Origin of the sequence: Spirillospora sp. NPDC048911 (genome assembly GCF_043198015.1) — a bacterium.
Lineage (GTDB): Bacteria > Actinomycetota > Actinomycetes > Streptosporangiales > Streptosporangiaceae > Spirillospora.
Genome location: NZ_JBICUD010000008.1, coordinates 275,467 through 331,337, shown reverse-complemented (window position 1 = coordinate 331,337; position 55,871 = coordinate 275,467). Strand labels below are relative to the sequence as shown.

Annotated in this window: 55 protein-coding genes and 1 pseudogene (2 of these 56 only partly in view); 29 read left to right on the top strand and 27 right to left on the bottom strand. The window is 68.7% G+C overall.

Going from position 1 to position 55,871, the window contains the following annotated elements; translation table 11 throughout:
• The 4 genes from ACGFNU_RS33960 to ACGFNU_RS33945 all read right to left on the bottom strand — a co-directional run.
• Positions 1-504: the 5' end (the start) of a class I mannose-6-phosphate isomerase gene (locus ACGFNU_RS33960; protein WP_392600360.1), read on the bottom strand. 567 nt of this gene lie to the left of the window's left edge; 504 of the gene's 1,071 nt are visible here — the first part of the coding sequence; it begins with the start codon at positions 502-504; its stop codon lies off the left edge, out of view.
• Positions 505-512: 8 nt separating this feature from the next.
• Positions 513-1,352, bottom strand: coding sequence for an SDR family oxidoreductase (locus ACGFNU_RS33955; RefSeq protein WP_392600358.1), 840 nt, complete (start codon positions 1,350-1,352; stop codon positions 513-515).
• Positions 1,353-1,485: 133 nt separating this feature from the next.
• Positions 1,486-2,625: a serine hydrolase domain-containing protein gene (locus tag ACGFNU_RS33950; RefSeq protein ID WP_392600356.1), complete on the bottom strand. Its 1,140-nt coding sequence runs from the start codon at positions 2,623-2,625 to the stop codon at positions 1,486-1,488.
• A 113-nt stretch (positions 2,626-2,738) separates the two neighbouring features.
• Positions 2,739-5,447 (bottom strand): ATP-binding protein, encoded by a 2,709-nt coding sequence (locus ACGFNU_RS33945; protein WP_392600354.1) that lies wholly within the window; start codon positions 5,445-5,447, stop codon positions 2,739-2,741.
• Positions 5,448-5,551: 104 nt separating this feature from the next.
• On the opposite strand from ACGFNU_RS33945, the gene ACGFNU_RS33940 reads away from it, so the two are divergent.
• Positions 5,552-6,091: a cysteine dioxygenase gene (locus tag ACGFNU_RS33940; protein WP_392600352.1), complete on the top strand. Its 540-nt coding sequence runs from the start codon at positions 5,552-5,554 to the stop codon at positions 6,089-6,091.
• Between the two features lie 10 nt (positions 6,092-6,101).
• Complete coding sequence (locus ACGFNU_RS33935; RefSeq protein WP_392600350.1) at positions 6,102-6,542, top strand: VOC family protein; 441 nt, start codon at positions 6,102-6,104, stop codon at positions 6,540-6,542.
• Between the two features lie 98 nt (positions 6,543-6,640).
• On the opposite strand, the gene ACGFNU_RS33930 is transcribed toward ACGFNU_RS33935, so the two are convergent.
• From ACGFNU_RS33930 to ACGFNU_RS33920, 3 genes and pseudogenes are all read right to left on the bottom strand, one after another.
• On the bottom strand, positions 6,641-7,051 hold the full coding sequence (locus tag ACGFNU_RS33930; protein WP_392600349.1) for a nuclear transport factor 2 family protein: 411 nt from the start codon (positions 7,049-7,051) through the stop codon (positions 6,641-6,643).
• A 213-nt stretch (positions 7,052-7,264) separates the two neighbouring features.
• A complete protein-coding gene (locus tag ACGFNU_RS33925) occupies positions 7,265-7,465 on the bottom strand; it encodes a hypothetical protein (protein WP_392600690.1) in 201 nt (66 codons plus the stop codon).
• Between the two features lie 71 nt (positions 7,466-7,536).
• A pseudogene (locus ACGFNU_RS33920) lies at positions 7,537-7,641 on the bottom strand (hypothetical protein); the annotation flags it as partial.
• Positions 7,642-7,864: 223 nt separating this feature from the next.
• Here ACGFNU_RS33920 and ACGFNU_RS33915 point away from each other — a divergent pair.
• Positions 7,865-8,383 (top strand): SigE family RNA polymerase sigma factor, encoded by a 519-nt coding sequence (locus ACGFNU_RS33915; protein ID WP_392600347.1) that lies wholly within the window; start codon positions 7,865-7,867, stop codon positions 8,381-8,383.
• Complete coding sequence (locus ACGFNU_RS33910; RefSeq protein WP_392600345.1) at positions 8,380-9,552, top strand: hypothetical protein; 1,173 nt, start codon at positions 8,380-8,382, stop codon at positions 9,550-9,552. The genes ACGFNU_RS33915 and ACGFNU_RS33910 overlap by 4 nt, the downstream gene beginning before the upstream one ends.
• Positions 9,553-10,157: 605 nt before the next feature.
• Here ACGFNU_RS33910 and ACGFNU_RS33905 read toward each other — a convergent pair.
• The 3 genes from ACGFNU_RS33905 to ACGFNU_RS33895 all read right to left on the bottom strand — a co-directional run bounded on the left by ACGFNU_RS33905 (position 10,158) and on the right by ACGFNU_RS33895 (position 12,105).
• The gene (locus ACGFNU_RS33905) at positions 10,158-10,700 is read right to left on the bottom strand and encodes a DapH/DapD/GlmU-related protein (RefSeq protein WP_392600343.1); all 543 of its coding nucleotides are present in this window, start codon (positions 10,698-10,700) and stop codon (positions 10,158-10,160) included.
• A 341-nt stretch (positions 10,701-11,041) separates the two neighbouring features.
• Positions 11,042-11,434 carry a nuclear transport factor 2 family protein gene (locus ACGFNU_RS33900; protein WP_392600341.1) on the bottom strand — a complete coding sequence of 131 codons (393 nt, stop codon included), beginning with the start codon at positions 11,432-11,434 and terminating at the stop codon, positions 11,042-11,044.
• Entirely contained in the window at positions 11,431-12,105 is a 675-nt protein-coding gene (locus tag ACGFNU_RS33895) for a TetR/AcrR family transcriptional regulator (RefSeq protein ID WP_392600339.1), read from the bottom strand. Before ACGFNU_RS33895 ends, ACGFNU_RS33900 begins: the two co-directional genes overlap by 4 nt.
• A gap of 112 nt (positions 12,106-12,217) precedes the next feature.
• On the opposite strand from ACGFNU_RS33895, the gene ACGFNU_RS33890 reads away from it, so the two are divergent.
• On the top strand, positions 12,218-12,655 hold the full coding sequence (locus ACGFNU_RS33890) for a DUF6069 family protein (protein ID WP_392600337.1): 438 nt from the start codon (positions 12,218-12,220) through the stop codon (positions 12,653-12,655).
• Positions 12,656-12,778: 123 nt separating this feature from the next.
• On the opposite strand, the gene ACGFNU_RS33885 is transcribed toward ACGFNU_RS33890, so the two are convergent.
• Positions 12,779-13,372, bottom strand: coding sequence for a dihydrofolate reductase family protein (locus tag ACGFNU_RS33885; protein ID WP_392600335.1), 594 nt, complete (start codon positions 13,370-13,372; stop codon positions 12,779-12,781).
• A 320-nt stretch (positions 13,373-13,692) separates the two neighbouring features.
• Positions 13,693-14,592 carry a helix-turn-helix transcriptional regulator gene (locus ACGFNU_RS33880; RefSeq protein WP_392600333.1) on the bottom strand — a complete coding sequence of 300 codons (900 nt, stop codon included), beginning with the start codon at positions 14,590-14,592 and terminating at the stop codon, positions 13,693-13,695.
• Between the two features lie 317 nt (positions 14,593-14,909).
• Between ACGFNU_RS33880 and ACGFNU_RS33875 the strand changes: the two genes are divergently transcribed.
• Positions 14,910-15,536, top strand: a complete 627-nt coding sequence (locus tag ACGFNU_RS33875; protein WP_392600331.1) for a DsbA family protein — start codon at positions 14,910-14,912, stop codon at positions 15,534-15,536.
• Positions 15,537-15,836: 300 nt separating this feature from the next.
• Here the strand turns inward: ACGFNU_RS33875 and ACGFNU_RS33870 are convergent, their stop codons facing one another.
• Together ACGFNU_RS33870 and ACGFNU_RS33865 are read right to left on the bottom strand one after the other, a co-directional pair.
• Positions 15,837-16,232, bottom strand: a complete 396-nt coding sequence (locus ACGFNU_RS33870) for a MarR family winged helix-turn-helix transcriptional regulator (RefSeq protein WP_392600688.1) — start codon at positions 16,230-16,232, stop codon at positions 15,837-15,839.
• Between the two features lie 233 nt (positions 16,233-16,465).
• On the bottom strand, positions 16,466-16,774 hold the full coding sequence (locus tag ACGFNU_RS33865) for a hypothetical protein (protein WP_392600330.1): 309 nt from the start codon (positions 16,772-16,774) through the stop codon (positions 16,466-16,468).
• A 111-nt stretch (positions 16,775-16,885) separates the two neighbouring features.
• Between ACGFNU_RS33865 and ACGFNU_RS33860 the strand changes: the two genes are divergently transcribed.
• A complete protein-coding gene (locus tag ACGFNU_RS33860) occupies positions 16,886-17,281 on the top strand; it encodes a hypothetical protein (protein ID WP_392600328.1) in 396 nt (131 codons plus the stop codon).
• 180 nt (positions 17,282-17,461) lie between these two features.
• Positions 17,462-19,420, top strand: coding sequence for a DUF5005 domain-containing protein (locus tag ACGFNU_RS33855; protein WP_392600326.1), 1,959 nt, complete (start codon positions 17,462-17,464; stop codon positions 19,418-19,420).
• A gap of 440 nt (positions 19,421-19,860) precedes the next feature.
• Here the strand turns inward: ACGFNU_RS33855 and ACGFNU_RS33850 are convergent, their stop codons facing one another.
• Positions 19,861-21,306, bottom strand: coding sequence for an MFS transporter (locus ACGFNU_RS33850; protein WP_392600324.1), 1,446 nt, complete (start codon positions 21,304-21,306; stop codon positions 19,861-19,863).
• Positions 21,303-21,983: an SGNH/GDSL hydrolase family protein gene (locus tag ACGFNU_RS33845; RefSeq protein ID WP_392600322.1), complete on the bottom strand. Its 681-nt coding sequence runs from the start codon at positions 21,981-21,983 to the stop codon at positions 21,303-21,305. Before ACGFNU_RS33845 ends, ACGFNU_RS33850 begins: the two co-directional genes overlap by 4 nt.
• A 27-nt stretch (positions 21,984-22,010) precedes the next feature.
• Between ACGFNU_RS33845 and ACGFNU_RS33840 the strand changes: the two genes are divergently transcribed.
• Together ACGFNU_RS33840 and ACGFNU_RS33835 are read left to right on the top strand one after the other, a co-directional pair.
• Positions 22,011-22,151, top strand: coding sequence for a hypothetical protein (locus tag ACGFNU_RS33840; protein ID WP_392600320.1), 141 nt, complete (start codon positions 22,011-22,013; stop codon positions 22,149-22,151).
• Between the two features lie 68 nt (positions 22,152-22,219).
• Positions 22,220-22,729, top strand: a complete 510-nt coding sequence (locus tag ACGFNU_RS33835) for a hypothetical protein (protein WP_392600318.1) — start codon at positions 22,220-22,222, stop codon at positions 22,727-22,729.
• A gap of 84 nt (positions 22,730-22,813) precedes the next feature.
• Here ACGFNU_RS33835 and ACGFNU_RS33830 read toward each other — a convergent pair whose 3' ends face one another.
• A complete protein-coding gene (locus ACGFNU_RS33830) occupies positions 22,814-23,386 on the bottom strand; it encodes a TetR/AcrR family transcriptional regulator (protein WP_392600316.1) in 573 nt (190 codons plus the stop codon).
• A 98-nt stretch (positions 23,387-23,484) separates the two neighbouring features.
• On the opposite strand from ACGFNU_RS33830, the gene ACGFNU_RS33825 reads away from it, so the two are divergent.
• The 4 genes from ACGFNU_RS33825 to ACGFNU_RS33810 are packed head-to-tail and all read left to right on the top strand — an operon-like array spanning position 23,485 to position 27,185.
• Positions 23,485-24,627, top strand: coding sequence for a hypothetical protein (locus ACGFNU_RS33825; protein ID WP_392600314.1), 1,143 nt, complete (start codon positions 23,485-23,487; stop codon positions 24,625-24,627).
• On the top strand, positions 24,624-24,911 hold the full coding sequence (locus tag ACGFNU_RS33820) for a hypothetical protein (RefSeq protein WP_392600312.1): 288 nt from the start codon (positions 24,624-24,626) through the stop codon (positions 24,909-24,911). Before ACGFNU_RS33825 ends, ACGFNU_RS33820 begins: the two co-directional genes overlap by 4 nt.
• 46 nt (positions 24,912-24,957) lie before the next feature.
• A complete protein-coding gene (locus ACGFNU_RS33815; RefSeq protein ID WP_392600310.1) occupies positions 24,958-25,995 on the top strand; it encodes a hypothetical protein in 1,038 nt (345 codons plus the stop codon).
• Positions 25,992-27,185 (top strand): sulfotransferase family protein, encoded by a 1,194-nt coding sequence (locus ACGFNU_RS33810; RefSeq protein ID WP_392600308.1) that lies wholly within the window; start codon positions 25,992-25,994, stop codon positions 27,183-27,185. Before ACGFNU_RS33815 ends, ACGFNU_RS33810 begins: the two co-directional genes overlap by 4 nt.
• Here the strand turns inward: ACGFNU_RS33810 and ACGFNU_RS33805 are convergent.
• Complete coding sequence (locus tag ACGFNU_RS33805) at positions 27,157-27,987, bottom strand: helix-turn-helix domain-containing protein (protein ID WP_392600306.1); 831 nt, start codon at positions 27,985-27,987, stop codon at positions 27,157-27,159. The genes ACGFNU_RS33810 and ACGFNU_RS33805 overlap by 29 nt on opposite strands.
• Positions 27,988-28,093: 106 nt before the next feature.
• Between ACGFNU_RS33805 and ACGFNU_RS33800 the strand changes: the two genes are divergently transcribed.
• Complete coding sequence (locus ACGFNU_RS33800) at positions 28,094-28,639, top strand: carboxymuconolactone decarboxylase family protein (protein ID WP_392600304.1); 546 nt, start codon at positions 28,094-28,096, stop codon at positions 28,637-28,639.
• A gap of 267 nt (positions 28,640-28,906) precedes the next feature.
• Here ACGFNU_RS33800 and ACGFNU_RS33795 read toward each other — a convergent pair whose 3' ends face one another.
• Complete coding sequence (locus tag ACGFNU_RS33795; protein ID WP_392600302.1) at positions 28,907-30,196, bottom strand: helix-turn-helix domain-containing protein; 1,290 nt, start codon at positions 30,194-30,196, stop codon at positions 28,907-28,909.
• 562 nt (positions 30,197-30,758) lie between these two features.
• Here ACGFNU_RS33795 and ACGFNU_RS33790 point away from each other — a divergent pair.
• Positions 30,759-30,884 carry a hypothetical protein gene (locus ACGFNU_RS33790; RefSeq protein ID WP_392600300.1) on the top strand — a complete coding sequence of 42 codons (126 nt, stop codon included), beginning with the start codon at positions 30,759-30,761 and terminating at the stop codon, positions 30,882-30,884.
• A gap of 51 nt (positions 30,885-30,935) precedes the next feature.
• Positions 30,936-31,388, top strand: coding sequence for a hypothetical protein (locus ACGFNU_RS33785; RefSeq protein ID WP_392600298.1), 453 nt, complete (start codon positions 30,936-30,938; stop codon positions 31,386-31,388).
• A gap of 74 nt (positions 31,389-31,462) precedes the next feature.
• Here ACGFNU_RS33785 and ACGFNU_RS33780 read toward each other — a convergent pair whose 3' ends face one another.
• Positions 31,463-32,251 (bottom strand): MFS transporter, encoded by a 789-nt coding sequence (locus ACGFNU_RS33780; protein WP_392600296.1) that lies wholly within the window; start codon positions 32,249-32,251, stop codon positions 31,463-31,465.
• Between ACGFNU_RS33780 and ACGFNU_RS33775 the strand changes: the two genes are divergently transcribed.
• Positions 32,210-32,521, top strand: a complete 312-nt coding sequence (locus ACGFNU_RS33775; RefSeq protein ID WP_392600295.1) for a TetR-like C-terminal domain-containing protein — start codon at positions 32,210-32,212, stop codon at positions 32,519-32,521. The genes ACGFNU_RS33780 and ACGFNU_RS33775 overlap by 42 nt on opposite strands.
• Positions 32,522-32,864: 343 nt before the next feature.
• Positions 32,865-33,722, top strand: a complete 858-nt coding sequence (locus tag ACGFNU_RS33770) for a hypothetical protein (protein WP_392600293.1) — start codon at positions 32,865-32,867, stop codon at positions 33,720-33,722.
• A gap of 21 nt (positions 33,723-33,743) precedes the next feature.
• On the opposite strand, the gene ACGFNU_RS33765 is transcribed toward ACGFNU_RS33770, so the two are convergent.
• On the bottom strand, positions 33,744-33,929 hold the full coding sequence (locus ACGFNU_RS33765; RefSeq protein ID WP_392600291.1) for a hypothetical protein: 186 nt from the start codon (positions 33,927-33,929) through the stop codon (positions 33,744-33,746).
• Positions 33,930-34,069: 140 nt separating this feature from the next.
• Positions 34,070-35,572: a P-loop ATPase, Sll1717 family gene (locus ACGFNU_RS33760; protein WP_392600289.1), complete on the bottom strand. Its 1,503-nt coding sequence runs from the start codon at positions 35,570-35,572 to the stop codon at positions 34,070-34,072.
• Positions 35,573-35,959: 387 nt separating this feature from the next.
• Here ACGFNU_RS33760 and ACGFNU_RS33755 point away from each other — a divergent pair, with 387 nt between their 5' ends.
• The gene (locus ACGFNU_RS33755) at positions 35,960-36,727 is read left to right on the top strand and encodes a hypothetical protein (protein WP_392600287.1); all 768 of its coding nucleotides are present in this window, start codon (positions 35,960-35,962) and stop codon (positions 36,725-36,727) included.
• A gap of 1,544 nt (positions 36,728-38,271) precedes the next feature.
• Here the strand turns inward: ACGFNU_RS33755 and ACGFNU_RS33750 are convergent.
• The gene (locus ACGFNU_RS33750) at positions 38,272-39,315 is read right to left on the bottom strand and encodes an ABC transporter permease (RefSeq protein ID WP_392600285.1); all 1,044 of its coding nucleotides are present in this window, start codon (positions 39,313-39,315) and stop codon (positions 38,272-38,274) included.
• Between the two features lie 653 nt (positions 39,316-39,968).
• On the opposite strand from ACGFNU_RS33750, the gene ACGFNU_RS33745 reads away from it, so the two are divergent.
• Complete coding sequence (locus tag ACGFNU_RS33745; protein WP_392600283.1) at positions 39,969-40,235, top strand: hypothetical protein; 267 nt, start codon at positions 39,969-39,971, stop codon at positions 40,233-40,235.
• A gap of 577 nt (positions 40,236-40,812) precedes the next feature.
• Here ACGFNU_RS33745 and ACGFNU_RS33740 read toward each other — a convergent pair.
• Complete coding sequence (locus ACGFNU_RS33740; protein WP_392600281.1) at positions 40,813-41,682, bottom strand: hypothetical protein; 870 nt, start codon at positions 41,680-41,682, stop codon at positions 40,813-40,815.
• Between the two features lie 251 nt (positions 41,683-41,933).
• Between ACGFNU_RS33740 and ACGFNU_RS33735 the strand changes: the two genes are divergently transcribed.
• The 6 genes from ACGFNU_RS33735 to ACGFNU_RS33710 all read left to right on the top strand — a co-directional run bounded on the left by ACGFNU_RS33735 (position 41,934) and on the right by ACGFNU_RS33710 (position 48,391).
• Positions 41,934-42,056, top strand: a complete 123-nt coding sequence (locus ACGFNU_RS33735) for a hypothetical protein (RefSeq protein ID WP_392600279.1) — start codon at positions 41,934-41,936, stop codon at positions 42,054-42,056.
• A 204-nt stretch (positions 42,057-42,260) separates the two neighbouring features.
• Positions 42,261-42,458: a hypothetical protein gene (locus ACGFNU_RS33730; RefSeq protein ID WP_392600277.1), complete on the top strand. Its 198-nt coding sequence runs from the start codon at positions 42,261-42,263 to the stop codon at positions 42,456-42,458.
• Positions 42,459-42,486: 28 nt separating this feature from the next.
• Positions 42,487-43,041, top strand: coding sequence for a dihydrofolate reductase family protein (locus ACGFNU_RS33725; protein WP_392600275.1), 555 nt, complete (start codon positions 42,487-42,489; stop codon positions 43,039-43,041).
• Positions 43,042-44,085: 1,044 nt separating this feature from the next.
• Positions 44,086-44,772 carry a hypothetical protein gene (locus ACGFNU_RS33720; RefSeq protein ID WP_392600273.1) on the top strand — a complete coding sequence of 229 codons (687 nt, stop codon included), beginning with the start codon at positions 44,086-44,088 and terminating at the stop codon, positions 44,770-44,772.
• A gap of 1,916 nt (positions 44,773-46,688) precedes the next feature.
• A complete protein-coding gene (locus ACGFNU_RS33715) occupies positions 46,689-47,579 on the top strand; it encodes a ParA family protein (protein ID WP_392600270.1) in 891 nt (296 codons plus the stop codon).
• Positions 47,576-48,391 carry a hypothetical protein gene (locus ACGFNU_RS33710; RefSeq protein WP_392600268.1) on the top strand — a complete coding sequence of 272 codons (816 nt, stop codon included), beginning with the start codon at positions 47,576-47,578 and terminating at the stop codon, positions 48,389-48,391. Before ACGFNU_RS33715 ends, ACGFNU_RS33710 begins: the two co-directional genes overlap by 4 nt.
• A 505-nt stretch (positions 48,392-48,896) precedes the next feature.
• On the opposite strand, the gene ACGFNU_RS33705 is transcribed toward ACGFNU_RS33710, so the two are convergent.
• Positions 48,897-51,080, bottom strand: a complete 2,184-nt coding sequence (locus tag ACGFNU_RS33705; protein WP_392600266.1) for a hypothetical protein — start codon at positions 51,078-51,080, stop codon at positions 48,897-48,899.
• A 2,385-nt stretch (positions 51,081-53,465) separates the two neighbouring features.
• On the opposite strand from ACGFNU_RS33705, the gene ACGFNU_RS33700 reads away from it, so the two are divergent.
• On the top strand, positions 53,466-53,855 hold the full coding sequence (locus tag ACGFNU_RS33700) for a hypothetical protein (protein WP_392600264.1): 390 nt from the start codon (positions 53,466-53,468) through the stop codon (positions 53,853-53,855).
• Here ACGFNU_RS33700 and ACGFNU_RS33695 read toward each other — a convergent pair.
• Positions 53,788-55,194, bottom strand: coding sequence for an MFS transporter (locus tag ACGFNU_RS33695; RefSeq protein WP_392600262.1), 1,407 nt, complete (start codon positions 55,192-55,194; stop codon positions 53,788-53,790). The genes ACGFNU_RS33700 and ACGFNU_RS33695 overlap by 68 nt on opposite strands.
• 54 nt (positions 55,195-55,248) lie before the next feature.
• Here ACGFNU_RS33695 and ACGFNU_RS33690 point away from each other — a divergent pair, with 54 nt between their 5' ends.
• Complete coding sequence (locus tag ACGFNU_RS33690; RefSeq protein ID WP_392600260.1) at positions 55,249-55,701, top strand: winged helix-turn-helix transcriptional regulator; 453 nt, start codon at positions 55,249-55,251, stop codon at positions 55,699-55,701.
• An 11-nt stretch (positions 55,702-55,712) separates the two neighbouring features.
• Here ACGFNU_RS33690 and ACGFNU_RS33685 read toward each other — a convergent pair whose 3' ends face one another.
• Positions 55,713-55,871: the end of a RidA family protein gene (locus ACGFNU_RS33685; protein ID WP_392600258.1), read on the bottom strand. It continues 243 nt past the right edge of the window; only the last 159 of its 402 coding nucleotides appear in the window; its start codon lies off the right edge, out of view — the gene reads right to left on this strand; it ends in the stop codon at positions 55,713-55,715.

Sequence of the window (55,871 nt, the reverse complement as noted above, 5' to 3'; positions counted from 1 at the left end):
GGTCTGGCCTGCCCGGACCGGCACGCGCCGCATGACCGCGTCGAAGTCGCCCTGCAGCAGCGCCTCGCGGAGGCTGTCGCGGTCAACGCCGGGCCGCACGCCGACCAGGGCCGTGGCGCCGGGCGCCGCGTCGATGATGTGCCACGCCTCCGTCTTGCCGTTGGGCTCGTTCTCCAGCCTTCGGGCGGTGGCGTCGTCGGCGTGCAGGTGGACGGGCAGCATGTGGGTGCCGTCGATGAACTTCGCCAGGACGGGAAACCGGTCGCCACGCCACCCGCGGCCCATCAGCTCCTCGGGATGTTCCTTGACGAGGCGCCGGAGCGACCATCCGGCCAGCGGCCCCTCCAGCACCTCCGCGCCCTTGCCCTCGACATCGCTGACCTCCCAGGTCTCGGCGATCCGTCCCTCGGGCGCGTCCAGGCGTCCCAGCAGGTCGACGATCGCGCGGCCGCCGAACACATGCGTCATCGTCGGGGCCGACAGCCGCAGCGGGTACCAGTCCACCGTGCTCCTTAGAGGATCGGCTTGCCGCCGGTCACGGCGATCCGGGCGCCCGACACGTAACTGCTCTCGTCGCCGGCCAGCAGGACGTACACCGGCGCGACCTCGGCGGGCTGCCCGGGTCGCTTCAGCGGGACCTCCTGCCCGAACGACTCGACCTGCTCCGGCGGCATCGTCGAGGGGATCAGCGGCGTCCAGATCGGACCGGGAGCGACGCTGTTGACGCGGATCCCGCGGTCGCCGACGAGCTGGGCGAGGCTGCCGGCGAAGTTGGCGATGGCGGCCTTGGTGCAGTTGTAGGCCAGCAGCTTGGGCGGCGGCATGTCGGAGTTGACCGAGGTGGTGCCGATGATCGACCCGCCCTCCCCCATGTGCGGCAGCGCCGCCTTGCAGAGATGGAACATCGCCGAGAGGTTGGTCTGGAGCGTGTGATCCCACTCGTCGTCCGGGATCTCCTCCAGCGAGTCGCGGGTCATCTGGTACGCGGCGTTGCTGACGAGCACGTCGATGTGCCCGAACACCTCGACCGCCTTGGCGATCACCTCCCGGCAGTGCGCCGGGTCGGACAAATCGCCCCTTACCAGCACCGCCTTCCGTCCCGCCTCCTCGACCAGGCGCGCGGTGTCCCGGGCGTCGTCGTCCTCGCTGAGGTAGGAGATCAGCACGTCCGCGCCCTCCCGCGCGAAGGCGATCGCGACCGCCCGGCCGATTCCGCTGTCCGCCCCGGTGATCACGGTGGCCTTGCCGGTCAGCCGTCCCGAACCGCGGTAGCTGTCCTCCCCGCAGTCGGGACGCGGCGTCATCTCCCCCTGGACTCCCGGCGGCGTCTGCCGCTGCGCGGGCTGGTTCATGAAAGGGCCTCCTGCCTGGCGTAAAGGAGATCGCCGTCGGTGGGTACCCGTGCGAAGCGATCTCAATACCGGTACGGGTCCTGACTTGGCGGCGAAATTACGAGCAAGACCACGTCCGGCACCGTGGCGGTGTCTATTCGCAGAACACCTTGCCCGCGAGGGGGTACAGCTTGTCGGCCGATGGTGGTGCGGCGCCGAGGTTGACCGACAGGTTCAGCTGCCGTCCGTCGTCGGAGCGGAGCGCGTAGGTGGTGTAGCCGATGAGCTGGCCGCTGTGCCCGATCATGCGTTTGCCGCAGGGCAGCGTGTACTCCTGGAGTCCAAGACCGTAGGCGAACCCGGCGTCGGTGGGGCGCGTGGCGCGCATCGCGGCGAGCGTCGTGGGGGTCAGCAGCCGTCCGCCGAGCAGCCCGTCGAAGAACCGGCCGAGGTCGCGGGTGGTGGAGATCATTTCTCCCGCCGCCCAGTCGAGGGAGGGGTTCATGCGGGTGGCGTCCACCGTCTGCCCGTCCGGCAGCGTTGCGTAGCCGTGGGCGTGCGGGCGGGGAAGGCCGGGCCGGTTGCCGGGGACGATCGTCTGGGTCAGGTGGAGCGGGCGCAGGACGCGTCGTTCCACTTCCTTGCCGTAGGGCCGCCCGGTCAGCCGCTCGATCAGCCGTCCCACGACCACGTAGTTGGTGTTGGAGTACTTCCAGGTGACGTCGGGGGGATTGTGGGCGGGGACGCGGAACGCCTGCGTGAGGAGCTGGTCCGGCTTGTAGCCGCGGAATCGTTCGGCGCCGCGCCAACGATTGGTGGACCATCCCGGGTCGCTCATGTAGTCGCGCAGCAGGCTGGTGTGCTGGAGGACCTGCCGCACCGTGATGCGCTCGCCGTCGGGGACGACGCCGGGCAGGTGCCTGGCCACGGGGTCGTCGAGCCGCAGCCGTCCCTCATCGACGAGCTGCAGAAGAACGGTCGCCGCGAACGTCTTGGTGACGCTCCCGATCCGGAAGTACCCGGCCGGGTCGGCGGGGCGTCCCGTCCGGACGTCGGACACGCCCGCCGCGCCCGACCACTCGCCGTCCGCGGTTCGCACGCGGAGCAGGACGGCCGTGGCCGCCTTGGTTTTCACCAGGTCGTTCAACGTCTCCTGGAAACCGTCCTGGGACGAACGGACGCGGCTCGACTGGGGCTGCGCCGTACGAGTGTCAGGAGTGGCGATGACCGCCGCAAGCGTCACCACCGTCGCGCCGGACACCGCGAACGCCGCCCATCGGGAAAATTTGATCATGAGTGGACGCTACGGAGCCGGGGCCCGTCACAGCCATGGGGACGCCCGCCCACCCCACCTGCGGGAAACCGCACCCGCCGCGCTGCGGATCACCCGCGAAGGCGGCGGCACGGTCACGATCGTTGGAGCTGTGCTCGCAGGGTTTCTGTGTGGGCTTGTTCGGCCTGGGCGTCCAGGCGTTTCCACGCTTCGATCGAGTGGGCCAGCTCGGAATCGTCCTCGTGAAGGCGGCCGCGGGCTCGGGCGAGGCAGGCCGCCGTCCAGGCGTTCTCCTCGGCGAGCGGAGTGGCGGCCGCCAGCAGGTTCGCAGCGTCCGGCAGGCCTGCCGCCACGGCCAGTTCCGCGCCCGCCGCCCGGGCGTACGCCAGGTACGGATCCAGCGGCGCGTTGACGGCGAAGGCCTGGCGGACGAGGGTGTCGGCGTCGTCGTACCGGCCGTCGTGGAGGGCGAGGCGGGCATCGGCGAACGCCGCGACCGCGGCCGTGCCGAGCGTGCCCTCGGCCACCTCCGCGGCGCGGGATCGCCACAGCGCGGCGTCTTCCTCGACCATCGCGCACGCCAGCACCGTCGTGGAGACGGCCGGGAGCATCCAGAGAGGGGCTGGTCGTCCGGCGCGTTCCCATTGGTCCCACATCCGTTCGGCGTAGCCGATCGCGTCGCGGAACCGGCCGGTCAGCGCGAGCGGCTGGACCAGGCGGCTGGCCGTGATGTGGGTGTCGCTCAGCAGGTCGTCCTCGATGCCCGCCCGTGCCGCGGCCATCCCGCCGGGCAGGTCACCGGCCATGATCGCGTAGGCGCAGGCGCGGCCGTAGGTGTTGCAGACCTCCGGCCCGCAGTACGGATCGTCGCGATCCATGGCGGGCAGCAGGCGCAGGCGTTCGCGGGTGATGCGGTTGGTCTCGCGCAGCCGTCCGGCGTGCAGTGCCGCGGTCGCCTCCGCGCACAGCCCGGAGCTGATCAGTACCGGGTCGGCGGTCGCCCGGGTGGCGGCGACGGCGGCCGAGGCGAGTTCGCTGTCCGGCGCGCCCTTGGCCGGGCCGGCCAGCCACGCGCGGGCCAGGGCGAGGCAGGCCTCCACCTCCGGGTCGTCGGGCGGTGCGGCGGCGACCGCCTCGTGGAGGAGGACGCGCAGCCGCTCGTGCGGTATGCCGGTTTCGAACGCCTCGGGGAACCGGCACGCCGTCTCGACCGCACGGGCCAGGTCGATCGACCGGCCACGATCGTCCCCGGCCCGCCGAGCCTGTTCGGCCGCCTCCAGCAGCAGCTCGTACACGTGCTGGTTGGACGTGGTGCTGACGTGCGCGCACCAGGCCCCGGCGCGCAGATCGCGGGCCGACAAGGCGGAGTTCGGCGCGACCGCGGCGGCGGTCTTGTGGTGCGCGAAGGACTCCAGGAGGTGCCGGCGGGCGAACGTCAGGTGCGCCAGCGCGCTCGCCAGCCGATGCGTCACCTCACACGGACTGGCGGACGCGGCCAGCGCGGCCCGCAGGTCCGCGGCCATGGCGTCGAAGTCCTCCCGCCACGCGGGATCGCCGAGCCTGCCCTCCGCCGTGGACGCCGCGTCGGCGGCCCAGCGAAGGTGATGCGCCCTGGTCTTGTCCTCCTCGCCCGCGGCCGACATCTCAGCCAGCGCGAAGGCCCGCACGGTCTCCAGCAGGCGCCATCGGCTGACCCGGCCGCGCACGTGCACCACGAGGCTCTTGTCCACCAGCCGGCCGAGCAGGTCCGCGACGCCCGCCCGGTCCGCGCCGACGACGATCGCTCGATCCACGCCGGTAGCGTCCGTCCGGTCGGCGGCGACGGCGGCCGCGGCGTCCAGGTCGAAGGCCCCGACGAACACCCCGAGCCGGCGGAACAGCGCCTGCTCCTCCTCGTCGAGGAGGTCGTAGCTCCAGGACAGCACCGCGCGCAGGGACCGGTGCCGCTCGTCGCCGCCGCGTCCGCCCGACAGCAGCCGCAGCGCGTCCTCCAGTGCGGCGAGCAGGCCCGTGGCGCCCAGCGACGCGCCGCGCGCCGCCGCCAGCTCGATCGCCAAGGGCATGCCGTCCAGCCGCGCGCACAGGTCCGCGACCACCGCGGGCTCCGCGACGAACTCCGGGTCGGCGGTCAGCACCCGGTCGTGGAACAGCCGCTCGGCGTCCGACCCCAGCGGCAGCGGCGCGATCGGAACGCTGCGTTCACCCGGGACGCCGAGCCGCTCCCGGCTGGTCACCAGGACGCGGGTGCCCGGGCACGCGGCCAGGATCCGCTCCGCGAACGCGGCCGCCTCGTCGATCACGTGCTCGCAGTTGTCCAGGACGAGCAGCGACCGGCCCGTGCCCAGGCGATCCGCGACCGCCTCGTCCAGCGGCTGGTGCGAGCCCTCCGTCACGCCGAGCGTGGTCGCGACCGCGCGGGCCACGAACCCGTCGCGCACCGGCACCAGATCCACGAACCCGCCGCCGGACGGGAACGACGCGGCCGCGTTCTCGGCGGCCACCGCGGCCAGCCGGGTCTTGCCCACGCCACCCGGACCCAGCAGCGTCACCAGACGGGCCTCGTCGAGCGCGGCCAGGACGGCGGCGCGCTCGGCGTCACGGCCCACGAAGGTCGTGCCCGCCACCGGCAGGCCGACGAGACTGCCCGGCTCCCGCTCCGTGGAGCGGGCCAGCTCCGCCAGCGCCCACCGGTCGGCCATGCCGTACTTGCGCAGCAGCGACGACACGTGGCTCTCCACCGTGCGCACGGATATGTGCAGCTGATGCGAGATCTGCGCGTTGGACAGCCGCGCGCCTAGCGCGGCCAGCACCTCGGCCTCCCGCTCAGAGATTCGCTCCGCCACCGTGTCCCCTTTCCGTGGTGGCATCCGTGGTGCTCTGCGGTCAGCACGGATGACCGCGGGTCCCCCAGGGGCGGACGCTGTAAGCACACCCGGAAGGAGAAACCATGAACACCCTAGCCGCGCCCACCACCGTGAAGCTGGACGAACTGATCACCGCTGTACGCGGAGCCGTCGCCCGCGACGCCGGCCAGCGAGACACCGCGTCCTACGTGGCCGACGCCTTGCACAAACACCTGCCGCCACCCGAACTGCTCACCGCGGATCAACTCGCCGGCGAACGTGGCACCTCGAGCAGCCACCGCCTGCACGTGGAGCCGGACGGCTCGTTCTCGATGGTGGCGATCGTCTGGCGGCCCGGCGCGCTGACCCGCGTCCACGACCACGTGACCTGGTGCGTGTTCGGCGTCCTGGCGGGCGTGGAGCACGAGGACCTGTACGAGCTCTCCGAGGACGGCACCATCCTCACCGAGGTCGGCAGCAACGCGAACCGGACCGGCGAGGTCAGCGGCTTCGCCCCGCCCGGCGACATCCACCGCGTCCGCAACATCAGCGACGAGACCGCCATCTCCCTGCACATCTACGGAACCGACCTGCGCCGCGTCGGCTCCAGCGTCCGCCGTTTCTACGATCTCCCCACCAACTGAAGGAGCCAGCATGACGATTCAGCGAATGGACAATGTCGGCATCACCGTCGGCGACCTCGAGGCCGTCATCGCGTTCTTCACCGAGCTGGGCTTGGAGCTGGAGGGCAGGGCACTGGTCGAGGGGCCTTGGGCGGCACGTCTGGTCGGGCTCGACGACCAGCGCGTCGACGTCGCGATGATGCGGACCCCGGACGGCCACGGGCGGGTCGAGCTGTGGCAGTACCACCTGCCGAAGGCGATCAGCGGCGTGCCGAAGGACGCCCCGATCAACACGCTGGGCATTCGCCGCATCATGTTCGCGGTCGACGACATCGACGACACCACCGCCCACATGCTCGCCCACGGCGCCGAACTCGTCGGCGAGGTGACCCAGTACGAGGACAGCTACCGGCTCTGCTACCTCCGCGGCCCCGAAGGCATCCTCGTAGCACTGGCCGAAAAGCTCACCTGACCCCCGACTGATCGACTTCGAGACCACACTGCCGAGCGCGGTCGAAGAGCTGATCCAGCAGCGGGCAGAGCGCCAGTAAGAAGAGGCCGCCCGCGGCTTTACCGGGGCTCCGCCTCGAATGCCTGGGCGACGGCGAGGCTGTCCTCGTAGACGTGGTGCCGTGTGACAAGACCGTCTTCGACGGTGAGATGCAAGGCGAATCGTGAGCGATACACACGTCCGGTCGGCCGGGCGGTCTGGCGGATCTCGCCGAGCACAACGGCATCGTCGCCGTCGATGAGGATGCGCTCGACCTCGGTCGCCACATCTTCCGGGACATGGTGCTCAGCGAGCTCGCGGAAGTGGGCGGCCGCGTCAGCCCGGGTGGATCGGTGCCGGATCCACGGGGTGGCAGTGCGTCCGTGCTCAGTCTCCGGCCAGTCCAGCTTCCAGTCCGCCGGCTCGGCATACAGTTCGGCGATGCTCTCAGGGTCGCCCTCGCCGATCCTGCGCAGCAGTTCCTCAACCACAGTGCGTGTGTTCACAGGCGCGGTTGTGGACATGGGCGACCTCTTCCCGTCAGGTCCGCGTCCTGTCAACGCGGAGAGATCGCCAACCTTGCCAGTGCCGACAGGCCAAGCCGATTACCGCAGGGGTAATGCCGGTCCGTCACCAGGATCTACTTCCGAAGTACAGCCTGGGAACAGTTCCTCTGGAGGAGCTAAGCGAGGGGCGGGGCGCTGTTATTGCGTTGCTGGGGTGCCGAACCAGGTGGAGAGTGCTTCGCGCAGTGCGGGTGTGGCGGTTTTGGTGGGCTCGTCGAGGGTGGCGGCCCACGCGATGTGGCCGTCTGGGCGGACGAGCAGGGCGTCGGCCGGTGGCTGTTCGGTTTTGGCGGTGTGGAGGTCGACGCGATCCCGCCAGTCTCCGGCGGCTTCGCGCAGGTCGGGGCGGTCGGCCAGGTCGAGCAGGAGTCACCGGCCAGCAGGATCCGCCGGTGGCGGTAGCGCTCGGCTTGCCGGGCCTTGAAGGTGAACCGCGACAGCCGCAGCGCCTCTCCTACAGGCAGATCGACGTCGAGGACGCGGCGGATGCTGTCCTGCAGTTCGGTCACCGTCATCGGTACGTCGTCGTCGTACTCGGTGCTCTCGTCCTCGATGGTGTAGAGGGAGGCGGCCTGGGAGCCGGGCGAGGAGCCGAGGCCGAACAGGCCGCGCTCGGTGGATCTTCAGGGCTGCCTGGCCGGTGCGCTGGCCGCCGCTGGCGATCAGCGAGTCTCGTTGCGGAGGCATAGTCGTGGTCGTCTGGAGGCGTCTGAGGGGGACAGCAATTCGGAGGTGACGATGGATGCCGCAGATGAGCGACATTTCCGTGAGTTCGTGGAGACGAGGTCGGCCGCGCTCATGCGGCTGGCGTATCTGCTGGCAGGCGGCGATCAGCACGCGGCCGAGGACCTCCTGCAGGCCGCGCTGGCCAAGACGGCCGCGCGCTGGGCGAGCATCGACAACCCGGAGCCCTACGTCCGGCGCGTGATGTACCACCAGCAGGCGAGCTGGTGGCGGCCCATGTGGCGACGGCGCGAGACGCAGGTCACCGTCCTGCCCGAGGAGCCCGGGGACGACGGCACGTCGGCGGTGGACCTGAGGCTGACCGTCCGGAGAGCCCTGACCCGCATCACCGCCAGGCAGCGGGCGGTGCTCGTGCTGCGGTTCTTCGAAGACCTGCCCGAAGCGGAGGTCGCGCGGATCCTCGGCTGCAGCGTCGGGACGGTGCGCAGCACCACACATCGCTCGCTCGCGCGGCTCCGTGAACTGGCCCCGGAACTGAACGACCTGAAAGCCGTCAAGGAGGTCCAGCGGTGAAGCCGGAAACGATCGTCAAGGACACGCTCGACGAATGGGCCGCCGAGGCGCGGATCCCACGCGACCTCGCCGGCCGCGCACTGCGCAGACGCACCCGGCGACGTTCCTTCAAGGTCGCGCTGGCCGGAGGGTCGACCGCGCTCCTGGTCGGGGCGGCGTCCGTGGCCATCGTCTCCGGCGGCGGCTCGGCACGGCCACGGCCGATGGAGCCCGCCCTCCAGCCCGTAGCTCTGTCGTCGGACACGACACTGCGCACGGACCAGGACAGCGCGTTCCCCCGCCGCCTCGTCGCCGCCGGGCACATGGCCGTGGCCGCCTACTACACCCACCGCGTGCGCTCGATCAACGGTCAGCCGACGGCCCAGCGCACCTGGCATCTGTACAACCCGTCGACGGGCACGTACGAACAGGCGCCCTGGGCGTTCATCAGCGTCGCACCCGGCATGAACCAGGCGGCCGTGCTGCAGGGCCCGCTGCCCGCCTCCCGGGTCGGGGTGCTCGACATGAAGACGCGCCGGGTCACCCGCTGGATCCCGGTCGACCACCCCGTCGGGGGCGTGGACTGGTCACCGGACGGCCGCCGGCTGCTCCTGACGTCCTACAACAAGAACCCTGACATCCTGGGAAACCCTGGCGAGTCGTCCAGGACCGGCTACTACGTCGTCAACAGCATGGCCGAACGCGGCGCGTTCCACCCCATGCCCGCTCTTGGCGACAACGTCAACCATCGGCAGGACCTGGGATGGAGCCGCGACGGCAAGCTCATCTGGGCGCCCACCGCGACCATGCCGGCGAAGCTCTTCTACAGCCCGGACGGCAGGCGGCAGCCCGCGCCGCCGCACGAGGCCGACTACGAGGACCACGAGGCCGGACTGTCCCCGAACGGCACCCTGCTCCCCCAGTTCGGGCCGAAGCCCGGCCCCGCCGTCACCGTCACGAACGTGGTCACCGGTAAGAAGGTGGCGGTCCTGCCGATCGAGCAGGCCGAGGCGTGGGCGGACGACAAGCAGCTGTTCGCGACCGGTTGCGACCCGAAGAAGTGCACCGGCAAGGGCGAGTTCCGCAATCGGCTGCTCCTGGTGACCCTGCGAGGGAAGATCACTCCGCTCACCGGATACCGCCGCTCCGACCGGGAAGGCGCATGGATCCCGGTGTTCACCCGCCGCTGACATCCGGCGTGCGGGCTGCGCGGCCCGTGAAGCATGCTTCACGGGCCGCGACGGTTCACTCAGGCCGCGCCTCTCAGCGGCGCAGTGTCGTCTCCCGTTGCACGCAGGGCTGCGTGCCGCATTCTGTCGGTGGCCCCATGTACGCTCCCCGATGCGTGGGGAGAATCCGCATGAGCATTGACCAGCTCGCCGGCGGACGGGCATGACGCCGGAGGGGCTCGAACTGGCCCACCGCCGCGCTGCAAGCGGCGGCATCCGTTCCCGGCGGCGGCATCTGGGTCGCCGGGGCCGTCGGTGACGACCAGACCATGCGCCCCCTCATAGCCCGTCGGGACTGAGACGTGTCCAACAGGTCGTGAGTTGTCGATTCAGTGGTTGCTGGTCGGTGACGCGGTGGTTTGAGCTGATCGGTGGGGAGTGGAAGTGGCTTGCGCCGCTCCTGCTGCCTTCGGATGGTCAGTGGGCTGATCGCCGGTGGGATCGGCCGAATTTACCTCGTGCGTGCATGCTGGGACCGGAGAAGGGAGTCGGCCCGCTGGCCGTCGCCCGACGAGGTGCGTCCTTGGGCGTCGCACAGCGGGGCAGTCGGCTCTGAGTAGTGGTCGTCACCACTGCCGGCGCACAGCTGCCTTGCTGCCGGTGACCAGGCTTGCCGACGGGACGTCATCGGCCACGACAGCGCCTGCGGCGACCACGGCGTCACGGCCGATGCTGACGCCGGGCAAGATGGTGGCCCCGGCGCCGATCCATACGTTCTCCGCCACGTCGATCGGTCCGCCGGTCAGCCACGTCCGTCGCTCCTCAGGATCGACCGGGTGCCCGACGGTGATGAACGTGGCCCTTGGGCCGATCATGACGCGCTCGCCGAGCCGGATGCCGGCGTAGTCCAGGAACGTGCAGTTCTGGTTGATGAACACGCGTTCGGCGAGGTCCAGGCGGAGGCCATGGTCCGTGTAGAAGGGCGGGTAGATCGTGACTTTCGGCGGCAGCGGCTTGCCGAGGATCTGCTCGAAAAGGTCCGCCTTGCCTGCTTCGTCCTCGAAGGGGAGAACGTTCAGGCGGGAGGTGAGCTCGGTGGTCCGTAGGACCCTCTCGGCCATGGCCTGGAACTCGGCGCCGCGAATGCGCATGAAACGGTCGTTGGACACGCGACGGTCCTTTCTGGTGGCGACTGGTGAAGACCGCTACCGGCCGGTCGAGTCGACCGGGGGTCGGGGTCTCTGAATCGCACCAGTCCCACCGTCGCGGGATCAAACAACCGGCTTCCGACAAGCCACAACGATCGGTTGGGCACCCACAATCCCGGCAGGCGCCATGCGACTGTGCGGCGTACCGGATCACCGCTTGCCGCCGCAAGCGACCGCCTCGCGGGATGGACGGCCGAACGCGGTGTCGAGCGGGGCAACAGTCGCGACGTCCGGACAGCCGGTAGTCGCGAGAGGTTGCAGCGACCCTGACGCACCGGATGCCGTTGGTCGGGCCGGGAGTGTCAGGGGGTGGGGCGCCAGGAGCCGCCCGTTTCGCGTTCGAACGCGATCCGCGTCGTCACGGTGTCGTAGAAGATGTGCAGGTTCTTGATCAGCCCCTCGTCGTCGAGCTCCAGCATGTCCACGCATTCGAAGCCGGCCGGGGTGCCTGAGGGCAGCGTCCAGTCGAAGCGGAACCAGACGCCGACGAGACGCTCGCCCTCGGTGACGTCGCGGAGGTGGAGTTCGGAGCGGCCGGTGTCGGCGAGCAGTCTCGGGTAGAACTCGGCGGCGGGCGACGGCCCGTACAGCGGGGAGTGGACGATCGCCTCGGGATGGAAGAGCGCCAGGATGCCCTCCAGATCGCCTCGCCCGAGTACGTCGAGGTAGGTCTCCGCCAGCGCGCGGGCGGTCATGAGCGCTCCTCGATGAGGACGGCCAAGCCGTCGAGGAGGCGGTTCAGGCCGAAGCTGCGGGCGTTGTCGTCCAGGGCCGGAGTGGGGCCGCTCAGTGCCGCGCTGAGCTCGGGGAACAGGTCCGCCCGGCCGCGGATCAGTTCGGCCATCTCACTGCCGCCCGACCAGGCCTGGGTACCGGCCGTGATCAGCGACTGGGTGTTTCGGACGTGCCCGAACAGCAGGAAAGCGGCGGCCATTCGCTCGTCGCCGGTGAGGCCGGTTCCGGCCAGCGCGGCCACCGCGGCCTCGGTCCAGCCGGCCTCGCGGGGGCCCATGACGCGGGCGCCCACGGTGATGGCGGGCAGCCAGGGGTGCCGCCGCCAGACCTCGGCGAGCAGCCGGACGAACTCCTCCAATTTGGCCCGCCAGCCGCCGGGCACCTCGCTGAGGTCGGGCGGCTCCCCCACCGCTGAGTCGATCATGATGCTGAGCAGCTCGGACTTGTTCGAGACGTGGCGGTAGAGCGACATCTTGGTGAAGCCGAGATCGGCGGCGACGCGCTGCATGGAGATCGCCTCGATGCCGTCCTCGTCGGCGATCGCGATGGCCGCGTCGACGATCGCGGACACCGAGAGCGGCATGCGCGGTTTCTTCTCCGGCTCGTCGCGGAGATCCCAGAGCGCCTTCATTTTCACCAACCTCTTGTCAGCCCGGCCTTGATGTGTCTAGCTTACATCAAGTGTCCGACGGACACATCGCGTCCACTGGATATCTCCCCCCATGAAAGGTCAGGTCAGACCAATGGCGAGCAACATGGCCTCCAGCAACCTCGGCACCGCTCAGGCCCCGACGACCCGCACCACCCTGATGTGGCGCACCGGCCTGTTCGCCTGTGTCGCCGCCGCCGCGGCCACCACCGCAGTCGCCGCCGTCGCCAAGGGCGCGGGGGTGTCCCTGGAGATCGACGGCGAACCGATCCCGCTGCTCGGCTTCACCCAGCTGACGCTGCTGTTCAGCGCGATCGGCGTGCTGCTGGCCGTGGCGCTGCGCCGCTGGGCCGCATCGCCCAAGCGCCTGTTCCTCGGGATCACCCTCGGCCTCACCGCGCTGTCGTTCGTACCCGACCTGCTCGTCTCGGCGGAGCTCTCGACGAGGCTCACGCTGATGGCCACCCACCTCGTGGCCGCGCTGATCGTCATCCCGCTGGTCGCCGGCCGCCTGCCCGTCCGCACCCGATAACGACGCCGCGGCCTCCTCGCCGACCAGCGGGTCGGCGAGGAGGCCGGCGTGTTCGAGCGCTCATCGGCGAGCCAGGGCCCTGACGCGTTGAAGCTTGCGGACGTCATCGCTCTACGCGTGGACTCAGCCATGCAGGATGGGCCGGTACGTGAGCTCCTGGGTGTGGCCGTCGAGCGTGCGCTGCTCGATCAGTTCGAGGTCGAAGTCGGCCGCACCCTGGAAGATCGGTTCCACCCCGGTCTGGCCGGTGAGCACAGGGAAGATCGTGAGCTGGACACGATCGACGAGACCGGCGGCCATCAGCGCCCGGTTCAGCGACAGGCTGCCGTGCGAGCGCAATGGCACCTTCGACTCCTCCTTGAGCCGGGCGACGATGTCGACGGCGTCGCCGCTCACGACGGCCCCACCGCCCGGCCAGTCAAGGGGGCCTTCCAACGTCGACGACACCACCGTTGCCGGCATGTTCCTGATGCGCGCGTTCGGATCGACCGACGGGTCACCAACAGCGTCAGGTCCGGCGCTAGAACCCAGCAACTCCACGAACTGCCGGTAGGTGTTGGCCCCGAAGACCATCCGCTGCTCCTCGCCGTACAGGGCGAGACGGCGGTCGAGGAACTCGGGCCCCTGCTTGCCCCAGTAACCACCCCAGTCGCCGCCGTCATACGAGCCGTAACCGTCGAGGGTGGAGAAGATGTCGAAGGTGTAGGTGGCAGTCATGACGTTCTCCTCATGAGTGGCGACCGGCCCGCTGCCGATCTCTCACCCTGGCTACGAATGGCCTCGACCCGAATCGACACCGCCGCACAAGAAATCTGAGATTCATCCGCCCCCTCGCAGCTTCACCGCAGACCCGCCTCAGCAACGAAGAACACAAGCCTGGGAATCTGGCGCGCCAGCCCCCGGGCCGCCGCCAGAAAATGCCCTCAGCCAGCTACGGGACCGCGTCCATCACCAATCCGGAACCCCGCGCCACCCACGCCAGCCGCGTGGGACGTGCAGGCCGCGCCGCTCTTGCTGGTGGTGCTGGGGTTCGCTGATCAGGCTGGTCGTGCTGGTGGGCTGGTTGTGTTCGACGCAGTGGTCTTGGTGGGTGGGGCGGTTGAGGGGGTGGGGTGCTGGGTGGTTAGGCGCTCTAGGGACGTGGCGGTGGTCTCGTCGGCGGCGAGGTAGACCACCAGCCGCAGCTCTTCCGGGTCGGGCAGTTCCAGGCTCTCGTACGCCAGCCGCAGTTCTCCCACCTGCGGATGTGCCCACCGTTCGACGCCGGTGCGCGTGGGCAGGGCGGCCGAGCCCTCGAACCGGTCGCGGAAGGGGGCGCCGGCGGTGATCATCAGCTCCTGGGCGAGCAGCGCCGCGTGCGGGTCGCCGAGGGCGGCCGCGGTGCGGAGTGCGGCGGTCCGCTCGCCGGCGATCGCGTCCCAGTCCGGATGGGCATCGTGCGCCCGCGGGTCGGTGAAGGCGTACCGGACGAGGTTCGGTGGGTCCGCCTCCAGCAGCCCGACGGGGCTGGCGAGATGGGCGAACCCGGCCGTCCAGGCGAGCAGGTCGCCGGGCCGGTCGACCACCAGCGCCGGCGCGGGTTCGAGCCCGTTCAGCAGCGCTTGCACGGTCGGGCGCACCGTCGGAGTCGTGGCGGCTCCGTCGCACGTGGCGCCGCCGGTGGCGGCGGTCTTCACCAGCCGGTACAGGTGGATCCGCTCGTCACGGGTCAGCCCCAACGTCTCGGCGAGCGCGGCGAGCACTTGGGTGGACGGGCTGCGATCGCGTCCCTGCTCCAGCCGGGTGAGGTAGTCCACGCTGACGCCGGCGAGCGTGGCCAGCTCGGCCCGGCGCAGGCCGGGGGTGCGGCGCCGGTTCCCGTTCGGGAGCCCGACCGCGGCGGGCGAGACCGCCTCCCGGTGTGCGCGCAGGAACGCACCCAGCTCTGTCTCCCTCATCGACTGCATCGTATGCAGGCGAGCCTGGCCCTGCCAGGGCTAGGAAAACCGCAGCCTGGCCGGGCACGCCCAGCGCCGGAATGCTCGACGGCGACGGCTGGAGCGCATGTCGCAGCGGCTCACGAGGCGTTCATGATCGGCCGTCACGAGCCCAAGGAGGACGTCCATGATCCAGATCGCGATCGTTCTGGGCAGCACCCGGCCCGGGCGCCGCGTCGAGGACGTGGCCCGGTGGGTCGCCGAGGCCGCCGGCCCGCGGCCAGCCTGATCCACGAGTGAACGTTCTCCACATCGCACCCACCACGAAAGGATCCGGGATGAAAGTAGAGGTATATGACGACATCGCGTGCCCGTGGTGCCGCCTCGGCATGCACCAGTTCCACCGCGCGGTGGCCGGTGCGGAGTTGGACGTCGAGCTCGTCCATCGTCCGTTCCAGCTGATGCCCGACGCACCCGAGGAGCCCCGGCCTCTGATGGACGCGGTGGTCGAGCTGTTCGGTCCGGACCGAGCCGAAGCGATGCTCACGGAGATGACCCGGCGCGGCGCCGAGGAGGGGATCGAGTACCGGTTCGATCATGCGGTGGCCGTCAACACCCTGACCGCGCACCGGTTGCGGTGGTTCGTCCTGCGCGAGCACGGTGCCGAGGCGCAGGCCGCGCTGGCGACCGTCCTCTTCGACGCCTACTTCCGCGACGGCGTCAACATCGCCGACCACGCGCAGCTCACCGGGCTGGCCGAAGAGGTGGGGTTGGACGGCGGCCAGGTGCGGGACTTTCTCGCCACCGATCAGGGGGCCGCCGAGGTGCGCGAACAAGTGGCTGCGGCGCGGCAGGCGGGCGTCACCACCGTGCCGACGTTCGTCTTCGAGAACGGCGAGCCGATCGTCGGCGTGACCAGCAGCGAGGCGATCGGCCACGCGCTACGGCAGGCCAGCGGCCGGTAAACACGCGCTGCAAGGGCCGGGACGATGCGCTCGTCACCAGCGTCCCAGGATGGACGGGCCGCACCTCGGTCGTGGGGTCGGCGCGCGGCACGGCCGGGCCCACATCTCCTCGCCCATTGGCTGCCCGATCGCGGACCGATGCCGAACCGCCCCACGAACTCGCTGCGTCGTGGCGTACGAGAGCCGTTCGAGGAGGGCCAGGTTTGGACGCGGTAGGGCGCGTTGGTCCGATGTGCCGGCGGTTCGGCGTTGTGACCGGCGGGCGCCACCCACCGGTTCGTGTCGGGTGCCGCCCACCGGTCACGATGGCGCGTTGAGTGCTTCGGCGGCGTCCTGGTACGCCTTCGCAGCGCGGGCGAAGTAGTCGAAAAGGACCTCGCGTTCCTCGGCCGAGTAGCCGCCGACGATCTCACCGATCTTCTGCCTGGCCGGTGCCAGAACCTCGTCCAGCCGGGCGGGTTTGCCGACCGGTTCGACGATGACCTTGCGGCGGTCGTCGGCGGACGGGACGCGGCGGACGTAGCCCGCCTTCTCCAGACGGTCGATGAGCCGGGTGGTCGGCCCGGTCGTCAGGCCGGTGCGCGTTCCTAGTTCGCCGGGGGTCATGGCCCCCGACAACTCCAGGATGTTCAACGCGTACAGGTCAGTGGCCCCCAGGTCGCAGGCTTTGGCGCTGGCGTGGCCGTGCATCATCACCGCGCTCAAGTACTGGCGGTACACCCTGCTCGGATCCGATGGCGCCCCTGGTGTTGACACGAGATCCTCCACTCCCTAATCTCTTCTTTAACGAAGAGAAATCTTCAAAGAAGAAACTTCCTCCAAGAAGGTTACACCGAAAGGACTCTGCGTCATGAACGCCACTGACCACACCGAGATCCGCGCTCTGCTCGACGAGGCCCGCGACGCCTGGGGGCGTGGCGACGGCGCGGCTAGGGGGCCTCGGGACGACGGCTGGTGCGGTGGCTCCAATCGACGGGCATGGGGGGAGGTGGTGGCGGGTCGAAGCCGTGTTGAGCTATCTCCCGCAACCTTGACGCTGCGGCGACGGCGGCCGGGGACGGTTGGGGTGCGGCTTCGAAGGCGTCGGCCAGGACGCGCAGGTCGTCGGCGGACGGCTGCCGGTGGGTGCCAGTCCTCAGCACGTACCGCATGGTGTCACCCGATTCAGCGTCCTGGACCTTCAGCACCGGAAAGCTCGGCTCGCCCCGCATCGCCAGATTCGCCCCGATCTTGGCCACCCACACCGAAGCCAGGTCGCATCGTGTCTCCTCGCGCCCTCTCGTGAGCGACAGCAAGGTGCCGTCCAGCGGTCCGCCTCGGCGATGGCCTTCTGCGCGTCGATGTCGCCGATGCGGCGGCCCAGCTCGATGCGGGCCAGGCCGGTCCTGGCGTACTCGTCCTACGGCGAGTTCCGCATCCTTGCGACGAGCGGCGGCCGGCGAGCGGCGACGAGAACGAGTCGGCGGTGCCGTTCGGGGTGCTGGAACAGCTCGTCAGGGGACGTAGGCGGCTCGTTCGATCCGCTGGTCGCGGGGGCCGCGCTGGTCGATGTGGTCAGCGACCTGCAGGAGGCCGGGACCTTCTCCTTGTCGTGGACGATGTGCAGTGGGCCGGCGGGCCTGACCGACTTCGGCGCGAGTGTGCAGGGCGGGGCTCCGCCGAGCTCGTACGTGGATGTCGTCGTCAACGCCGTCGGGGGCCGCCCTCCGGCCCACCACCGTACGGGTCTGGTGACCAGTTCCTGACCGCGCGTCCCACCCGGGACGTGCGGTCGTTCGTGACCATTGAGGGCGGTCTCGGGTTGCCTCACCAGCTGACCTTTACCGGACAGCCGGGCGGGCGTTCGGCTTAGCAAGCGCTCGTTAGGATCTGGTGATCTTGCCGACCGTTGGGTCGGTGAACGGCTGCGCTTGGAGGAACCGGTCATGTTCCGTGGGGTACGCCTTGGCCAGCGAATCGGAATCGTCAGCACAGTCCTTGCGGCCGGTTTCCTGTTCGCAGGGCCCGCCCAAGCGGGGCCTCCACCTCCCGGCCCGGCTCCGGCTCCGGCTCCGGCTCCGGCTGGGAAGAAGCTCCCCGATCTCGCCAAGAGCCACGCGTGTGCCCCGATAGGGCCCATCGTCTGCGAGCGCGGCTCAGGTAAGGCCGAACCCAAGGCGTCCACCGCCCGGGCCGCCCGCGCGGCCGTTCCGGTGACGCCCTATTCGAGCCTCAACAACCTTTTCCAGAACTACGGCAACACCTCTGGCCAGTGGAGCGGCGGCGACGGCACCCAGTCGCTCAAGCTGCCGGACGGACGGGTCGTGTGGTTCTTCAACGACAGCTTCTACGGAACGGTCGAGGCCAACGGCACGCGCCGTCCGTTCACGAACATCATGCCGCGCAACATGATGGTGATCCAGAACGGGTCGACCCTGACCTCGGTCTCCGGAAGCACCGGCGACAAGACCATGGTGCCGCCGGCCGCCAACGGGGACTGGCTCTGGGGCGGCGACAACATGCTGGTGGGCGACACGATCTACAAGTTCTACCAGCGCTACAAGCAGTCGGGCGGCGGCGCGTTCGGCTTCTACGCGACCGGTATCGAACTGGTGGCGATGCCGGTGTCCACGCTCACCAATCCCGCGACGTTCACCAAGGTGTCCATTCCCTCCACCCTTTGTGACGGGAGCCCGGCTCAGGGGTCCAGTTGTCTCCTGTGGGGAACGGCGCTCTACAGCACGTCGGACTACACCTATATCTACGGCACCGAGGGCGTCGTCAACGGCAACGACCCGCACAAGTACCTGCACCTGGCCCGCGTTCCGAGAGGGCAATTCACCGCCGCCTGGGAGTACTGGACCGGCAGTTCGTGGTCGACCAGCCAGAACGCGTCCACGCGCATCATGGACGGCGTCGCCGAGGGCTTCTCCGTCACCAACCACAACGGTCAGTACGTCCTGCTGACACAGGGTCTCGAAGGCCGCCTGGGCGGCAACATGATCGCCTACCACTCTTCCACCCCGGAGGGCTTCACCGCCGCCAACCGGTCCGTTCTGCACATGACCGCGGAGACGACGACGGACTGGGGCGACTGGACCTACGAATACCGGGTCGTGCCCCATCTGACCAACGGCAGGACGGTCGTGGTCAGCTACAACCTCAATTCGCAGTACCGCGACGGCGCCTGCATGAACAGGAACTACTACACCGCTTCGGTCTACCGTCCCCGGTTCATCCAGTTCACGCTTCCGTCCTCCCCGGCCGGCGGGTCCTACATCGAGCCGACAAAGGCACCTCTCGGCTCACCATGGATGCTCAACGCACCCAACTATTGCTCCGATTCGAGCATGGCCGGGCCAGGGCCGACGAACGTCACCGCCACCGCCACGTCCGGGGCAAGGATCACCCTGGACTGGACGGCGCCGAGCCCCTCAGGAAAGTACTCCTACGACGTCAGATGGCGTGACGCCACCGCGGGCGCGGCCTGGAACGAGTTCCCGCTGTTCGCCCCCGAGTCGACGGGCGTGCCCTTCTACTCACTGACCCACGGCCACCGGTATGAGTTCCAGATCAGAGCGGTCACATGGGCCGGCAATGACAGCCCCTGGTCCTCGGTCGTGTCGGCGTCTGCCTTCCTGGCCAGACCCTCGAACATGACCGCGTTCCGATGGAGCGGCTCCGAATGCGGCGCGCAGTGGACGGACTCCCAGCCGGACGTGTTGTGGCGCGTGTATTGGCGGGAGTTGCCATCCGGCGTCGTAACCCGCTCCGAACTCCCGACCAGTCAGAAGAGCTTCAGCATCATTCTGCTCAACCCGTCCAAGCGCTACGGAATATCCGTCTCCGCGGAGAACGGCCAGGGAGAAGGGCCGCGCTCCGCGGAAGCGGTCTGCAACACCTAGGAGAGCGGTCTGCGACACCTGGGAGGCCGGGCGGCGTTCTACTCCTTCTCCACTCCGGTCAAAGGATCGCCCTGTCGCGTTCCGCCCGCATGTGAGTCGTATCCCTCCGTGGCGCTGCCCATTCCGGGGACGACCCGGTCCTGGGGCTGGCTCTCCGATCCGGAGCTCGCCCCAGGGCCGCGGTCCAGCGGGGTGGCGTTCGCCAGTTTCCAGCCGCCTCCCTTGCAGCCGTCGGGAAGCGGAGGGAACGGGTGGCCCCTGACGTCGGTGCTCCACCGGTGCCCGCAGCCGGAATCGCATTCGTAGATTCCGCTCTGCTCGACCTTTTCTCCAGGGTGAAAAAGCCTTGCCCTCGGCCATGGTCAGCGCCTTTCCGTATTGATGGCATCTGCACTGCTGCTGAGGGCCCTACCCGTCAATCGCCCCCCATACCGCCCGGCTCATTCGCCGGGGTCGGCGGGCGCGGGCGGCCTGGCCGGGAGCAAATACACCAGCACCGCCGCCGCGCACGCGATGACGCAAGTGCAGACCGACGACATCGCCAGGGCATGGCCCGCCGCCGCGCGCTCCGACGAGGCGGGGCCATAGGAGGCGAAGAAGACGACCCCGATCATCGCGACGCCGAGCGCGCCGCCGACCTGCTGGGCGGTCGACAGGACACCCGAGGCGGTCCCGGCGTCGCCGGGGTCGATCCGCGCGAGGACGGCGCTGAGCGACGGCGTGATGAGCAGGCCGCCGCCCACGCTCTGCAGCATCAGCGTCGGGATGACCACCGCCGGGCTGAACGCCGGGCCGACGGTCAGCACGATCACCGTCGACGCGTACCCGATGGCGACGACGATCGCGCCCACCTCCAGCACACGACGGCCGTAACGTGGCGCCAGCCTGCCCGCGAGCATGCTGAAGGAGAAGAACGTCACCGCCGCCGGGGTGTACACCAGTCCGGCCTCCAGCGCCGACATGCCCAGCCCGTCCTGGAGGGCGAGCGACAACACCAGGTAGTACGACGTGATGAACGTGTAGATGGTGAAGACGAGCACGATCCCCACCGAGAACGACCGCGTCCGGAACAACGACAGCTTCAGCAGGGGATCGCCTCCGCGCTGACCGACCCTGCGTTCGACGCGTCCAAAGACAGCGAACGCCAGGCAGCTCGCAGCCAGCGAAACCCACGTCCACCATGGCCATCCCGCCTGTTCCCCTTGAATGAGCGGAAAAGCGAGCAGGAACAGCGCCAAGCTCAGAACCGCCACCCCCGCCAGGTCGAGCCTGCGCGCGAGCGCCGCCCGCGACTCCGGCAGGTACCAGGCCGCGAGCAGGATCGCGGCGAGCCCGATCGGAACGTTGATCCAGAACACCGAGCGCCATCCCGAGCCGAGCAGATCGGCGCCGATCAGCAGCCCGCCTGCCAGCTGGCCGCCGATCGTGGCGAGCCCCATCGCGACGCCGAGGTACCCGAACGCGCGATGCCGGTCCTTCTCCCGCACCATCACCGTGATGGACGCGTAGACCTGCGGCAGCATCAACGCCGCCCCCAGCCCCTCGACCAGGCGCGCCACGATGAGAACGGCCGCCGTCTGCGAAAGAGCGCACGCGACCGACGCCAGCGTGAACAGCGTCATGCCCTCGATGAACGCGCGCCTGCGGCCGCGCAGGTCACCGAGCCTGCCGCCGGTGATGAGGAACACCGCGTACGTGAGCTGGTAACCGGCGAGGATCCACTGCAGCTCACCGCCGGACGTGCCGAGGTCGGCCTGGATCGCCGGTCCCGCGACGATGACGATGAACGAGTCGAGGATCGCCATGAAGGCGCCGACCAGCACGATCGACACCGCACCCCACGGCGTCCCGGTCGCGGCGCGCGGCGCCGCGGCGACGGCGGTCACGCGGACGCCTCGTCGAGGAGGCGGGCGAGGCCCTTGATGACCTCGGCGGCCATGACCGCCTGGCCCGACGCCGCGAAGTGAATGCGGTCGGCGCTCAGCAGATCCGGCCGGGAGTTGACCGGGTGGTCCCACATGTCGATCAACAGGGCGCCGTGCTCGGCGGCCAGCCGCCGCGTGATGGCGTTGGCGGTGAGCACCCTCTCGCGCCAGTCGTCGAACTTCGGCACGACGAACGCCCTGCCCAGCGTGAACGTCGTCAGCTGCGCCCCGGTGCCCGCGGCGACTTCGAACACCCGCCCCAGCGTCTCCTCAATGACCCCGAAATCGGGCTCCGCCCGGAACAAATCATTCGCGGGGCACGGCACATGGACGAGGTCAGGACCGAAGTCGACGAGCCGCTCGATCTGCGTCTCCAGCGTCCTGGCGGTCGTAGCGCCGACCTCGGCGGTGTTGAGGTAGGCGAACTCGGGTCGCACACGGCGCAGAACGTCCGCGACCCGATCGGGCCAGCCGAGGCTGGCATAGCCCGGACTCGGATCGCCAGTGCCGGCCGACAGGCTGTCGCCGATCGTGGCGAACCGCCGCCAGGGAGCCGCAGCGAGCAGCCCGGCGCCGGCGGCCGGTGACAGGCAATGCGGGTCTGATTCTTCGACGCGAGGCGTCATGATGAGGGACATGAAGGTAAACATACGATCGTTCGTACGTTGTTGCCAACCCAGAACAGGCCCGCCCGCCGGATCAAACGGGCCGCCCGAGTCGACGATCTCACCCTGATCCCAGGGACGCGCTCGCTCTGGGCCACCGGCAGCGTCAAGTCCGACGCCGCGATCTACCGCCTGGGCTGAAACGGATGACCCTGGGGACGGCCTGCCCGTCCCCAGGGTCACCGCCGCCCACCCGTAGGATCACTACCATGAGTAGCAAGTCAGATTCTCACCGTGACGGTTCGCGGTCGTTGGATGCCCGGACCATGGTGACGTCCGCCGTCGGAGCGCTGGTCGCCGCGGTCCTGCTGCTCCAGCTCGGCTTCTTCGTGTCGTCGGTCGGGGCCCTCCACTCCCCGTCCCCGCACGCGATCCCCACCGCCGTCGTCGCGCCACCGCAGTCGAGGGAGGAGATCCTCGCCAAGCTCAACGGCCTGCACGGCAACCCCGTGCACGCCGTGCCGGTCAAGGACGAGGCGACCGCACGTTCCCAGATCAGGCACGGCGAGGTGGACGTCGCGTTCGTGATGGACCCGGCGGGAACGACCGACACCCTCCTGATCGCCCTCGCCATCGGCCCGGCCGAGACCGACGTCGCCGCCCAGCTGGCCATCGCGATGGAGCGAGGCTTCGACCGGCAGATCAGGGTCGTCGACATCAGCCCGCCGGCAGAGAGCGACAGCCAAGACCTATCCGGCCGACTCCCCGGCGACGTATAGGCCCCGCTGCTGAGGCCGGCTCCGGTGATGGCAAGACGGTGGACGAAGGTCGCGGATCAGAGATCGGGGGCTTGAGGGGGCGGGTCAGGGGCCGAGGGTGGCTTGGGCGATGCGGCGGGCTTGGGCCAGGAGGCGGTCGGCCGGGTAGGCGTCGGGGTCGGTGAGGCGGAGGCGGACGAGTTCGTCGGCGACGGCGTGCAGGACCCGGATGCTCAGGTCCGGGTCGGCGTGGTGGCCGGTGATCTTCTGGAGGTGGGAGCGGGTGACGGCGCGGGCCTGGGCGAGGCGTTCGTGGAGTTCCGGGGGGCCTCCTTCGGCGGGGAACATGAACATTCGCCAGGTGGCGGGAGCGGCGTCGGCCGCGTCCAGCACTCCGGCCAGGGCGCTGGTGAAAGGATCCTCGCCCGGGGGGACGGGGCGGGCCGCGGCTTCGCGGAAGCCGGTGAAGGCGCGTTCGACCTCCCGGTCGATCAGGGCGACCAGCAGGCCGGGGAGGCTTTCGAACTGCTGGTAGAGCACGGTGCGGGTGACGCCGCACTCCTCGGCGACCCGGTCGATGGTCACGGCGTGGTAGCCCTGCTCGACCACGATCCGGCAGGTGACGTCGAGGATCTGGGCGCGCCGCTGGGGGCCGCTCAGCCGGCGGCGTGTGGTCATGTTCCGGGTTCTCCCCGCCTCTTGCCCCATTAACTTACGATCTGTAAGTTAGCGCCGGGGTCCGGCGCGTGTCCAGGTCGAACGGAACGAGGCAGCCGATGGGCGAGACGTACCGAGTGGTGATCTGGGGGCCGGGCGAGGTCGGCGGCGCCGTCGCCAGGGCCGCGCATCGCAGTCCGGACGTCCGGCTGGTGGGCGCGAAGGTGTTCAGCGACCGCAAGCACGGCGCGGACCTGGGCGATCTGGTCGGCCTCGGTCCGATCGGGGTCGCCGCGACCACGTCGGCCGAGGAGATCCTGGCGCTGGACGCCGACTGCGTGGTGGTGACGCCGCGTCCCGACGTCCTCGGCGCCCGCCTGGACGCCGACGTGATCGCGATGCTGGAGTCCGGCAAGAACGTGATCTCCACCGCCTCGTACCACAACGCGGCGATGCCGAACTGGCTGTCGGCCACCCGGCCGCCGGCGTCACGGCTGCTCCAGGCGTGCGAGACCGGAAACACGACCCTGCACGGCACGGGTGTGCATCCCACGTTCATGGTCGAGCGGGTGGCGATGACGATGGCCCGCGCGCTGTCGGACGTCACCCATGTGCGGTGCGTCGAGGCGGTCGACTTCGCGGCGGCGTCGGGCTCGATGTGGGGCGGGCTGCGCCGGATCGGGTTCGGCTGCGACCCCGCCGACCTGGGCGCCGGCAAGCCGCTCGCGCTGTTCGGCGACCTCTACTACGGCGACCTCACGGGCAACGTCGCCCATCATCTCTTCGGGGCCCGGATGGACGAGGTGCGCGTCGAGCACGACCTGCGGGGCCTGCCCGCGCGCGAACGGTTCCAGACGCGGTCGGGGTTCACGGTCGAGCCGGGCCAGACCGCGGCCCTGCACATGACCCACCGTGGCTACCTGGGCGACCATCACTTCTTCACGAACGAAGAGTGCTGGTACCTCGGCGAGGCCAACGCCTACCGCGGCGACGACCTGCCCTATCCAGACCGCGACGGCCCAAGCCCCATCGACTACACCATCGAGATCACCGGCGCGCCCGCCGCGCTGCGAACCCGGCTGACCTTCGACCCGACCCCCGGCGCCGCCGACCCCGACCGGACCAACCCCGTCACCGGCGCCTCGGTGCGCGCGATTCTCGACGCGCTCCCCGCCGTCTGCGCCGCCGCCCCAGGCATCCTCATCGACGATCCGCGCCCCCACTACGTCCACGACGACCGCATCCGCCGGAGCGACCCATGACGCACCGCATCGAATACCTGCACGCCGCGAGCGGCCTGGCGCGCTGGCTCGGCTGGCTCGCCGTCGCCGCGGTCTTCGGCACCCTCACCCCGATGGCGGGATTCTGGTCGATGACCGGCCCCCTCAACGTCGGCAGCGGCATCATCGGCGTCCACACCATCGCCGCGACCTGGGGCATCTTCGTCGCCGCAACGTCAGCATGGATGCTCCACGACCTCCGCAACTCTCAACCACGCACCAGCAAGGCACACGGTGGCGACGCGCGTCCTAGCGAGGCGTCATGAGTAGCGGCGGTGTGAGGAGGGGTGGGGCTTTGTGAGTGGGGATGACGTGCGGGCTTGGGCTGACCTCGTTGAGGCGTTGCGCGTCGCGGGGGAACGGGTCGGGGAGGACACCGCTCAGCTGGACGCGACGGAGCGGGCTGACGCGTTTCGGGCGTTGCTGCGCGGCCTGCATCACCAGCTCGCCCGGTTCGAGATCGATCGGGAGCTGCCCGAGCTGGTGCCGTTCAACGGCTGGCGGCAGAAGTTCTTCATGGACAACCCCGACACTCGTTATTGGGTCGCTGATGTGCACGGCGATCGCCAGTACCGGCTCACTGGGCACCCCGGCGACGCCGTCTACATGTCGATCACCGCCTATGCGACGGCGTCCGGCGGGGTCAGCGCCGCTTCGCGGATCGACGGCGACCGGCTCGGGTCCGGCGCGTACTCCCTGCTCGTGGGGGGCGTCCAGCCGGATGACGGCGCGTGGCTGCCGCTACCTGAAGGGAACGCGCAGCTGTGGGTGCGGCACTTTCACGACGATGGGAGCCGCCGCGGTTGGTGCGCCATCGAACCCGTCACGTCGCCGGAGGCGCCTCCGCCGATCGATCCGGCGCGGTTCCGGCACCAGCTCCGGCGGCTCGCCAAGACCATCGAGGTGATGCCCGCGGCGTTCGCCGCCGTCGAAGGCCAGGTCGCCCCCAACACCGTGCACCACTGGGCCGAGATGACCGGAGGCGCCGCGTACACCGAGCCCGGCATCCACTACCTGCGCGGCGCCTGGCAACTGGAACCCGGAGAGGCCCTCGTCGTCGAAGGGGAGACCGTGCCCTGCCGGCACTGGAACGTCCTGCTCTACAGCCGTTTCCTCAACTCCCTCGACTACCGGCACCGGCGGGTGTCGCTGACCGGCGCCACGGCCCGCGTCGACGGCCGCCGGTACCGATTCGTCCTGGCAGCCGAGGATCCTGGCGACGTTGACTGGCTCGACACCGAAGGACGCGCCGCCGGGCTCTTCATGTTGCGCTGGCTGCACGCCGAGCGACCACCGCCGCTCCCCCGGACCAGCGTGTGCCGGATCGACGATCTTCGGAGGCCGCGATGACGGCGTGGCGTCCGCCCGAGCGCACCCCTGCCGCAGCGCAGATCTACGCGGCGGCCGAGGCCGATCGTGCCGCTCGTCCCGGCGCCTACACGCTCGATCCCGAGACGATCATCGCCAAGGCCACCGGCCTTGACGAAAGCGGAGGCTGGCGTCAGGGATTGGAGCGCTACCTGGAGTCGGCGCGTGAGGACGGCCGTCTCAACGCGGTCGGGATCCGGATGGTCCGCGACTCCGCGGTGTCCGCGCTCCGCGCCCGCGTGGCCATGTCCGGGATGCCCGGCGCGGACGCGCGTCTCGACCCGCCGCCCATCTTCATCACCGGCGGATGGCGGACGGGGACCACCTTTCTCTTCCGGCTCCTGGCGACCGATCCGCGGCTCCGCGCCCCGCTGCCGGCCGAGCTGAGCGTCCCGTGGAAGTTCGCCGGCGCGTCCCCCGACCGGCGCCGGGAGCTGATCGACGGCAGCGGCAAGGCCTTCGCCCTCCTCGATCTGCTGAACCCGGCGCTCAAAGCCGTCCACGATTACGGGCCGCACCTGCCCGAGGAGTGCGTCGTCGGCCTGGGCTCCGCGTTCAGGAACTGGGGGTACAGCGCCACCGTCCGCCTGGACGGCTACACGCGGTGGCTCGCCGACGAAAACCTCACCGGCACATACCTCGGTTACCGCCACATCCTGCACACCCTCGACGACGGCCGCCGCTGGCTACTGAAGGCGCCCGCCCACACCGCGGAACTGGCGAGCCTGGCCGCGGCCTTCCCCGATGCCCGCGTCGTCTTCCTACATCGCGACATCGTCGAGACGGTCGCGTCGGGCGCCAGCCTCTTCTCCGTCTTCCGCTCCACCTACAGCGACGAGGTCGACCCCGCGGACGTCGGCCGCTTCCAGGCCGGGCAGACCGAGCTGTGGCTGCGCCGCGCCCACGCCTTCCGCAGTTCACCCCAGGCCGCCGACCTCACGATCATCGACGTCCGATACGACGACCTGGTGCACGCGACCGGCGACGTCCTCGACCGCGTCTACACCGCCGCCGGCCTGGCGCAACCCGACCTCCACGCCATGATCGACGCATACCACGCCGCGAACCCGCCCAACCAGCGCAAACCACACCGCTACACGCCGCAGGAATTCGCCCTCGACGAGACCGACCTCCGCGCCCGCCTCACCCCTTGGACCAGCCGAGAGGTTTGACGCTCAGGGTCCGCCACCGCTCGGCGGTCTGGTCGTCGGAGGGGAAGAACGCTTCAACGCGCAGCTCCTGGGCTGTGACGTCCACGGGCGTGCCGATGCTGGACACGACCGAGAAGAACCGCAGGTGATCGGCGCCTAGCCGGAAGTGCACGTCCACCACCGGAACCAGCGGCGCGATCGCCGGTGCCGCCGTGATGAGCGCCTCGACCTCGGGGCGCGCCCGCAGCTCCTGGACGAGCTCGGCGGTCGCCAGGTCGAGCACCCCGCCGACCGCTTCGCGCCGGGCGCGTTCGAGCAGCGCGGGCGCGACCTGCTCCCAGTTGGCGATGCCGTCCCGGACGGGGCCCGGCTCAAGGATCATGCGCAGCACGTTGACGTCGTCGGGGATCGGGTCGGGCGCCAGCAGCCCGCCGAACAGGCGCACCGCGCCGTGGTTGGCGCGCAGCAGACCCCAGCCGCGGTCCAGAACAACGGCGGGGAACGGGTCGTGCTGCTCCAGCATCCGCCCGATGGCCATCGTGACCCGGTCGAGGGCCGGATCGTCGAGGCCGCGATGCGAGAACAGCGGAGCGAAGCCGGCCGCCAGCAGCAGGCCGTTGCGGTCGCGCAGCGGAACATCGAGCGCGCCGGCCAGGCGGAGCACCATCTCGCGGCTCGGGTTCGAGCGGCCGGTCTCCAGGAAGCTCATGTGGCGCGGGGTGGTCATCGCGGCCGACGCCAGATCGAGCTGGCTCATGGCCCGGACGCGCCGCCAGTAGCGAACCATGGTGCCGAAAGAGACCTCGGTCATCGTCCCGGACATGAACCGACCCTACGGCCCGGCGCGAGCCGCGGCGCTTCCCTGCGAGGGAATCGTGGCCGACACAGAGGCGGGAGAGAGTCAGTGCATCCGTTCTGAAGGAGCTCCGATGCACTTCCCAATTCTCACCTCCGATTCCGCGCCCGAGGCGTCCCGGCCGATCCTCGACGGGATCGCGACCGAACTCGGCTTCGTCCCCAACCTCGCGGCCACGATCGCGGCCAGCCCGACGCTCCTGGCGGGCTTCGACGGGCTGCGCCGCGCCGTCGGCGGCGACTCCTTCGACCCGGTGCACCGGGAGATCGCGGGAGTCGCGGTCGGAGTCGCCGTCGACAACGCCTACGGCGTCGCCTTCCACTCCACGGTGCTGGGCATGCTGGGCGTGGATCCAGAAGACATCAAGGCGATGCGGGACGGGACCGAGCCCCGCGAGGAGGTCCACGCGGCCGTCTACGCCTTCGCCAGGGCACTCGTGATCGAACGCGGCGCGGTGCCCGAGGCAGTGATCCGGCGTGCCCACGATGCCGGGTTGCAGCCAGCCGACCTGCTGCAACTGGTCACCGAGTGCGCGTTCGCGACCTTCGTGGGCCTCGTCGACAACCTCGCCGGCCGCGTAGAACTGGACGAACCCCTCCGCCCGCAGGCATGGAAGTAACCCCACCAAGCAGCCACGCCCCTTCCGACACCCGGAAGGGGCGACCGGCCACCCCGAGCCCACACCCCCAGCCAACCTCCATCACCACGAGCCGACCCGTCACAAACGCGACAAACGCCGCGTCATCACGAGCCCGCACCCGCCCGCAACGAAGGCGGCGAACGGCCATCATCATGACCCGCCCGCCGGACGTCGTAACTTCGACCTGCGAGGCCAACCGCACGACGAGCTGAACGCTGGTCCCGCTCCCTTCGCAGGAGCCGGTATTCAGGTACCAGCAGCCAACGCCCGGAGGTCGCGCGCGCCGGGAAGTGTCTGGGCGCTGCCAGGGAGCGTGTTCAGTATCTGGCCGACCAACTGGCGCGTGGCCATGACGGGACGGGGCCGGCCCCTGAGGGACGTCATGGCCAGGTCCAGGCCCTCGCGCACGTCATTGCGCTGGACCAGATGGATAGCGCGCATCAGGTGCAAATTGATGATCGGCGCTTTGGCGGTGGGCGGGTAAAGGCTTTGGGCGTCCTCAACTGCGGCCACTGCGTGCTTCTCGCCAATGGTGGTGCGGACGTACGCCTCGTTCCAGCGGAGCTGGCCCTCTTGGAAATCCAGCACGGTCGGTTCGCTGGAACTGTGGGACAGCTGGTCGAAGGTGCGCTTGAGCCTGGTGAGATTGCCGCGCGCTGTGTTCTCGTCGCCATGAAAAGCCGCCATGTAGGCGCCTGCGGCGTACGCCCGTGCAAGTCCTGAAGTCGGAGTCCCGCTGGCGATGTCGGCGGCCTCGTTCACCATGCTCATGACGGCGTGATGTGAACTGCCCGCCCAGCTCGCGTGCTGGGCGGCTCTCCCACGTACCCAGACCTGGAGGGCGCGGTCGCCGGACGCGTCGGCGGCGCGGCGTGCGGTGCTCCAGGTTCGGCGCGTGGCACGGTCGTCGCCCAAATTGCTCAATGTCTCGGCCAGGACGCCCGAAAGCCCGGCGCTCACCCGCAGCAGCCCGGCTTGCTCGTGCGGCGGACGGCCCTTCTTGAGGAGATGCCCCACGGCGATGATGTCTGTGGTCAGGGGCGCAACGAGTGCGTCGAACGATTGCCGGTAAATCTGGCGGCCATAGTCGTCGACAACCCTTTCCCACTCCTCGAGGTCGGTGTTAAGGCTGAGAGCTTCGTCGATGCCGGAAAGCAGCCCCTCCAAGGCGCCGGGCGGAACGGCGGCCCCCGCGCCGACTGCGGCGATCAATTGGAGTGCGGCACGGCGTCTCACATCGTCATCCCTTGCGTACGAAGGAATCGGACTCTCCACGCTACCGCCCAGGTCGCCGAGGAGATCGAACAGCTCGCCGGGGTCGATGTCCAGCGCGGCGGCGAGAGCGAGTTCATAGCGCTCGGTGATTCCCTTGCTCGCTTCCCACCGGGTGACATAGGAGACGACGGTGGAGAGGCTGGGAACCTGCGGCCCGGTCAGATTGGCGATGATCCGGCGGGCGAGGTATTCCTTGCTCCACTTGCGGTCGCGGCGTTCCACCGCGAGGCGGGCGCCCGGGGCCTTGCGAGCAACGGGCATTGTGAGCACCTCTCAGTACACGGCGGCCGTGCTCGTTCCTGCTCTCTCGTGCTCCCTCGCGCCTCATCATGCCCCCTGTCCACGCGTCCTGCATCGCGGTTTGACTGGTCAGGAGACAAGGCGGCCCCGGCCGGTGCAGCAACACCGGGTCTCCGGGGCCTTGCCGGACGTGGAGGTCCGACTGTGTGCAACCTAGCCGAACGGCCGCCGTGGGCGGGAGCGGACATCGATCCGGAGCGCGGCATCGCCGAGCTGCGGCATCGCTTTCCTGGGGTGTCGGCGTGGTGCGGGGAATTCACTGGCCGGTGGTGGGCGGTCAGCCGGGAGTGCGCCTGGTTGGTGGAGGCGGGCTCGGCGGCCTCGTTGGGGCGGCGCCTGGAGGAATTGGGCCTTCGGCCGTCGGGGCCGACGGCTCGGAACGGCGCGGCGCGATCAACGTCCGGGACGCACCGCGCCATGGCTTCCACCTCGTCCGGTACGCGCGGCCGACATCGGGCGCCGCCCTCCGTGGGATTGGGGCGGCGGCTGCTGGCGTCGCTGCTTACTCGGGAAGGGCGGTTCGATGAGTGAGGACGCTGAGATGTGCGGAGATCGGCGCCACGACATCGGCAAGGCCGTCTGGGCGTTCATGCGAATGCTGGACGAGGTGGCGCTCGGCTCGGCAGGTAGCCGATGGTGGACGAATTAGGTTGGTTTGTCGGGGTACTCCTCTACCGCCCGCAGCGCGCTCTTTCGAGGAGTGAAGGTCGTGGCGCAGCAAGTGCGGAGACGACCGGTGATCGGTCTGGCGGTGTGGAGCGGCTTCACCACCCTGGGTGCTCTTTGGTGTCTGGCCCTCCTCGTCCGTGCCATCGCCTTCTCGGACGCCGACGTCGACCCGGTGCTGATCGCGTTCTTGGTGCTGGGTCTCGCCGGTTGCGTCTTCCTGGCCTATCTCTTCACGGTCGCCTTCGTGCGAGTCGCCAAGGGTGCTCCCTTTCCGGTCAGGGGGAACCAGGAATTTGTGCCTTTGAGCCGGTTCCAGCCCAAGACCCGGATGGGCATCTACCTGTCTGTGTGGGCGGGACTCATGATCGGCAGTGTGATCGTGTGGCATGACGCTCCCGGAGCGCTGGCCATCTGGGCGGCGCTCCTCACGCTGACCACCGCGTTCTTGACGTGGAGGACGGTCCGTCAGCGGAGCGAGAGCTGACCGGACCAGGCATGACATTCCGCGCGCGGGCGGTGCGTCAGTCTGGGTCCCCGGCGCCGAACGCCCGCGCCGGGTCAGCCGGTGAAGGACTCGGGGCCGAAGCGCCCCCACGCCACAAAGGCGGCCAGGGCGAACAGCGTCAGGGTCACCACGATTCCCTGGGCCTCATGACGGCGCAGGTGAACGAACATCGCGCCAACCATCAAGGACACCAGGCCGACGGCGGCAAGTGGCACCAGAACCGGCGCGATGTCGAACGCGGCCGGCAAGATCAGCCCCACCGCGGCCAGGAGTTCAAGGGTGCCGATTGTCTTGATGGCGCCAGGGCTGAAGTTCTCGACGGCCCCCATGCCGGACGCGACCAGCTTCTCCTTGGACTGGATCAGCCCGTAGATGAGAGCGGCGAGCGCGGGAGAGAGCAGCGACAACCCTGCCCAGTCCAGTCGTTCACCGCCTCGAGGCGAATCTGTTGGCATGCCGCGGCAGGCCAGCAGGACCGCGAGCAGACCCAGAGGGACGTTGACGAAGAAGATCCATCGCCAGCTCAGGTGACCCACGATCAAGCCGCCGATGACCGGGCCGAGAATCGGTCCCGCCAGGGCGGGCAAGGTGACCACGGCCATCAGCCGCCCGAGGTGGCGGCCGCCGGCGGCCCGCAGGAGCACCGTCTGCAGTACCGGCAGCATTAGCCCGCCGCCGGCGCCCTGCACCACCGCGCCGAACTCGTCATCGCCGCCCTGCGGCACCACACCGGATCCATCGCCGACCAGATCCCCGACACCGGCGACCTGCGCGGCGATGTGCTGGCCGTCCTCGGGCAGATGGCCCAGCGCCAGCGCGACATCGGCGCCGACGTCATCCACGGCCTCGTGGCCGACGCCCCCGATCTGGACCCGCGCTACTTCGCGATCATGAACGGCGTGATGGGCACCGTGCTCAAGCGGGCCGCCGAACGCGGCGAACTCGCGTCCGCCGACCTGAGCCCCCGCGTCGTCACCCTCCCGGCCGACCTCCTGCGCCACGAGATGCTGCTCACCTGCCAGCCCCTCGCCGAGACCACCCTCATCGAGATCGTCGACGACGTGTTCCTGCCCCTGATCCGCGCGAAGACAGCCACCCCACCCGCATCCTGACCCGGCAGCCACCCACCCGCGTCCCGACGGTCCGGCAGGTCACTCTGCGCGCGTCCTGGCGATCAGGCAGGCCGCATCCCGAGCAGCAGTTCGCCAGCCGCGCCTCCTGCAAGCCACGCGGACGCACTCGCCAGCAGGGGTTGTGTCCACGCCGAAGGGACGGGAGGCTTGCGCCAACTGATCGGAAGCGAGCAGGGTCATGACGCAGCCGCCTCCCCCTCCGGGCACGCCGCCGCCTCCCTCGGGCACGCCGCCGTTCCCCGGCTCCCCCAACCCGCCCGGTCGGACGCCGTCTCCCGGCCTGGCCCCAACGGGATGTGGCTTTTGCCTGCTGGGTGCCGTCGTGACCGTTGTGCTGGTCGTCGCCGGGCTCGCCGTCATCGGTGGTGTGCGATCGGCCTTTAGGAACGAGAAGCCCAAGCCTTCCGCAACAACGAAGCAGGCGGCCGAATTCGTCACGGGTGGCTGCGTGCGAGTTCGTGTACAGCCGTCGCCAATGCACACCACTCCGCAAGGCAAGGTGATGTACACCCGTGCCGAGTACGCACCTGTCCAGTGCGACGATCCAGCGGCCTACGCACGGATCACCAAGATGGGGAAGGGCACCGGCGTCCCCGAGATCCTCGGTGACCAGGCCCTGGAAAAACTAGGCTGCCCCATCGACACCGACGACTTCGTCCAGTTGCGATTTAGGTCCCTGCCAGGCGACATGGCATGCATGCGCAGGTTCAAGGCGCCGCATCCAGGAGACCCGGGGCAGGGCGGTGGCCTGGTGAGGGCCGGCGACTGTATCCAGGTGTACGCCCGCTACAGCGACAATCTCAGCGAAGTGAGCTGCACGAACGAGGACTGGATCGTCAACGGGACCAACTTCGGCAAGCGATGGTTCGGGCAGGTCGTCCGCCGAGTGGACGCCGCCCGCGAGTGCCCGAAGCCGGCGATCTACTCCATCACCGTGCGCACCGGCAAGCCTCGCGTCCTGTGCCTCGCCAAGAACGGCGGCTGGATGCCTGCGGTCGGCGACTGCGTCGACGGCGGGACGCTCTACGCCGGGGTGAACGGACGCCGCAAATGCGACGACAAGTACCTCGCCGTCAAAATCACCGCACTCGTCAAACCGGGCAGCCGATGCCCAGGCGATGCCCGAACGCAGCGGGTCCCGGGATACCTGCTCCGAATGTGCGTAAGGAGCATCGACTGACGCGCCGGAGCTTCGATCGGCTCAGAGGCGGATTTTGGTCACGTGGTCGGTGACCGGGGCGAGGCAAGTGGTCTTGCTGCAGGCGCCATAGGAGACGATGACTTCGCCCACCGTCCCCACGCGCCGGACGGGCAGGGAGATCGTGACCGGCCCGTCGGGGTAGACCGGAAGGCGGACGCCGCCCTGGGTGCCAGGTAGACACCGCATTGCGGCCATCTCCGAACAGGAGGCCGTGCACTTGCCAGGCGATGGCGCTTTGGTGAGGGAAGGACGGCAGCCAGACGAGGGTGCTTGGTGAAGGAAGTGCGGCTGTCAGGCGATGTCGCTCGGCAAAGGAAGTGCGGCTGTCAGGCGATGATGCTTTCGATCTTGTCGCCGATGCCGAGATGGGCACGGAACATCGGATGGATCTGGAATCGCTGGACGGCGGCCAGATTGAGGTGCTGCACCTGGTGCTTGCCGAAGTAGCAGTCGTCTCCGCTCGGCTGCGCGGAGAGCAGGCCCGCCTGCCAGAGGATGCCGATCAGTTCGTTGGGCTCGCAGGTGGTCAGCCATGACTCGGTGCCGCTCGTCGGGATCTCGCCGGTGGCGAGTTCCAGGCACAGCAGCTCCAGGGAGTCTCTGGAGAACGTGCACGGCCGTCCGCGGAACACCTCGAACACCCCGAGCAGGCCGGGGTACTGGAAGCGGTATTCGGCGGCGATGTCCTTGGCGCGTTCCGACGAGTAACCGTATTCGGCGCGTTCGATCGCCGTGTGGGGCACCGGCAGTGTCCGGCTGCGGCCTCTGGCCTGTTCCAGCGCCTCCGAGCAGAACTGGATGATCTCTCTCGGCCGGTACAGCGTCCTGTCGACCATGTAGCGGAACGAGCCTGCCAGCGGGTCGGCCGGCGGACCGGCGAACACCGACGACCAGCAGCCCGCGTCCCCGGCACGTTCCAGTGCCTCGACGTCGAACCCCTTCTCGTGGGCCGAGTAGCGAATACGTTTGGCGATGAGCTCGAGCAGCGACTCCTCGGACCAGTGGATCCGCTCCAGCAGGTCACGATGTTTCTGCGCGTCCTCGTACAGGGCGGGGATGTCGTCGTAGAGTTCCTGCCGCAACGACACGTACACCCGCAGGTTGGGGTGCTGCTCGTTGATCGACACGCAGGCCTGGAAGAGCCCGGAGACGAACGCCTTGGCGTCCTCCGAGGAGTCCCAGCCCCGGTCGAGCTCGTCCACCAGCACGACCACCCGCTGCCCGTCCAGCACCTTGCGCAGCGCGGGCAGCAGATTGTGGATCTCTTCGAGCTTGTACAGCTTGTCGAGCTCCTGGGCGCGCAGCCCGGCCGCCACCGGACCGATCTTGATGCCCTCCAGCCGTTTGAGGTAGGAGATCAGCAGCGACAACGTGCCGAGCTGGCTGTTGGCGTGATGGTCGCGAATGTAATGGTGGATGTCGCGCCCGCCGCCCTTGGTGAGCCGCATCCCCTTCCGCGCCAGCGCCTTCATGATCAGGATGTAGATCAGGTACTTCCAGGCGGCCCCGTACGCGCCGTGCTTGGCCCACGATCCCGCGTTCTCGGCCGCCATCGTCGAGCTCAGCAGCTCGTACGAATAGTCCTCGGGCGACAGCTCGATCACCTGGCTGCCCGCAGCGCGCTCCCGCTTGGCGAGCATCTTGAAGATGGCGCTCTTACCGGCCCCGCGGTTGCCCATGACGATGGTCTTGGCGCCGGACCGAACGCGCTGGTAGGCGGCCGACTCGACGAAACACTCCTCGAGCCCGCGGCCGATGTCACGCTCGGCCGACGGCGTTCCGAAATCGAGGACCTCGAACAACTTGGGCGACAGGGTCACGTTCGTCATCAGCGCTCCGAGTGCCGCGAACAGTCACAAGGATTTTCACCCGGTCCAGAGAACCGAACAAGACCACCCAACCCACCCACAGGGCGTGCTGATCGATCCGAAGTGGACGAAAGCGTCAAAGAACGAGCCCGACGCCGCCCTTGTCCAGCTCAACCCGATGACACGCCGAACGTTCCCCGGCAGGGCGCGCGGCTGACGCCGCGCGAGGCGGCGCAGACCAACCGACGACCCGGACGCCTCGCTCCTCGGCGACCTCGGCCCGGAGGTGCTGCTCGGCCTCGCGACCCTGAGGCGAGTCGCCGCGCCTACGTCGGCAACGCAACTACATGAAGCACGATACAAGAAGATAGCTCTCGGTCATCATCGAACTACGATAGGTAAGAATGCATGACCGTTTATCTCATCGCCGCCGTAGCGGCCATCGGCCTGGTGATCATTGCAGCCCTGCTGGTCCAGCGGCTGCGTGCCGGCACCGACGACGGACTGCCCGACGGGCCGACCACCGGGCACGCCGGGGGCATGCTGTCGGCGCTGTTCCTGCTCGCCTTCGCCATCGCGATCGTCGTCCCGTGGACGACCACCGACGCCGCCCGGCTCAACACCTACGCCGAGAGCCAGGCGATCGTGGAGGGCGCCTGGTCCGCCACCGATCTGCCCGACCCGCAGAGCACCCGGATCCGGACCGAACTGCAGGACTACACCCAGTTCGTCCGCACCCGGGAATGGCGGCTGATGGCCGACGGCAAACTGAGCCCGGACGGGTGGACGAGACTGGAGCAACTGCGCCGCGAGGTCGCCGCGTTCCCCGCCAAGGGAACCGACCAGAAGGACGCGCAGGCCGCGGTGCTGGACGACATCGCCGACATCACCTCCGCCCGCCGCCAGCGGGCGATGGACGCGAAGACCACGCCGCCCCCGGGCCTCCTGGTCGTCACACTGCTGACCGGGCTGATCGTTCTGCTGTTCCCGATCCTGGCCGGCGCACGCCCCCGCGGCATGAGCCTCCTGCCCCTGGCGCTCATGGCAGGACTGCTGGGCATCGGCATGTACCTCGCCATCGACATCTCACGCGCCTTCGACGGAGCGCTGGCCGTCCAGCCCGAGGCGTTCACCGCCATCCTGGGTGAACTGCAGCGCATCCCCGGGAGCGGCTGACCATGCCCGCCACTCTGGTCGCGGCGCTCACCGCCAGCATGTTCGCCGGACTGGGCACCTCGGCCACGATCGTCGATCCGCCGCCGGGTGTCTCGATCTGCGCGGCCGCCGAGGTCGACGTCCTGGTGTACGTGAACGCCGAAGTCTGCGTGAGCCTCAACCGCCCGCACTGCTGCCGCCCACCGGTGCCGCCCCCTCCCCCGCCACGCCCCGAGCCCACCAAGCCCAGACCAACAAAGGCCCCACCACCCCCACCACCGCCACCTCCGCCACCTCCGCCTCTGCCTCTGCCTCCGCCACCTCCGCCTCCTCTGCCTCTGCCTCCGCCTCCATCAAGGCCGACCACCCCTGCCGCACGTCCGCAGCCGGTGGCCGCCCCCGCGCCCGTGCCACCCCCGCCAAGAAAGGCCACCAAACCCAAGCGCCCTGCACCGCCCAAGGCCAACCCCGCCCCTGCCCGCATCAAACGTGAACACGCCGAGCCGCCGAGACGTCGCAAACCAATGACCACTCCCCTGGTCATAGTCGTCCTGGCGGTCGCCATCAGCGCCGCCACCGCAATCGCCTTCGCCCGCTAAAAGACAACCGTCTTCAGCACCACTCCTGGACGTCTCGTCCGCGCGAACCTGCGCACATCCCGCCAGCCGCAGACCGGCACGTCCCGAACCGAGCAAGCCACCGCTGGCAACCCACACGGCGTCGCAGGCGCGAACACGGTCCGCCGCAGACACGGATCAGGTCTTTTCAGGAGTGGGCGGAGTCGGTTGCGGGGGCGGAAGCGGCTCGCCGCAGGCACGAACGGCGACCGCTGCAAGCACGAACGCAGGCCACCGCAGGGCAAGCGCGCCGCCACAGGCACCAACACGGGCCGCCACAAGCATGAACACGGCTCGCTGGGAAGCGGACGAGATTGGTCGCGAGGACGGACGTTCGTCACGGGGACGGGCCAGGTTGGTCGCGGGTGCGAACGCGGGTCACCGCAGTACGGACGCAAGTGCCGCCAGCTCGAACGCGGATTGCCACCGGGACCGACGCGGAATGCCGCAGGCGCGAACGTGCGTATGCCGCAGGCGCGAACGTGCGTATGCCGCAGGCGCGAACGTGCGTATGCCGCAGGCGCGAATATGGGCCGCCGCGCGGACGGATCCCCAACCGCCGCACGGACGGGCGAGGTTCGTCCAAGGGCGGACGAAGTTGGCCGCAGGGGCGGAAGCGAGCCGCCACAGGCGCAAACGGGCCGCCGCAGCGCGGACGGGCCACGGCAGACCCGAATGAGGCGGCCGCAGGGCGGACGCAAGTCGCCACAGGGCGCGATCGCGGGTCTCCGCAAGCGCGGACGCGGACCACGGCAGGCGCGAACTCAGGTCGGCGCAGAAACGGACGCGAGTTGCCGCCAGCGCCCACGAGGGTTGGCGCAGGTGCGGACGCGGGTTGTCGTGGGGTTGAGGTGATTGCGCACGTTACCGTGCCGAGAGCGGTGGCCCCGGAATGCATGTTCGCGCGCAATCGGAGCGTGGTCAGAGAGTTGTGGTCGCCGCCCAAGCTCAGGCTTGTTCTTCACCGCGTTCCGTCGCGTCTTCTCTGGGAGGCGACGGTCTCGCCTTGTGCCAGGAGACGGCGAAGCCGACGCAGGCCCATGCCGCCAGCACCACGAAGGGCAACAGGTGCTGGTGGCCAGAGAAGTAAATGGCGGTGTGCTGCGCGCTGACGGTCGCGCCGGGCGGCAGCCAGTGCCCCAGCCGCGCGATCCACTGCGGCTGCAGCGGCCACGGCACGGGTCCGCCGGACGAGGGATTGCCGACCAGCACCATGATCGCCCAGGTGGGGATGATCGCCCACCGTCCCACGAGCGCGTCGAACATCGTGAAGACCATGCCCGACGTGAACATGGCCAGAGCCAAGATCAGCCAGGACTCCGCGAACGGCAGTTCCAGAGCGTGCAGCGCCCAGTCCACCGCCGCACAGATCGCGAAACCGCCCAGCAGCGCGTAGGCGACGGTGAACCACACCCGCGACCCGAAACTCAGCCGCGAGGCATGCGTATTGAGCTGGACCGCCCCCATGAAGCCCATGATCATGGCGGCGAGGCAGATGTAGAACACGGTGAGTCCCCGCGGGTCGCTCCGCTGCAGGGGGTGGCGATCGTGGACGACGATCATGTTCCCGACCGACCTGCCCACCTCGGGCGCGGCCTTGCTCAGCAGTTCGGCGACCTGGGCACCGGAGGCCCCCGAAACCTCGAGGGTGGTCCTGCGGCCGTCACCGAGGTTGACGACGGCCAGGACGTCCTGAGAGTCGAGAGCATGGCGCGCCTCCTCGTAAGACTCGTACGGCGCGAGCCGCAGTGACGACCCGAGAGCCTTGTTCATCACGGCGAGAAACTCTTGCTGCTTCGCCGCGTCCGGGCTGTTCACGACGGCGGCGGGGATGCTCTTGGGCGCGGGAGCCGCCATCGCGTACGTATACGAACCGGCGAAGAAGCCCGCGGCCGCGCTCACGATGAGGACGACCACCACGGCCGGCAGGAACGGTGAATCCCGGAGCTCGGACCAGTCCCCCAGACGCTGGTCGTGCCTGCGTCCCTTCACCGGCCAAGGCCAAAGACGCCGGAGGGCCCATGCCATCCGGCGGCGATTGCGCCAGACCAGCGCTCCCCCACGTCAGAGCTCACGTCCAACGCGGTCGGAAAACGCGGGTGGTCGCTGAAGCGCCAAGAACGCGCCCTGACCGGCCGCCGCTGCGGTGTGGGTGGTGCGGCCGCGGACGCACGACCCTCGGCCCCGCCACGCCCTCTCGCAGGAACGCAACGCAGCGGCGAACGTTCTGCCTGACTCGGAGTGGACGGCCGTGAAGATGGATGCGGTGCCGGTCACGATTGATCCATATGAAGACTTCGCCGATTTCGCCGTGCCCGGAAGCAGGCTGCTTCGAGGGTGCGGCGAAGATCGATGTACGACGTCATAGGTACCACTGAACGTGGGACGCTCACCGGTTTCATCGTTTCGGCGAGTACCAGGGCAATCCAGACAGGCGCTTCGACCCGTCAACTCCGGGCCTCTCCCCTCCAGGCGCACCGAGTGGGCTGAGCAAAAGCGCAGGCTTGGCGTCCAACAGGAGCAAGCACAGACCGGCAGCACGGACCGGACGACCAACAAGAGCTCGCACGCGCGTCGCACGGACGGCATCGGTAAGGCTCTGTCGAGAGCCGTTCATTTGCGCATGGGCCGATACGGTTCGCCGTGTGACCAGCGCTAAGCAGCCCGACCTGGAGGAGATCGAGGCACACTTCGTCGCGCTACTCGAGGGACGGATGAGCCGCGACGCCGTCGACCGCTGGGCCGCGCAGTGGGTGATCAATGACCATCTCGTCTGGGACGAGCTGAGCTGGTGGGCGCTGCTCAAGCTTCACGGGATCGACCTGCGCCATGGGACGAGCGACAACTACCTCCACGACGATGACCAGATCCGAGGATGGCTGATGCGACTCCGCCGCCGCCGTATCGGGTGAATCCCGCCGTGATGGCGTCTTGATCCGACGTCTGATCCGACTTCGTCGGCCGTCCGGTTCAGAACCGTTCTTGCCTCCCTCCTACGATCCTCTGCGGACGAGGGATGGGCGGGTGGAAGCGCCAGTCCATGAGGATGACGTACGTGAGATCGCCCGTGTCGAACACGGCGCATGGGCGGCCGAGCGAGTGTGCAGCCCGGTTCCCGAGTTGCTTGAACAAGCCACGTTGTTCAAGCGTGTACAGGCGCGCGATGACACGACCCTCACGCCGGAGTTGTTCGGCGTATGCGTTGATCGTGTCTTCGAAGTCGTCGAACCGACGGTCACTGTCCATCGTGCAGGGTCCAGGGCGCGGGAGCAGTTACCACAGAAGGTTGTGCCCGGTGGAGGACGGGTTGTACCCAATCTTGAGGCTGTACTCCGTTTCGCGAACCGCGTGCGCCCCAAGGAGCTTGGCGGCCAAACGCGACGCATCCCCCGGCATCGAGTGTGAACGGACGACCGCCAGCAACTCGATCAGCCATCCGACATGGCGAACCAGCGACATCTTGCCCTCTCCCCGTCCGTTCGTGAAGCCTTAGCGGGGCTCGGGAAGGTCGAGCTTCTCCCGCAGTTCCGCCAACCCTCGTGTGCGTCCCTCGTCCCGGCTGTCCTCGACATGAACGTGGAGCGCGAGCACCAGCCTGCGGCCGCGCTCGTACCGCTCGTCGCTCCAGGTCTTCAGGCGCTCCAGTCCCGCGTGCACCGGCTCGTACTCCGCGGGGTACGGGAACAGATGGAAGCCGATGTCGATGAGCGCGGGGCGGCTGATCTCCTTGCGGTGGAGAACCGACTCGAACGGCTCCCGTATGACCACGCCCTCGCTCACCCCGCTGTCCTCCATCTGGTCGTAGACGAGATCCACGGCGGACGTGTCACCGGCCAGCAGCTCACCGAAGCGGACGGCGACCCAGGGGTGCAGCCCCTTGTACCCGCACGTGGCCGGGTGAGCCTCACCGTGCGCGTAGTCGAGCACGTTGCCCGCCTCGTTCTTCTCGTCCTGCCCGATGAGCACGTGCCCCTCAAGGAAGCCCGCATAGCCCGCGAACAAACCATCGCACGTCTTCCGCACGTACCTCAGCGGCTCGAGAGCCGCTGCCTGGTCACCACTCTGGAGCAGGAGATTGCCGAGCAGGAGTCTGGCCAGGTCCCCTGTACCGGTGCCTTCATGGACGTCGGCGACCTGCTCGAACCCCCTCCGGGCCGCATCTCGGTCGCCCGTGAGCTGCGCCGCGAGGCTCCGGACGAGCATGCGATCGGAATCCAATGACGACTGGAAGTCCGGTGCGAGCATGACAGCGGCCAAGGGGCCGAGCCATGGGTCCTCTCCTCCGGCCACCTGCTCCAGCCATGCCACGCAGGAGCCGTCGAGCCCGTCCTCTCCGAGCTCGATACCCGCCAGCGCCATGGCCGCATGCCCGGACAAGGAGGTACGCCCTGCGCCAGCGATCGTGGTCAGCAGAGCCCGCGCTTCTGGGAGGCGACCCGCCCTGTACGCCGCCAGCCCGGGTTCGACTTCGTCCGGCACCGGGCTCAGAGGGTCAGGGGGAAGCGGAAGGGCCCTTCCGTCGGCGTCCAGCAAGGATTGATCGGCCATATCGCTGCTTTCTCGCGGGAGCGTCCTAGTGTGAGCGTCCCACGACGGACCGACACTTGATCATGAAAGACACCAAGACCACCAGAGTGACCGGCGATCTGGGCATCGTCACCGGTCACCAGCCGCGCGGCATGCTCATCCAGTCCCCGTCCAGCGGCCGCCTGGACCGTGGCGGGCGCCCCTGAGTCCGTCGGGGAACGGCTGTTGATCGACATGCGCAAGATGCGGCTCGTCGACGCGCGTTCGGCTTGGGCATGCTGGTCGCCGGCGGCCCGGCTGCTCGAGCGCCACGCGCCGTCGCGAGACGAACTCGTTGTTGCCGTTCGTGCATCACTGCGATGTCGAGCTGGCCTTTCCCTTCGCCATCTGCTTCGTAGCACGATTCGTCCATGTCCACCAACGAAGGCGCTGACGAGACCTCCACGGTCGCCGACGCCGGGCGCGGCCTCGGCTTTCTCGGGTCGGTGATCGGCTTCCCGATCCGCGCACGCCAGTTCAAGAAGGACGACGGCCACGGGGCGGCGTTCTCCGTCCTGACCGTCGTGCTCTTCTTCGCCGCCTTCGCCCGTATCCCTGCGCGTCCGTAACCAAGACCTGACCGAAAGGGGATCTCCCATGCGAAGGATCGTCAACTCCACCTACGTGACCCTCGATGGCGTCATCCAGAATCTGGAGCAATGGCCGTCGCTGGGCGGCTTCACCGACGAGGGGAACAAGGCGCAGATCGAGTTGATCGAGCGCTGCGACGCGGTGCTGATGGGCCGGCACACCTACGACAGCTTCGCGCCGGTATGGTCCAGCCGCTCCGGCGATCGGCTCGGTGACCGCATGAACGCGATCACCAAGTACGTCGTGTCGACCACCCTCACCGAACCGACGTGGCACCACACCACCGTCATCGACCATGACCCGATCGCCTCCATCCGCGACCTCAAGCAGCAGGCCGGCGCGGACATCGTGCAGTACGGCTTCGGCCGATTGACCCACGCGCTGATGGCCGAAGGACTGCTCGACGAACTCCGGCTCTGGATGCACCCGTTCTTCGTCGGCACCGGCACGCCCGGCGACCTGCTGCACCGCACCGGATCGTCCGGAAGGTTCGAGCACGTCGACTCGCACACCCTCAAGAACGGCATTGTCATCCTCACCTACCAGGCCGCGGTCAGCTGACACCCTGGACTACCAGGGCCTGATCAAACGGCTGACGGCACCCGCAGGGTGGGGTGGCAGCGACCGAACTGACCCACGACGACATCCGGGGCGCGCTGGCCGCTCGCTGTCACGCTCGTGTAGCGCGCGTCCGAGGCGGGGCTGCTCGCCTACGAGATCTGGACGACGTCGCGTGCGAGCAACATGCGGCGGGACGTGATGGTCTTGCTTGGCTGCGAGGCGCGCTGGACCGCCATTCTGAACGAACGAGCACCGTCCTCCTCGCCTTCTAGGTGACCGAGGCCCTCAGACACTGTTCTTGCAAAGTAAGGTCAGGCTATGGGGCCTGTACGGCCTCCAGAGGCACATAGGAGCACTTGAGATCGCTGCGAAGCCTGGGACATGCGGCGTCTGGAGTTCGTCCCGTAGCGACCATCTCAGAGGCCATGTTTTTTGGGGCCTTGATCCATCTTTGTCGCAAATGTCCGTCCCGAGAATCCTTGCAGGTTAGCCGATCGCTCATCATCACGTCCGGACCGCCTCGACACCGCGAATTTGGAGTCGGCCACGATACGTGTGCCACAGCGACACGACCCCCCGAGAGGGTTCACCGTCATCCGTGGCCCACCCGTCGCCGGTTCCACCCGCCTACTCCCGGCTCATCTCTCCCTCTTTCCTCGTCCTCGCCGATCAAGCCGCCGGCTTCAGAGCTGGCTGAAGTACGTCAGAGAGCTGGATGACGGGCCTACTTCTTCCGCACATGTGTGAGCACGAGGCCGACATCGAACGGGGAACTGGGCTCGGTCGCTTCGCCGTCCGGCAGCCGGACGTAGGAGCCCCTCCTGAGCCGTACTTGTGCAGAAGAGAACGTCTCCAGATCTCGCGACTGCAGGCCGAGCAGGCCCCGGTAAGGCTGTGACCTGGGAAAATAGCGACCCGGTGATGCCCTGGCTGTTGGCGCACGACTCAGCAGCCTCCCGTCGTCACCTCAGCCTGCCGAGTCGCAGACACGCCACAAACCTCAAACCGTCAGCAAGATGCTGACGGTTTGGCAAGATGATCCCCATGCGGAAGGCGACTCCCCTGCCTCGGCACCTCAAGGCAGCCGACGTTATCGAGGCGATTCAAGCTCGGCACCAGGAGGATCCGCAGCTGGGGACCCATCCGGCACCAGAAGACCTGATGGCCTTCGCCACCTGGGCACTCGATCGTCGAAACGCGCTACCGAAGCCTGAGGCCCAGGCTGACGTGCTGGACGCCATCAGGCTTCTTCGGCTGGCCCAGCAACAGCTTGACCGGCTCATGCTCCGTGCGATGCTGACGGCCAAGGCCGACGGCATCAAGACACCGAGGCTGAGTGAGGCCACCGGCATCCATACCCGGCAAGGTACCCACGACCGCATCAACGCTCTGACCAGGGAAGTTACCGCCGCAAGGCTGTCCGTGCCAGCAGATGCTGTCAAGGATGTCGCCCCTGCGCCCGACGTGGCACTCGCCCGGCTGAAGACCATCGCCCACAAGCTCCTCGAAGAGTGGAAGGACCTCACCACCAACGAGGACGCGGACGAATGGGCCGAGGGCATAGAACTGACCATGCGATCGAGCGAATTCACGGAACTGACCGCAGCCAGCCTGTCAGTGCAGCTTCGTTGTGCGACCGACCAGATCTTCGAGGTCGCCGGCGCCCTCGGCGTCCCACCTGCCCGGACGCCAGAGGCCCAGGCCGCACTTGAGGCAGTACGCAGCCTGTAGCACGAGTGCATCTGCATGACGGTGTCGAGTCGTCCCTGCAGAGCCTTGACCTGGGCTGCTGGCCCGCCAGCTTCACCAAACTCTCGGCGCCCATGCCACGAGGACCCGTGCACGTCGCGCTCAACCTGCATGTACTCACTGGCGTAACTGGAGCCAGGGTGTCGATGTGGCAGCACGTTCTCACGTGTGAGTGGTGAGCGCCTCAGAGTCCAGGTGAGCACGCTGAGCTGCGGCGACGCATGAAGTTGGCTCCACAACCGATCGGCTGGCGCTGACCCCTGTAGGCGTAGCACTTTGCCCGCTATGTGGGGAAACAGGCCGGGGTTTCTTGGGTGACCATGCAGTGGGGACGCGAACACGACGACGTTGTGCAAGCGCAATGCCTAGCGGGCTCACCGCGGCAGCGTAAGGGCTTGCGACACGGATACCTGGCAGGAAAGCGTTGCAGCCTCTGTAGCGTTCGCCAGTGCAGGTGACCCGCCGCTGCACCTGCACGGGAGGCCTTCGTGCGTCGTTGTGGCCTCTTTCCTGTTCCTGGCGAGGGTTCATCGAGGTCAAGGACTAGCTGGGCTCAAGCAGAAATTGAGGGCCACGTTGACCGCGTCATCCACCCGTTCGTCTCGTAGTTGGCCTGCCTTCTCCATGCTGTCCCCCCGATGCTGGGGCGAAGAAGCTCGCCGCCGCACGCGTCGCTGGGCTCGCGAACGCGCACCACGAAGGCGCCGACGTTCGGACGAAGTTGCTCGCTCCTGCCGCCGCCAACACCAGCATTCATTAAAAGCCGCAGGTCAGCACCGATAGTCCTACCAGTAGACACGCTGATAGCTATACCGACGTGAGCACCCGTAGTGCAGTAGACAGATGGAGCGGTAGGCACAGGATGGTTAGCAGTGATCTAGCCATGGAGACATCAGGTGATGCACTCATCAGTCATGCAGACGTCCATACACATGCGATGGGAGCTGCACCAACGCATGACGAGCCCACCAAAAGACGGATGGGTAATTGAACTGGGAGTCTTAGAGATGAGACCAGTGAGGTTGGCAGTAGAGGTAGCCACCACTCCCCCACCCGTAGGCCAACAGGGCGATAGCGAGGATGAGCGGCAGAGCGATAGCGGAGATGAACGACTGATGGAGGGTTAGTGAGGACAAGGGAATGTACAGGAGGTCAGTACAGCAGGCAGATCGACGAGCCGAAGTAGCAGAGACCAAGCAGGTGGTCGACCGGTCCCCCAGTAGCGCGCCAGCCCGAACAGCGGAGACCACGAAGCAAGCAACGCGCAAAGGAACCCAGACGCGGCCGGGGCCCTGCAGGAACGGCGCAGGGAAAGCACAAGGGGCGGAGCACCCAAGACGAGGGCCCGACGAGGCGTCCTGAGATCGATCTGACGTAGGTACGCACACAGGTAGAAGAGCTTGACCGGAGGACCGGAAGCGCCGGGGGAGCGGCAAAGGCACAGCAAACGCCACGGAAGAAGGACGCATCGTCAGACTCATCGACAGAGAGCAAGACCGACACACCGGATCTGAGAGACGTGGCTAGGAAGATGGGGGAGCGGCACCGCAGGTAGGGGAGCAAGGCGGAGGCCGGGGGAGTGGGTCGCTAGGGGAGTGGCGCAGAGGCTGGGGGAGTGGAGTGAACGCGCGGGATGTGGAGCGAAGGCAGGGGAGTTGGAGCGAACGCCGGGGGAGTGGCTTGCAAGGAAGAAGACGCGTCCAAGACATGGATAGCGACGCGTTCAGATAGGGAGAGCGCTGTCACCGCGACACGGGCACTCGGATGCTTGAGGGGCCCACGGGCCTCTGCTAGGAAGGGGACCCAAGCAATCCGGGCACGAGAGAATCGCTGGGGTCATGACAGTCACCACGGACTGGGTGAAGGACCACCGAAGCCGCGCGGTAGCGCTTCGCCGAGTGGTCGCCGCCATCAATGAAAAGGGCGGGGTAGGCAAGACCTCCATCACCGCGAACCTGGCGGGGCAGGTGGCTGCCACGGGCCGGCGGACCCTCGCGATCGACCTGAATCGGCAGGGCAACCTCAGCCGTGACTTCGGCATTCGCCGTACGCCTGAGGACGACCAGGGCGCGGCCCTGCGCAGCGCCATCGTCGACGGCACCGCTCTGCAGGTGGCTGCCGACGTGCGGCCCAACCTCGACGTCGCGGTCGGCGGCTCCAAGCTCGAAGACCTGACGCTGACCATCACGATGTTGTTGACCCGCGGCGACTTCCACGAGGCCTACCTGAAGCTCGCGGCCGCCATCGCGCCGATCGCGCACGAGTACCAGCTGATCGTGATCGACTGCCCGCCCGAGTCTCCCGTCCTGGACAACCTCGCGCTCGCGGCGGCGCGCTGGGTGATGATCCCGACCAAGTCCGACGACGGCAGCCTGGACGGCATGGAACTGGTCGCCCAGCGTTTCCAGCAGATGCGGCAGATCAACCCCACCATGCAGCTGCTGGGCGCGGTGCTGTTCGCCACCGGCACCAACGCCAAGGCCATCCACGGCAAGGTTCGCCGTAGCGTCGCCGAACTGTTCGGTGGCGAAGACAAGTCTCCGCTCTTCCAGCAGCACATCCGGCATGCCGAGCGCGTCGCGGTCGACTGCCGGGAAATGGGGATGCTCGTCCATGAACTGAAGGACTACGCCGAGCAGCAGCCGAGCTACTGGACGGCGAAGCGATCCGGGATCAACCCCCGTCCCATGTCGGCGGCGTTGGACGGACTGGCGACCGACTACCTCAACCTGGCCAAAGAGCTGCTGATGGTCATCGCGCAGTCCGAGCAGCGGAGTGCGCAGGCATGACGAACGGCAGCAGGGGCGGCCTTTCCGACATCTTCGGAGGCTCGGCGAAGGCGGGGGACAGCTCAGACCCGTTCGCGTTCCTAGGCACGGTCGACGACCCGCCCGCGGCACCCGAGCCTTCTCCGGCCGAACCTCCGCCTGCGCCCGCACCCGTTCCGCCGCCGGCCACGCGGACTCCTCGCACCCCGGCCCCGCGCGCCACGGCTCCGGCTGCGCCAGCTCCCGCGGTACCCGCGCCCACCCCACCGGCCGCTGCGCCGACCGCCGCGCCGGACGAGGCGCCCGCCCAGCCCGCCGCAGCCAGCCGTCCGCGTCGCCGCCGGGCCAAGGCCGCCCCAGAGCCCGCTGAAGTAAGCGCTGAAGAGCTGGATGACGTCTCCGAGGAGACCACCAGCCAGGTCCAGATCTACCTGAAGTCCTGGGCCCGGAAGACCGCCGCCAGGCTCGCCAAGGCCGAAGGCCTCTCCAACGCGCAGATCGCGTACGACGCCGTCGACGAGGCCCGGCGTGCCAACACCCTGCGCACCCTGGTCGAGGCGCGCCGAGTGGACCCCCGGCCGGCGGACAGCGCGTTCCCCAGCCGCTCCACCCGGCGCCGGCCCCGCCATTGGGCGGACGAGGGCGGCGCCCGGAGCCTCTGGTCGATCCAGGCGACTCCGGCCGAACGCGAGGTCCTCGAACGGTTCGTCGTCGAATACGGCGCCGAGAGCGTGAGCCAGCTCGTCTCCGCGGCCGTGGAGGCGTACCTGGAGGACAATCCCCTCCGCTTCGCGGAAGTCGACCTCAAGCAAGCCCGCCGTCCCACTGCCTGACACCGCGCCAACCCCCGGCGGCCGACGCCCAGATCACCCTGGCGTCGGCCCCGGAGCCGCGCCCGACGTCCTCACCACGTCAACACCAGCACCCAGACGGCGTCGAGCCTCCTCAGGACCCCTGGGGACTGCGACCGACGCCCCCGTCACGTTGACGCCAGCAACCCAGCGACCACCTCATCGATGTCGGCACCAAAGCGGCGACCGACGTCCTCACCACGCAACGCCGACCCCGACGAGACAGCCGAGCCTGGGACCGGCGGCGTGGGCAGAGGAGCACACCGTCATCTTGCGTGGACTGCTGGAGTTCACGAAGGACGAGGCCCCCGTCCTGGATCTGGACGGTACGCCCATCACGCTGGAAAGCGTGCCATTTGCCCGCTCGGCTCAACTCCGGCACGTCGTTTCCTGGGCGCGGCAAGGACACCACGTGGCGGCGTTGCGCGAATCGTGTGGCTCGTCGTTGTGGGGCGTGCTGATGATGTTTGCCTGGCGTCACCGCGGTTCAGGGGCTGGGACCGGCTCGCAGGGTTGGTTCTGGGGGAGAGGTGCCGGTTTGTGTCGTCCGGAGGACGTGCCCGCCGAGCTCGTTCAGCACCATGGCCACGACCGCGTCGAACGGATCGTGGTCGGTGACGACAGGATCGGGCGGAGTCGCCGCTTCGAGCAGGGCCGCTGGAGTATCCGGAACGTCGACCGGCGCGATGTCGTTCGACGGGTCTGCGGCCAAGGCGTCCGCCACCTCGGCCGACGTGGGCCACTCCGCCGGGTCTCCCATGACGCCGAGGAAAGCGTGCCATTCGGCGCGGTGTTTTCGGTAGAGGGCGACTCGTTCGGCGAACTTCGCGTGTGCGTCCAGCTCGACGGCGACCTCGTCCAAAGTGGCCGGGCCTCGTAGCCACCCCTCTGGACCTCGCTCGGCCAGCCCGTAGGACGCCAGCGTCATCAAGGCCTTGCTCACCGCCGAGTCGGACAGGACGGCGCGGCGTTCGAGGTCGACAGGACGGGCCGGGCGGGCGTTCAGCGTCTCGTACAGTAGCGCGCAGACCGGCCCCAGCTCCAAGAACGCCGGGTGCCCGGTCTCGATGCGACCGGCTTGCCAGACGTAACGCGTGGCCTGGTCACGGTAGGCATTCGGGACGCGCAGAGCGTAGACGTCGGCGTCTCGTTCGACGGCGTGGCGGGTCAGGACGACCAGGGGATCTCGTTCGTCACGCAGGTCTGCCAGGACCGTCGCCACAGTCCGCCAAGACAGCCCGGACATCAGCGAGAGCGAGCGAACGCCGAACGCTGTGGTGCTGGCTCCAGTGAGGCGAGAGGCCAGAGCCAGGGCCCGCAGGACGACGCGGATCGATGGAGCTCGTCTACCCCAACCTTTACGGCGTACAGGATCACGTTCGGCCAACCATAGGGCTGTGCACCAAATTTGCAGCTCAGAGTAGGTACGGGGGGAGGTAACAGGGGTATCGATGATCATGCGGGGGACAGGCCACTCATGCTCGGAGCCTGCGGCGCCCCCCGGGGGTGTGTAGTTGAAGCTAGTGTGCGATTTAGAGGCACTCCTTTGCCTCACGGCCTCCTTGACGGCTCGATCCCAGTCGAACTGGATGACAGACCTGCGCTGAGACGGGGTGCGGGCGCCCAGCAAGGTCTCCAAACCAGGCCAAGCACCGCCTGGGCGCATCTGGGCCAGGACCTCCGTCAGACGCCATCCACCCGAGGCCAGCGAACGCAGCACGGCGAACCGCGCTTCAGAAGGGGAGGCATACGGTTTGCTGCTGGGCTGCAGGTGAGAGGCCTGCCAGGCACCGCTCTGGGCTAGCTCGGCCAACCTTGGCGAGAGCTCTCGACGACCGCCGCGCAGTGGAAGCCAGGGTCGGCCGTCGGTGTCGATGTGGCAGGGCCCGGGCGCCGCGAGGGAGAGTGCGGGCTCGCGTACGTTCAGCTCGGCGGTCAGTTCGCGCTGCAGGCGTTCCCACACCTTGGGGCCGCACGGGTGACGCAGCACATCGACGGCGTCCCCGAGGGGCATCGTGAGCGCCATGTACCCCAGGAGCGGGCCGGTCCGCGTGTAGCCGCCCAGGCCGTCCGAACGCGCGGAGCGCTTGTAGGGGCAGCCCGCGACCCGGATCTGTCCCTTGGGCGAACGCATCGGACCGGCGTCGAACGTGACGTACCGATCGGCAAGGGCCTCGGCGACCCGGCGCAGATCCTCGAACGGGACCGCCTGGCGCAGCTTGAGGTAGACGTGGCGCCCCTGGGACGGCGAGACGTCATGCACGACGCGGCCGCCGCAGCCGGCGACCAGGGCGGCGAAATCAGCGGCCTCCGCGGCCACCAGCGCGGCCGGATCGGCGGCCCCGGCGAGCTGGGCCTTGCCGATGTCGAAGTCGCCCGCCAGCAGCCGTCCGGTGCCGTCCGGAGAGTAGATGGAGACGGTGACCGGCTCGCGCGGGAAGTCCGCGCCGAGCCGGACCGCCAGCCGCCGTCCATGCGGGAAGTTGTCGCCGCCGTCGGGGGAGCGGCGGCCGAAGGGCACGGCGGCGAGCAGGTGGGGGACGGCGCGCCACGTCTCGGCGGCGTCGGCGGCCGACGCCGGGTTCGCCTCGTTCCTGGTCAGCTCACCCGCGAAGTGCACAGCCGCCGGAGTCCGCGACCTGCCAGCGGCCCGGGCTACCGCGGGCGCCACGACAGAACCTTTTCCACGAACACCGGAGCAAGCGGCAGGTGCGACCACGTACGCCGCAGCAGACTCCTGCGCGCGCGCGTGCGGCGCAGTAGGCCATTGTCCGCATGTGTGCGGCGCGCCAGGGGGCCCGCGTTTGAGGGCTTGCGACACGCCGTGCGCAAAGAAGTCCGGCGGGATTTTTGCGGCGTCGTGCGGTGCGCCAGGAATGGCTGTGGGCGTGTCGGGAGTGGCGTGGTGCGGCGTGTCGGACGCGATGGTGTGTGCCATCTCACATCTGCGGGCGTGCGACGGGTCACGAGTGGCTGCGTGCGCCGTGTTGCGTGGCACCACGTCGTTCGGCGCGTCGCGTTGTGAGAGGCGTGGGAGTTTTGAGGGCGCTCGCCATGCCTGTGGTTGGCAAACGCCCAGGTCATAAGGGTTGGCGAGGCGGTGTTGGGCGGCTCGGGGGAGTCTGCCGAGACGCGCGCGCGGTCGCCGTGTTCGGGGAGATTTCTGGCGTCGGCCCGCAGGACCCGCGCTCGGGCTTTTCCTGCTGGCACCGGTGCCATGACCCGCCACACGTGTTCCGCCTCGTTACGGAGTGTGAGCGGCTGATCCCAGGGAATGACGATCCCGGGAGCGTCGAGGACGACGTGACCAGAGCCTTCCCAAGAGAAGGGATGGCAAGACTGGCCAGCCGTCGGACTACTTGCTATTGTCAGCTCCGACGTTGGTAAGAGGTCCGAGCCCGATTCGTCTTCCGGCCGCCACCGGGAATCAGGTCAAGACCGATGTGAAGTTATCCGGGTCCGAGGGCGCCCCACTGGGGCGCTTTCGTCATTTCAGGGGTCTCCCAGCCGCGAAGTCGAAGGTCGGGGCCCCGAGCTCGGCCGTCAGAGCGTCCAGAGCGCGGGAAGTCATGAGCGGCTCAGGGCCGGGCCGCAAGGGCGCCACATCGCTGGGCGCAAGGGCCGCCACATCGCCAGGTGCGGGCATCGCAAAGACCCGCGACACGCCCGTGGAGCAATTGACCGTTTTGAGACACGCAAGCTCTGCTGGCGTGTCTACCGTCAACCAGGTCCAGGCATTCGGTACCCTCAAGACAGCCTCCTCGGTTGGGCGGACAACTGAACCGATGGGGTGACGAGACCTTGAGCGGACTGCCAGGAACGCTCGGTCTCGCCAGCAGCGGCGGCGTTTCTCTGGCCATCGGGCCCTCAATCCGATGGCTGGAGGGCCGCCGTCACTGGTTTTCAGGGCACTTCGCCCGCTCACAGTGGGGCTCAGCAACCTAGGTGGGATCGTAGACCTCCGGCGTGCCTGATGGTGCGCGGCGCGCCGACCTGTCCACAGCCTGAGGAAAGTGCCGTCGAATGACGCGCCGGAAGCTGATGCCGACAGGTGCCCGGACGGTTGCCGCCGTCCTGCGCCGCGCTGATCCGGGCCGGTGACCACGGCCGGCAGCGGGCTTCCGAACAGGTTGACCAGCGTCTTTGCCTGCTCGGTGAGGGCATCGCGGCCATCGGTGGCGCGCACGTCGAGCGCGCGGATCGATGGGTCCGCAAGGGTCGGCTTCTCGGCGAGAGCTCTGCCGCAGTTTTTGTGCGCCACACCCGAAGTGGGGCATGCGGGACTCGCCAGGGTTCTGTGTTCTATGATGCACTCCGGACGTCATTGGACGCCCCGACACCACGGAGCACCGGCCAGCACGGCCTGGGATTGCCCCCTTGAGGCAGCGCCGGACGGTGTGGGTGGTGGTCGGGGAGGTTCGGGGAAGGCTCTCGCGCGGGTAGCCGGCAAGCAACGGGCGCGAGGGCCTTCTGTTATTTACGGGGCTCTCATCGGTCTCCTTCGCGGCCAAGCCCGCGGTAGTCGGGGTCGGGGAGTCGGGTGGGTCATGACGCCGAGCGCAGCTGGAGGTCCATCTCGCTGCCTCCGCCTGCGTCAGCCAGTTCATCGCCTTCGATCAGCAGTTCCAGGTAGCGGGTGATGGACACGCCTCGAGCCGCGGCACCCCGCTCGGCCCGCTCCTTGATGCCGGGCTGGACCCGACCTTGCAGGAGACGGTGCGGACGCCGATTGGGACGTGGACCCTTCCCGTGTGTTAGTCCAGCGCTAGCAACCATGCGGGCCATCCTGTCGGGTCACCGAGTGGCATGCCACGACCAAGGGGGCGTGTCGCGAGATCGACTTGCACCTGACTTCTTCGCACGGCCTCTCGTGGGAGAACGATGACTTGCGTCAACGCGGGGGGTCCGGCGGCTTGTCGCCTGTTCCGTACGGCCCGGATCCGTACATGAACACGCAACGTAGTCATGGTCACACACTGAGGTGTCTCCTCGCTGCCGGTCTGACCTATCCGCGCGGTGATGTGAAACAGCTCACGCCTGCGGCCGTCAACCGTCGGTGGACGCGGTCCAGGCCGACGGGCCCGGACGCCGCATCAGCCCCACCACCTGCACTGATAAGTGGCCGACCACCTGCACCGACCAGTGGCCCGCCGGTATCGACCTTGGTCGCTATCAGCGCCCGCCGGGGGATCGAAACGATGTGCCCATGAAGGATCCGAAGACCTATGACTCCCTCTCGGCCATCGTCTTGATCCTGGGTGCGTACCAGGGAATCGGGCCGTTCGTCGGCAAGCTCATCGACGCCACGCCCGTCCTGTCGCTGCCCGCTCGCCTGCCCTCGCCCGCCTGGTGGCTCGCCGCCATCGCGTCCATCATCGTCACGGTCTTTCTGCTGTGGGGCCTTGACGTCGGCAAGAAGCGGGCTGAACGGCGCGCACAGGATTGAGCGCCGCCCCAGACTCAGGCCCGGCCCCCGGCTCAGGCCCGGCCCCCGGCTCAGGCCCGGCCCCCGGCTCAGGCCCGGCCCCCGGCTCAGGCCCGGCCCCCGGCTCAGGCCCGGCTCCAGGCTTAAGCCCGGCTGGGGCGCTCTCGTTGTTGGCCGCGTTCTGGCTCGGGTGTCTGTCGGTCGCCCAGATGACCAGCGCGCAGGCGGCGAATCCGGCGCCGAGGAGACTTGAGCCCGTCCAGCCGTGGGCGGTGAAGAGGGCGGTTGTCGCGGCTGCGCCGAGGGCGGAGCCGAGCGAATAGAAGACCATGTAGCTGCCGATGACACTGCTGGTGCGGTCCGGATGCGCGGCGGTGAGCAGGTGCTGGTTGCTCACATGCACGACCTGCACTGCGAAGTCGAGAATCACGATTCCGATGATGAGGAGCCCCAGTGACCACGGCAGCTGCCCGATCGCTGCCCACGAGAGGATGAGCAGGGTGAGCGCAAGGCCGGTTACTGGGGCCGCCCGTCCCGCGTCTGCCCACCGTCCCGCGCGTGCCGCGCCGAGTGCGCCGGTGAGTCCGGCTAGGCCGAGCAGGCCGATCTGGCTCTCGTCCAGGTGCCACGGTGAGTCCGTCAAGGGCAGGGACAGTCCGCTCCACAGACTCCCGAACGACGCGAACAAGAAGAATGCGATCAGCCCGCGCGTCAGGACGATGCGCTGCTTGAAAAGTCCGCTGAGTGAGACGACGGCTCGGCTGTAGCCCGCCGGTTGGATGGGGCGTTCGTCTGGCGGCAGTACGCCGAGGACGAGGGTCGCGAGGCCGAGTGACAGCACCGCGAGTACGGCGTAGACGCTTCGCCAACCCCACGCCTCGGCGAGGATGCCGGTGACGACCCGCGCGCCCAGGATGCCGACCACGACGCCCGAGGTCACGATGCCGATGTTCCGTCCGCGTTCGGCAGGTGGCGAGACCGATGCGGCGTAGGCCACCGTGGTCTGCACCACGACCGCGAACATCCCGGCCGCCGCGAGCCCCGCGAACGCCATCCACGCGGCCGACGCCGAGGCGGTGAGCGTCATGCCCGCCGCGGTGAGCGCCAGGTGGACGGCGATGAGCCGGCGCCTGTCGACCATGTCGCCGAGCGGCACCAGCAGCACCAGTCCAGCCAGGTAGCCGATCTGGCCGGTCGCGACGATCCATCCAGTGAGTTCCGCCGACACGCCGAGATCGCGTCCCATCGGCTCCAGAACCGGCTGCGCGGCATAGATGCTCGCCACAGCGACGCCGCACACCACCGCCAGCAGCAATCGTCGCCACGCGTCCATCCCGCTCCAGTCAGTAGCGAATTGCAACTAATTGGACCGTACGGCATGATGGTTTCAATCCGCAACCGATCGAGAGATGCCATGCCGCGAGCCGACCGGACCGAACCCGACTGGACCGACCCTGAGTGCCCCGTCGCCCGCACGCTCGACCTTGTCGGCGACCGGTGGAGCCTTCTCGTCATCCGAGACGCGATGGACGGGGCACGGTCGTTCACCGAGTTCCAGCGCCGGACCGGCATCGCCCGCAACATCCTCACCGACCGCCTCCGCAAGCTCACCGCTCACGGACTTCTCGTCCAGCGCACCGCACCATCGGGCCGCCGCCAGGAATACGTGCTCACCGACGCAGGCCGCGACCTTTTCCCTGTCATCCTCACCCTGCGGCAGTGGGGGGAACGCCACGCCTTCGCCCCTGGCGAGACCCATTCCACCCTTGTCGACCAGCACGGCACGCCTGTGCCGGAACTAGCGCCGACCAACGCCGACGGCACCCTCCTCGGCACCGACACCACCCACGTGCAAAAGGCCCGATAGGAAACCTCGTGTTACGGGTGGGCCGCCACGGCGACGGCGTCGATTTCGAAGAGCATGCCTGGGAGGGCCAGTGACGCCACGCCGGTGAGAGTTTGCGTGGGCGGGCGTGAGCCCCAGATCCGCTCGATCCGTGTGGCCAGGACGGTGAGCTTGTCCAGGTCGTGGTCGAC

Coding starts and splice junctions, on each gene's coding strand:
- ACGFNU_RS33955 (WP_392600358.1), bottom strand. CDS start 1,352: ATGAACCAGCCCGCGCAGCGGCAGACGCCGCCGGGAGTCCAGGGGGAG.
- ACGFNU_RS33950 (WP_392600356.1), bottom strand. CDS start 2,625: ATGATCAAATTTTCCCGATGGGCGGCGTTCGCGGTGTCCGGCGCGACG.
- ACGFNU_RS33940 (WP_392600352.1), top strand. CDS start 5,552: ATGAACACCCTAGCCGCGCCCACCACCGTGAAGCTGGACGAACTGATC.
- ACGFNU_RS33935 (WP_392600350.1), top strand. CDS start 6,102: ATGACGATTCAGCGAATGGACAATGTCGGCATCACCGTCGGCGACCTC.
- ACGFNU_RS33915 (WP_392600347.1), top strand. CDS start 7,865: ATGGATGCCGCAGATGAGCGACATTTCCGTGAGTTCGTGGAGACGAGG.
- ACGFNU_RS33900 (WP_392600341.1), bottom strand. CDS start 11,434: ATGACCGCCCGCGCGCTGGCGGAGACCTACCTCGACGTACTCGGGCGA.
- ACGFNU_RS33895 (WP_392600339.1), bottom strand. CDS start 12,105: ATGAAGGCGCTCTGGGATCTCCGCGACGAGCCGGAGAAGAAACCGCGC.
- ACGFNU_RS33890 (WP_392600337.1), top strand. CDS start 12,218: ATGGCGAGCAACATGGCCTCCAGCAACCTCGGCACCGCTCAGGCCCCG.
- ACGFNU_RS33885 (WP_392600335.1), bottom strand. CDS start 13,372: ATGACTGCCACCTACACCTTCGACATCTTCTCCACCCTCGACGGTTAC.
- ACGFNU_RS33880 (WP_392600333.1), bottom strand. CDS start 14,592: ATGAGGGAGACAGAGCTGGGTGCGTTCCTGCGCGCACACCGGGAGGCG.
- ACGFNU_RS33875 (WP_392600331.1), top strand. CDS start 14,910: ATGAAAGTAGAGGTATATGACGACATCGCGTGCCCGTGGTGCCGCCTC.
- ACGFNU_RS33860 (WP_392600328.1), top strand. CDS start 16,886: ATGCGGCGGCCCAGCTCGATGCGGGCCAGGCCGGTCCTGGCGTACTCG.
- ACGFNU_RS33855 (WP_392600326.1), top strand. CDS start 17,462: ATGTTCCGTGGGGTACGCCTTGGCCAGCGAATCGGAATCGTCAGCACA.
- ACGFNU_RS33845 (WP_392600322.1), bottom strand. CDS start 21,983: ATGTCCCTCATCATGACGCCTCGCGTCGAAGAATCAGACCCGCATTGC.
- ACGFNU_RS33835 (WP_392600318.1), top strand. CDS start 22,220: ATGAGTAGCAAGTCAGATTCTCACCGTGACGGTTCGCGGTCGTTGGAT.
- ACGFNU_RS33830 (WP_392600316.1), bottom strand. CDS start 23,386: ATGACCACACGCCGCCGGCTGAGCGGCCCCCAGCGGCGCGCCCAGATC.
- ACGFNU_RS33825 (WP_392600314.1), top strand. CDS start 23,485: ATGGGCGAGACGTACCGAGTGGTGATCTGGGGGCCGGGCGAGGTCGGC.
- ACGFNU_RS33820 (WP_392600312.1), top strand. CDS start 24,624: ATGACGCACCGCATCGAATACCTGCACGCCGCGAGCGGCCTGGCGCGC.
- ACGFNU_RS33810 (WP_392600308.1), top strand. CDS start 25,992: ATGACGGCGTGGCGTCCGCCCGAGCGCACCCCTGCCGCAGCGCAGATC.
- ACGFNU_RS33805 (WP_392600306.1), bottom strand. CDS start 27,987: ATGTCCGGGACGATGACCGAGGTCTCTTTCGGCACCATGGTTCGCTAC.
- ACGFNU_RS33800 (WP_392600304.1), top strand. CDS start 28,094: ATGCACTTCCCAATTCTCACCTCCGATTCCGCGCCCGAGGCGTCCCGG.
- ACGFNU_RS33795 (WP_392600302.1), bottom strand. CDS start 30,196: ATGCCCGTTGCTCGCAAGGCCCCGGGCGCCCGCCTCGCGGTGGAACGC.
- ACGFNU_RS33790 (WP_392600300.1), top strand. CDS start 30,759: ATGAGTGAGGACGCTGAGATGTGCGGAGATCGGCGCCACGACATCGGC.
- ACGFNU_RS33775 (WP_392600295.1), top strand. CDS start 32,210: ATGGCCCAGCGCCAGCGCGACATCGGCGCCGACGTCATCCACGGCCTC.
- ACGFNU_RS33765 (WP_392600291.1), bottom strand. CDS start 33,929: ATGCGGTGTCTACCTGGCACCCAGGGCGGCGTCCGCCTTCCGGTCTAC.
- ACGFNU_RS33760 (WP_392600289.1), bottom strand. CDS start 35,572: ATGACGAACGTGACCCTGTCGCCCAAGTTGTTCGAGGTCCTCGATTTC.
- ACGFNU_RS33755 (WP_392600287.1), top strand. CDS start 35,960: ATGACCGTTTATCTCATCGCCGCCGTAGCGGCCATCGGCCTGGTGATC.
- ACGFNU_RS33740 (WP_392600281.1), bottom strand. CDS start 41,682: ATGGCGCTGGCGGGTATCGAGCTCGGAGAGGACGGGCTCGACGGCTCC.
- ACGFNU_RS33735 (WP_392600279.1), top strand. CDS start 41,934: ATGAAAGACACCAAGACCACCAGAGTGACCGGCGATCTGGGCATCGTC.
- ACGFNU_RS33730 (WP_392600277.1), top strand. CDS start 42,261: ATGTCCACCAACGAAGGCGCTGACGAGACCTCCACGGTCGCCGACGCC.
- ACGFNU_RS33725 (WP_392600275.1), top strand. CDS start 42,487: ATGCGAAGGATCGTCAACTCCACCTACGTGACCCTCGATGGCGTCATC.
- ACGFNU_RS33720 (WP_392600273.1), top strand. CDS start 44,086: ATGCGGAAGGCGACTCCCCTGCCTCGGCACCTCAAGGCAGCCGACGTT.
- ACGFNU_RS33710 (WP_392600268.1), top strand. CDS start 47,576: ATGACGAACGGCAGCAGGGGCGGCCTTTCCGACATCTTCGGAGGCTCG.
- ACGFNU_RS33690 (WP_392600260.1), top strand. CDS start 55,249: ATGCCGCGAGCCGACCGGACCGAACCCGACTGGACCGACCCTGAGTGC.